Consider the following 56,781-nt stretch of genomic DNA (forward strand, 5'->3'; position numbering starts at 1 on the left):
CTGTTCTTCGATGCCTTCAGCGGGATCGCCGGCGACATGACCATCGCCGCGCTGCTCGATCTCGGGGTGCCGCTCCTCGTCATCGAGCGCGCCGTCGCGGCGCTGCCCATCGAGGGGTTCCACCTGCACCGCGGGCACGCCCACCGCAGCGGCATCGTGGCGACCTCGTTCGACGTGCACGTCGAGGCGCCGCAGCCGGAGCGCACCTATGGCTCGATCGACGCCATGCTCGCCGCGGCGCCGCTCGATCCGCCCGTCGCCGCGCTGGCGCGCCGGATCTTCCGGCGCCTCGGCGAGGCGGAGGCCGCCGTGCACCGGATCCGCCTGGAAGACGTGCACTTCCACGAGGTCGGCGCCGTCGACGCGATCGTCGACATCGTGGGCGCCGCCGCGGCCATCGTGCACATCGGGGCGGAGGTCGTCGGATCGCCGCTGCCCATGGGGCGCGGGTTCGTGAAGGCGCGGCACGGGATCCTCCCGCTGCCGCCGCCCGCCGCGGTCGCGTGCCTCCGTGGCGTCCCGACCTACGGCGTCGACCTCGACGCCGAGCTGGTCACGCCCACCGGCGCGGCCATCATCGCCGCGCTGGCGACCCGGTTCGAGCGCTGGCCGACGTTCGCGCCCGACCGGATCGGCTTCGGCGCCGGCCAGCGAGAGCTCCCGGACCGCCCCAACCTGCTGCGGGTCGTCCTGGGGACGCGCTCGGGCGGGGAGGAGAGCCTCGGCAGCGCGTCGCACGTGATCGTCGAGGCCAACGTCGACGACCTCACCGGCGAGGTGGCGGGGCACGCGATCGAGGCGCTGTTCGCGGCAGGCGCGCTCGACGCGTGGGCGGCGCCGATCACGATGAAGAAAGGGCGGCCCGCGCTGACGATCGCGGCGCTCGCCGCCGCCCCCCAGGCCGACGCGGTGGCGACGGCGCTGCTCCGCGAGACGACCAGCATCGGGCTCCGGAAGATCCCGGTCGCCCGCACGGAGCGGCCGCGGCGCATCACCACCGTGAAGACCGCGTACGGCGCCATCCGGGTGAAGATCAGCGAGGGGCCGTTCGGGCCGCCGCAGATCAAGCCGGAGTTCGACGACTGCGCCGCGGCGGCGAGGACCCACGGCGTCCCGGTGCGCGAGGTCGTCTCGGCGGCGCTCGCGGCCGCCAAGGGGTGACGCGGCGGCCGCCGGTCGAGGCCGCCGGCGGCGACGCGACGCCTCGGGGCCTCGCGCGCGCCCGCGCTCACCGGGCAGAGCGCTGAACGCGCGCGCTCAGTCGGGGCGCTGGATCGGCAGCGCCTCGGCCTCCCACGCGAGGAAGCCCCCCTCGAGGAACGCGACGGGGACGCCCTCCTCCGCGAGCTTCGCGGCGACGTCCTTCGACTTGTCGCCGGAGCGACAGTAGAGCACCGGCGCGCCGGCCAGCATGTGGAGCTCGGCGAGCCGGCCCTCGATCTCCTCCAGCGGGATGTGCACCGCGCCGGGAATGTGCGCGCGCCCGTAGGCGGGGCCCTCGCGCGTGTCGACGGCGACCACCTGACCCTCGCGGATCAGCTGCGCCAGCTCGGCCGCCCGGATGGCGCCCTCGGCGCGCGGGAGGAACGGATCGAGGAGCTCGCGGAGCTGCTTGCGGTTGAGGACGCCCTGCTCCGCGGCCGCCGGGCGGCCCCGGTGAAAGACCATGAACGTCGGGACGGCCTGGATGCGCAGCATCGTGGCGATGCGCTTCGACTTGTCGATGTCGATCTTGACCACCTTGGCCTTGCCCTCGAGCTCGCGCGCGATGGCGTCGACCTCCGGCGCGACCGTTTTGCACGGCCCGCACCAGGTGGCGGTGAAATCGATGAGCACGGGCAACTCGCTGCGGAGCACCTCGCGCTCGAACTCCTGCTCGCTGATCTCGGGAACGGCCATGGCGGGCGAATTCATAGCGGGCCTTCCCATCGAGATCGAGTGGCGCGAGGCCCCCGCCGCCGAGATCGCGCGGATGAGGCCGATTTCGGCGAAGTCCCGGCGCGACCTGGGCGCGGGCGCGCGGCCGGCGGGCGCTGCGGAGGCGGCCGCGGGCGCTCCGCCGCGCGCGCCCTCAGCGCGGCGTCCGCGAGCGCACGGTGCGCGCGTCGACGGCGTCGCGCAGCGCGTCGGCGATGAGGTACGAGCCGCCGACCGTCGCGAGCAGCAGCAGGCCGGGGAGCACGAGCAGCCGGATCTCGCTCGGGTGCCGCGCCGCCTGGCCCAGCGTCTCCCCCCACGACGCCACGCGCGTGGGCGCGCCCATCCCGAGGAAGGAGATCGCCGCCTCGAGCAGGACCACGGACGCCACGCCGAGCACCGAGCTCACGATCGTGGGGCCGAGCGCGTTCGGGAGGATGTGGCGGTAGAAGACGCGCAGCCGGGTGCTGCCGAGCGCGCGCGCGGCCATCACGTACTCCTCGCTGGAGGCGCGCAGCACCTCGGCGCGCACGAGGCGCGCGATCTCCGCCCAGCGGACGAAGGCGACCGCGAGCACCAGCGACAGCGCGGAGGGCTCGCGCTCGATGGCGCGCACGATCGCCACGACGAGGATCGCCGGGAAGGTGTCGACCGTCTCGACGAGGCGGACGAGGCCGTCGTTCCAGAAGCCGCGCAGCGTGCCGGCGAGGCCGCCGAGCACGACGCCGAGGAACATGCCCACGAGCACCGCGCTGAGCGACAGCCCGAGCGCGGTGCGCGCGCCGTAGATCAGCCGCGCGGCGAGATCGCGGCTCTCGAAGTCCGTGCCGAGCGGGTGATCGAGCGAGGGCGACGCGTTCGGGCCGGCGTCGGTGCGCTGCTCCGGGCCGTAACGGATGGGCGGCCAGATCGCGACGCCCACCTCGAAGCGCACCCGGAGCTCGGCCTCGGTGAGCGACTCGAGCTCCGCGGCGTCGGTGACCGCGGGCAGGATCTCGGCGCCGTCCGGCCCGAACCGGGCGATGGGCGCGGGGGCGGCGAGCAGCTCCGCGAAGATGGCGAGCAGCGCGAGCACGCCGAGCAGGATGGTGCCCGCGGCGACGCGCTTGCTGCCGACCATCCGGCGGAGGAACGCCGCCGCGTGCGTCACGCCCCGCTCCTCCGCGACAGCACCGCCGGGCCGAGCCGCGGGTCGACGAGCACGTACGCGAGATCGGTGACGATCACGCCGAGCGCGGCGATGCCCGCGGCGCCGATGGAGATGGCCATGAGCCAGCTCACGTCGCGCGCCTGCACGGCGAGGAGGGTGAGCTCGCCGAGGCCGTGGAGCTCGAAGACGCGCTCCACGACGAAGGCGCCGCCGAGCGCCATCGGCGGCTCGAGCATCGCGAGCGTCACGACCGGGAGCACGGCGTTGCGCAGCCCGTGGACGGCGATGGCGCGCGCGGCGCCGGCGCCGCGCGCCCGCGCGGCCCGGATGAAGTCCTGCGTGAGCACGGCGACGAGCGCCGCGCGCTGCTGGCGCGTCGGCGCGGCGATGAGCGAGAGCGCGATGAGGCACGTCGGCAGGAGCAGCGATTCCGCGCCGCCCGTGAGGAGCGCGGCGGCCACGGCCACGACGGCGGTCGGGAGGACGGCGAGCGTGAGCACGGCGGCCGCGACGGCGGAGTCGCTCCGCCGCCCGCGCGAGGCCGCGCTCAGCGCGCCGAGCGGGACGGCCACGGCGTAGGCCAGGGCGATCGCCCCGAAGACGAGCGTGAGCGTGACCGGCGCGCGCCGCTCGAGCTCGTCCAGCACCGGCTCGCCGGTCGCCGCGACGCCGAGGCGGTGGGTGACCGCGCCGAGCGCCCACTTGCCGTACCGCGTCTCCAGCACCGTCGCCGCGAGCCGCGCCGGGCCGGAGAACACCTCGAAGTCGCTGCGGTAGACGTTCCAGAACGACTTCCACCGCGTGACGCACGCGCGCGCCTCCGCGAGGTCCTCGCCCGGCGCGATCCGGTCGTCGATCTCGGTGATGTGGGCGGCGACGTCGACGAGGGCGCGCGCCTGCTCGAGCGTCGCCGCGTCGCGCGGCGGCTGGAGCGCGGCGATCACCGGCTGCAGGGCGAACGTGTCGAGCTCGAGCAGCTCGGCGGCGCGCGACTCGGAGCCGTAGCGGACCAGGCGGCGCACGGCGCTCCGGACCGACGGGCTCCGGAACTCGATGCCGCGGTCGTCCCAGAAGCGCGTCCAGAAGGCGACCGCGTGCGCGGGGTCCGCGGCCTCGTCCGCGCGCGGCAGGCTCATCCGCGCCGCGACCGGCGCGAGCGCGAGGGCGACGCGGGTGCGCGGCTCGGGCGCGAGCGCGTCGAGCGGCAGGATGTGCGGCAGCGCGGCGCCGCCGAGCCGCCGCAGCTCGTCGGCCGCGGTGGCCGCGCCGTCGCCGCCGGCCGCGACCGCCTGCACGGCCGCGAGGGCGCGCAGGCGCACGTCGCGCGGCTCCAGGTTGATGAAGCGCGGGAGGTCGAGGAAGCGCTCCCGGCGCAGCCGCGCGAGCTCCGCGCTGGAGAGCGAGCTGGCGAGGAGCGGATCGTCCGTGGGATCCGGGACGAACGAGAGCACGAAGAACGTCAGCAGCGAGACGCCGACGAGGGTGGGCAGCGTCCAGAGGAGCCGTCGGAGCGCGTGGCGGAGCATCTCTCTCGCGCGGGGTCAGCGCAGGATGGCGTCGAGCAGGTCGATGCGCATCCCGAACTTGTAGGGGGAGGCCTTGACCACCTCCGTCTTCTGGCCGGAGATCGTCTCGTCGTTGCCCTCCAGGTAGCCGCCGGCGTTGATGCCGATGACCTTGCCCTGGCCGTTGAAGATGGGGCTCCCGTTCATGCCGCTCGTGCTGCGGGCGTCGTGCTGGATCAGCCAGGCGTCGGCCGCGGCCGCGGGCCGCCCGTTCGCGCCGGTGATCCGGCCGATGTTGGCGGCCAGGAACGTGGCGACGGGGTTCGCGGCGTCGGTGAGGCGCTCGGGGAAGCCGATCAGGTACACGTCGTCGCCCGCGCCGGCCGCGGCGAGCTCCTCGCGGGTGGCGAGCTCCAGGACGGCGGCGGCGCGCCCCGTGATCGACACGACGCCGATGTCCGGGGTGAGCTGGTCCGCGCTGTCGCGGTACTGGGGGTGCGTCCGCATGCTGGTCACGGCGAAGCTTATCTGGCCCCGGCCCTCGTTCTCGAGCGCCACGATCGCGCCGCCGCGGCGCTTGGCCGCCGTGATGCAGTGCGCGTTCGTCGCGAGGACGGAGGGCCGCACCGCGAACGCCGTGCAGAACCCCTCGCGCCCCGAGGCGAGCATGAAGATCCCCTTTCTGAAGCGGTCGTGGAGGTTGCGCCCGAAGTTGGCGTTCGAGGGGTGCAGCGTGCCGAGGCGCCGCTCGATCTCCTTGCGCCGCGGGTCCTCGGGCGGGAGGCGCGCGAGCTCGGCGCGCAGCTGGCTGATCTCGTCGTGGGAGGAGCGGTTGTAGACGATGAGCGCGGCGAGGCTCGCGAGCGCGAGCACGAGGAGCGAGGCGAGGATGTAGGTCGTGCGACGCTGGCCCGCGGTCGCGGCGTGCACCTCCTTGTGGAGCATGGCGTTGAGCTCGACGGTGCCCCGGGGCTTCGCGCGCCCCGTGGCGGCCGAGACGGCCGAGGAGATCATCATGGCGATCGTCCGCTCGCCGACCCGCCGGGCGCCGGCCGGCGGCGCGGCGGCGACGTGCCCGGGGTGGGCCCCGGCGGGCGCGGCGTATCCCGCGGCTTGCGCCGGGAGAGCGGCGGCCGGCGCGGGGTGGCCGGCGCCCGGCGCCGGGTACACGGCCGGCGCGGGATAGCCGGCGGCCTGCCCCGGGTGAGCGGCGGCAGGCGCCGGATACGCAGCGCCCGCCGGGTACGCCGCGGGCGCAGGGTAGCCCGTGGGCGCGGGGTAGGCCGCGCCGGGCGCCGGGTAGACCGCGGCGGGCGCGGGGGGAGGCGGCGCCGCGTGCGCCTGCGGCGGACCCGGAGGCCGGCGCTCGACGACCTCGATCCGCACCCGAGGGCCCTTCGTGCCGAACGTGACCTCGTCGCCCGAGACGATCGGGTGCCGCTTGATCCGCTGCCCGCCCGCGTAGGTTCCGTTGCGGCTGTCGAGGTCGTACAGCACCCAGCCCGCCGCCTCGAGGCGCGCCTCGGCGTGGTGGCTGCTCGCGTCGCGATCGTGGTTCGGGTCGAACACGACGTCGTTGTCCGGCGCGCGGCCGAAGCGCACCACGCGCTTGTCATGGAGCTCCACGGACCCGGCGTTGCGCCCGAACGTGTGCACGACGCGCAGCATCACGGCGCGGGGACCCCCTTCAGCAGATCGATGCGCATCCCGATCCGGAACGGCGAGCTCTGCGTCACCGTCGTCTTGCGCCCGTCGATGGTCACGTCGTCCTCGTCGTCGATGTGCGCGGCGTGGATGCCGATCACGTGCCCGTACTGGTTGAAGATCGGGCTCCCGCTGTTGCCCCCGCGCGTGACCGCGTCGTGCTGGATGACGACGGCGCGGTCCGGCGTCGTCGCCTCGTCGTCGATGCCGGTCACGCGCCCGATGCGGCCCTCGAGGAACGTCGCCGAGGGGCTCAGCGGATCCATCAGCCGGCCGGGGAAGCCGAGGACGTAGGCGTCGTCGCCGGGCCCGATCGCCCGCAGCTCGGCGTCGTTCGCGAGCTTCACCGTGTGCGACGCCCTGCCGTCGATGCGCAGCAGGGCGACGTCCGGCGAGCCGGCCCCCGCCTTCCCGGGCTTGTACGCCGGGTGGGCCGACATCGCGACGATGCGGAACCGGGTCTTCCCCATCGAGTCGTTCTGCGTGACGATCGGAGTGCCGCCGCGCGCGCGGCAGTCGCGGACGCAGTGCGCGTTCGTGGCGAGCAGGTCGGGCGCGACGGCGAAGGCCGAGCAGCAACCGCCGATGCGGTTGTCCACCTTGTAGCCCATCACGTAGAGGGCCAGCCGGTTCTTCTCGAAGATGGCGCGGCCCGAGAGCACCTGCTCCGGGATCTCGCCCGTCGGCCGCGCCGCGGGCGCGACGCCGAGGCCGACCTCGCGCGCCAGCGCGTCGGCCGCCCGGCGCGACCGGTACGCGACCACGCCCGCCACCGCCACCGCGACGAGCGCCGCGGCGACGCCGAGCCCGAGCAGCAGGTTGTGGCGCGCCACCCGCCGCCGCGCCTCGTCCGCCTTGGCCCGCACCAGCGCGACCGCCTTCTCCTCGCGCTGCATCGCATGCACGACGGCGTCCCTGACGATGCGCTGCGCGGTCTCGACGTCGACGCGGCCGTCCGCGCCCGGTCCCCGCGGGGGCGGCCCTTCCTGCGGGGCGGCCGGAGCCTGCCGGCCACGCTTGTCGTTGCTGCGCAGCATCGCGGTGGGTGGCGCGCGCACGTGCGCGGCGCGCGGCCTAACGGAGCAGGTAGTAGCCGGCGATGGTAACGCACGCGACGGCGCTCACGATCATCAAGATCACGAGCCACTGCGGCGCGCCGTCGGTCGGGATCATGATCGGCTCGTCGCCCTGGACGGGGGCGCGGGCCTTGCGCTCCTCCAGCGCGTCGTCCGCCGGCAGGGGCGAGATGACGGGGTCGTACTCGTCGCCGTCCTCGTCCAGGTCGCTGTCCGCGGCGCTCAGCCACGACTTCGGCGAGGGGGGGCGCTGCGAGATCTTCTTCTCGTCGAGCTCCTTCACCTTGCGCGCCGGCTCGGACGCGGCGGCGTTCTGCGCGAGGAGGTGCTCGGGCAGCGAGTACTTCTGGTAACGGAGCTCCTCGATGTCGACGAGGTCCGCCTCGGCGAGCCCGTCGCCGTCGAACTTCGCGACCACCACCGTGATGTTGTCGTGGCCGCCCGCCTGGTTGGCCCGATCCGTCAGCACCTTGCAGGCCTCGATCGGATCGTCGACGGTCCGCAGCACCTCGCGGATCTCCTCGTTCCGCACCATGCCCGAGAGCCCGTCGGAGCAGAGCATCAGCGTGTCGCCCCGCTTGAGCTCCACGTAGGTGAGGTCGACCTGCACCGAGTCCGCCGTGCCGAGCGCCTGGAGGATGATGTTGTTGTGCTCGAAGGTCTCGGCCTCCTCCTCGGTGAGCTGGCCGGCCTCGATGAGCTGGTTCACGAGCGACTGATCGCGCGTCACCTGCACGAGCCGATCGCCGCGCAGGACGTACGCGCGGCTGTCGCCGACCTGGCCGAGGAACAGGTGATCGTCCATGAGCGCGGCGATGGTCGACGTCGTCCCCATCCCGCGCCGGGTGCGATCGAGCTTCGCCTCGCTGAAGATCCTGAGGCCCGCGGCCTCGATCGCCTGCACGAGCCGCGCCGCGAGCTCGTCGTGGTTCTGCGGGGGGCCGCCGGCGCTCATCCGCTGGTAGATGATGTCGACCGCGAGCTGGCTCGCGACCTCGCCGGCCGCGGCGCCGCCCATGCCGTCGCACACGCCGAGCAGCGCGCCGCGCTCGCCGACCACCTGGTAGCGGTCCATCTCCATGAGGCCGCGGCTCGCCTTGGTGAGATCCGCGACGATGAAGTTGTCCTCGTTGTGCTCGCGGACCTGCCCCACGTCGGTCCGGCCGAACAGCCGCAGCACGACCTCGGGTCGACGCGGCTCGGCCGGCGCCGCGGCCCCGTCGTCCGCGTCGTCGGGGCGCTGCGCGCCCTCCGCCGGCTCGTCGCCCTCGGCGGGGCGCAGGGTCGAGCCGTCGCCGACGGCCTCCGCGGCGGGGGTCTCGTCGAGCGCGCCGTCGTGCGACGCGACGACCGCCGGGGCCCCGAGGGAGGCGTGCGCGTGAACGCCGGCCGGCGGCGCGTCGGGGGTCGCCGCGTCGGCGACGTCGTCCGACCGCGTCGCGCTTCCATCCGCGTCGTCCTCGCGCAGCCCGCCCGCGGTGAGCCGCACCCGCGGCGGCGGAGGGAGCTTCCTCCCGACCTTGTCGGGGCCTGGGGCGCCGGGCGCCTTCACGGATTTCACGGCGATGCCAGCCTTCTGTTCGCGCGCGGCGTTCGCGGCCGGGCGCATCTTGGGCGGCGGGGGCGGCTTCCAGTTCACGGGCTTGCCTGCTTCCAGAGACCCCGCCTTGCCGGCCTCGAGCGACGCGGCGCCGTGCGGGGAATCACCAAGGGCCTTGCCCGCGTTGCCGCTCGGGTCGGTCCCCACCGACGCCGCGCTCGAGAGCCCCTCGACTTCCATCGCCTCGGTCGGCGTTTCGCGGACGGTCGGGTCGCTCATCGGGAGAGATCCACGCGGAACAGGTGCTGCCCGATGCGCACGAAGTCGCGATCCTGGAGGCTGACGTCCTCGCGGATGGCGACGTACGTCCCGTTCGACGACTCCAGGTCGGTGAGCGTGAACTCCCCCGTGGCCGGGTTCCTCCGGATGGCGGCGTGACGTCGCGAGAGGAACGGGTCGGCCGTGAACACGATGTCTCCCGTTTCCCGTCCGATCACCGTCTCGTCCCGGTAGAGGTGGTACACGTCCCGCGTCACGCCCTCCACCGTCCGCTGGCAGAGTCGCGCCCGCCGGTGGATGGCGGGCGAGCCAAACAGCAACGTTCCATGCTGGATCGCATGGCCGAGGCCTCGCTCCCCGTCGCTCACGGTCTGAAACTGTAACACCTCGAGCCCCAGGAGGAGCAAGTCGGCATCTCGAAGGGCGTGCGTCTTCCGGATGCGCAGGTAGATGCGGTTGACGCTGCCCAGGTCACGGAGAACCCAGGACCCGTTCTGCGGAATGATCCGCGCGTGCCGCGGCGAGACGTACAGGTCGTCCTCGAGGACGATATCCCCCTCGGTGCGGCCGATGTCGATCTGCGGTCCGGTGAGGGGAAAGCTCTTCCCCTCGGTCCCGTCTTCGACGATCACGATGAGCTTGCCGTCGGGCGCCCGGGCCGGCCGCGTGTCGGCCGGGACCCACGCCGGCGGGCGGACCGAATAAGACGCCCGCAGCGGAGCGAGCGGCACCTGGGAAGGCGGCGGCACGCTGCCCGCCTCGGTCGAGAGCGGCCCGGCGGCGTCGCCCTGCGGGGGCCGCGGCGGGTCGTGCGGGGGCCGCGGCGGGTCGCGCCCGACCTCCGGGGCGAGCGAGGGCGCGGGCTGCGGGCGGTCGGCGGCGGGCCTGGACGGGCGCTCGGAGACGGGCCGCTCGCCCTCGAGCGGCGCCCCGCAGTACTTGCAGAACCGCGTGCCCGCGAGGCACTGGCCGTGGCAGCGCGCGCACTCGACAGGCCGGGCCGGCGCCTTCTGCGACGACGCGATGTCGAGCACCGGCGAGCCGACGATCTTGTCGGGGGTGCTCCCGCTGGCCGGGGGAGGGGGCAGCCGCGGGGGCGGCTGGGCGACGGGCGGCAGCGGAGGCGGCGCCGGCCTGGCCGGCGGCGAGGCGCCGGGGCCCTGCCGCAGCGCGTCCGCGACGCCGGGGCGCTCGTCGCGCGGCGCGGGCGGCGGCGCGGCCTCCGGCGCAGGCGCGTGCCGGGGCGCGGCATCCTGGACCCCCCGCGCCGTCGTCTTGGTCTCCTCGGGCGGCGGGTGCACCACGTACGGCGCGGCGGGGGACAGCGCGCCGTCCGGGCCGCTGCCGCGCGCTCGCCTTGGCGCGACGCTCGCCGGCTGCGGCGCGCCCGCCGGCGCGGCGCCGTCCTTCCGGTGGAGCGGCGCGCCGCACGTCACGCAGTAGCGGTAGCCCGGCGGGTTGTCCCCGCCGCAGCTCGCGCACGAGAGCCCCAGCAGCGCCTCGGTGATCGAGGGCGTCGCCTGCGCCAAGGACGGCGCCTCCCCGTCGCTCCGGTCCGCGGGCCGCGGCCCTTGCAGCGCCGGCGCCATCTGGATGGCGCTGTCCAGCGCGCCCACGGCCGGCGTCGCGGCGCCCTCGCGCGCGGGGGCGGACCGCGCGGCGATCTCCGCGCGGCCGTGCGACGCCGGCATGGCGGGCTCCGTCCTCGCCGAGCCGATCGGGCTGAACGAGAACACCGGCGCCTCCGGGCGAAGGCGCCCCGGCGCGCCGCGGGCCCCCGGCGCTCGGGCGGCCCCGCGGGCGTCGTTCGCGGGCGGCGTGTCGGCCTGCGCGGGCGAAGGCAGCGCCGGGAGCGACACCTGGGGCAGGCCGCTCGGCGGCGTCGGCGGGGCGACGCGCGCCTCGCGCGCCTTGAGCCGTCGGCCGCAATCCTGACAGAACGTCAGATCGGCAGCGTTGTCGCGACCGCACACATCGCAGATCACGCTGCCGAGGGGACCGCGGAGCGACGGTCGAGTCAAGTGGACGGTGCGTTCTCTCGAGCGGGCAGGGGGAGCCGCTCAGCGTCGACCGAGCTCGGTCCGCACCTCGAGCAGGAGCTCGAAGCCCACGAACTGCGCGATGCCGGTGCCCCGCTCGTAGTTGGCCGTGTCCTTCCAGCCCGCGATCAGCACCGGCCGGTAGACGCAGCTGACGCCGAGCACCGCGCGGCGCGACACCTCCAGCTCGACGCCGACGCCGCCGAAGATGAGCGCGCCGCCCGTCTCGACGCCCCACTCGTTGCCGTAGACGACGCCGCCGATGCCGGCGGAAAAGTACGGGGCCGCTCGGTAGCCGATGTCCGGCATGTACCTCATCTCGGCGCGCAGCTGCTGGAAGATGCCGAGCCGGTAGAGGTTGCTCGAGTCCATCTTGGTGAACTGGTACGCGCCGCCGAAGTACCAGGGGCCCGGCGATCGGTAGCCGCCGCGGATCGCGAGCCCGCCGCCGCTGCCCAGGATGCACGAGTATAGCGGCCCCGATCTCGGGCAGACGGCGCCGGGGTCGAGGCTGATCTCCGCCACGAGGGCGACGCCGTACTGCGCGTACTCGACGTGCAGCGGCGGCGGCCGCGCGGCGAGCTCCACGCGCGGCTTGACGGGAGGAGGCAGCGGCCGCGCGGCGGCGGCGTCGCTCGCCTGCGCGTCGCGCGCGGCGCCTCCGGGCGCGGCGAGCGCGCCGTCGCTCCCGTCGCGCGCGGCCTCGCCTGTCCGGGCGCCGGCGCGAGCGTCGGGCGCGGCGGAGCGGAGGTCGCCCTCGGCCTTGCCCTCCGGCGGCGCGGCGGGCGCTGTCAAGGACAGCAGCGCGCTCGCCGCGAGGGTCGCGGCCGGGAGCGCGCCGGGCGGAGGTCGTAAACGCACGAGTTGCTTGAGATACGCGAGAGATCTGCCGCGGGCAACGCCCGTCCGCGCGCGGGCGGCGGGGCCCGGGGGCGGCTGTCGGTCCCCCGCCGCGCCGTCAGGAAAAGAGGGGACGGGAGGGGGAGGCGAGCGGTCTCGTGAAGCTCGACTCCATACGCCGCTTGACGGCAGCTGCGAGGGTCGCCTAAACGAAGCCACCTTCATGGAGATTCACCTCGACAAGCGTGCCGTAAAGCAGATCCGCCTCTCTGCGGCGGATGCCGTTGAGGAAGGCGACACCGAGGCGCTGCGCGAGGACGTCCTCGAAGCGTTCTCGGAAGAGCAGGTCGAAGAGATCGAGCGTCGTCTGGACAGCGGTGATTTTTTTGAGTTCTTGACCGACGTGCTCGACGAGTGGGGGGGCGACGACGTAGACGAGCTCTTCGAGCTCCTCGAGACGCAGCTCGGCGACATCGGCATCGACCTGAAGTACGAGCCGCGCGAGGACGACGACGACCTCGACGAGGCTGAGGACGACGACCTCGGCGACGATGACGACGACGAGGGCGACGACGACGCCGAGCTCGAGCCCGAGGACGACGAGGACGACTGACCGCGGGGCGGTCCGCCGAGAGGGCGGTCCGTCGCCACGACCGGCCGCCGACACGGCCGGCCGCCGCCACGGCGATGCGCCGTGCGGCGCCCCGCGTCAGCGGTCCTTTTCGCTGTCCTTTCCGCCGTCGAGCTCGCGCACGATGTAGTCCGCGCACGGGCGCTGCGGCGCCGGGAGCGACGGGCAGATCGCGTGCGCGCAGCGCGCGTAGCGCGACTCGGGGAGCTCCCGGGTGATGAGCGCCGCGGTCGCGCACGCCTCCTGGGTCCGGCCGTCCTCGCGCCACAGCTTCGCCTCGGCCCAGAGCGCGTCGTCGCGCAGGATGGACGCGGGGTGGTTCGTGTAGAGCTTGCGCAGCTCGCGGCGCGCGGCCGCGCGATCGCCGAGCGCGTCGCGGTAGAGCCGCGCGATCTCCAGCTGCGCGTCGTCGAACCGCCCGCGGTCGTAGCTGCCGGTCGCGGCGGACTCGCGCGGCGCGAGCAGCTCCCTCAGGTAGCCGATGGCCTCCTCGGGGCGCCCGAGGGCGGCGGCGAGCTCCGCCGCGCGGAACAGCGCGTCGTCGGTCAGGCTGCCGACGGGGTACGGGTGCGCGCGCGCCGCGGCGACGAGCGTGCGCAGCGCGCCCTCGCGATCGCCGCTCCGCTCGAGGAGCAGCCCCGTGTGGTAGGCGACGTCCTGATCGAGCTCCGTCCCGCGGAACGCCGGGCCGTGCTGCCGCAGCCACGCGAGCGCGCCGCCCACGCCGGCGCGCTCCTCCTCGCGCCGGAGGAGCCGCTTCAGCGCGTTGCGCGCGAGCCCGTGCGACGGGTTCCGTCGCGTCGCCGCGAGGAGCATCGCGTAGCCCGCGTCGGCGTCGCGGTGCTCGATCGCGAGATCGGCGAGCTCGAACTCCGCGCGCGCCGAGCGCGGCCCGCGCGGCGAGTCGGCGAGCAGCCGCTCGTACGACGCGCGCGCCTCGGCCCAGGCCTCGGCGCGCTCGAAGGAGCGCGCTTGCAGGAGGCGCGCCTCATCGCGGTCCTTCACGCGCAGCGCGCGCGACGCGGCGCCGTCGAACGAGCGGGCCGCCTCGCGGTAGCGCCCCGCGTGGTAGGCGCGCTCGCCGGCGGCCATCGCGGCGACGTAGGCGTCGCCGCGCGCCGGCGCGCACGCGGGGCCGAGCAGCGCGGCGATCGCGAGGGCGAGCGCCGAGGCGGCGGCGCGGCGGCTCATGCGCGCGCGCCCTCGTGGCCGCGATCGCGCGGCGCCGAGAGCACCTCGGCGAGCGCCTCGGCGAGGGCGCTCGCCGCGGGCGCGACCTGCTCGGGCGCGACGTCGAGGTGGGTCACGGCACGGATGGTGCTCTTGCCGGTCGCCCCGACGAGCACGCCGCGCCGCCGCGCGGCGTCGACGAGCCGCTCGGCCGGGACCCCGGGCGTGTCGACGTAGAGGATGTTCGTCTCGGGCTCCTCGATCGTCGCGGGCGGCGACGTCGCGCCCGACCGGGCGGCGCCGCGCGCGGCGTCGCGCATCGCCCGCGCGATGGCGCGCGCGGTCTCGTGGTCCTCGGCGATGCGGCCCTGGTGGTGCGCGAGCGCGTACAGGGCGGCGGCGGCGAGCACGCCCGCCTGCCGCATGCCGCCGCCGAGCATCTTCCGGAAGCGCAGCGCGGCGCGGATCGCGTCGGCGCCGCCGCACAGCGCGGAGCCGACCGGGGCGCCGAGCCCCTTCGAGAAGCAGACGCTCACCGTGTCGAACGGCGCCGCGAGCTCGGCGACCGTGCGGCCCGAGGCGACCGCCGCGTTCCAGAGGCGCGCGCCGTCGAGGTGGAGCGCGAGGCCGTGCGCGCGCGCGACCTTCGCGATGGCGAGGACATCGTCCTGCGGGAAGACGCGCCCGCCGGCGCGGTTGTGGGTGTTCTCGATCGCGACGACGCGCGTGCGCGGCAGGGTGTACTGCGGCGGCTTGATCGCGTCCTCGACGTCCGCCGCCGTGAACAGGCCGCCGCGCCCTGCGAAGGCGAACTGCACGCCGCTCCACGCGGCCCCGGCGCCGCTCTCGTAAAACGCGCAGTGCGCGCCCTCGCCCGCGATCACCTCGTCGCCGCGCTGCGTGTGGCAGAGCAGCGCGATCTGGTTGCCCATCGTCCCGCTGGGCACGAACAGCGCGGCCTCCTTGCCCGTGAGCTCCGCGGCGCGCTCCTCGAGCCTGCGCACGGTGGGGTCCTCCCGGTACACGTCGTCGCCGACCTCGGCCGCCGCCATCGCCGCGCGCATGGCCGCGGTCGGTCGGGTCACCGTGTCGGAGCGGAGATCGATCATCGCTTGCCTCCTGAAAACCTCGGCCGTCGGACCGGCCGACATGCTAGCACCGCGCCCCCTCGCCCTTACGCGGGGCCCTCCGCCGCGAGCCGCGGGAACCGCTCGGCCATCCGCCACGCGATGCGCGTCGCCATCGCCATGATCGGCACCTGCGAGTTCACGCCGATGCTCGTGGGGAGGATGGAGCCGTCGGCCACGAAGAGCCCCGGCAGCTCGAAGCACTCGCCGCTCTGATCGACGATCCCGCGCCGCGGATCGTTGGCGACGCGCGCGCTCCCGAGCGGGTGGAACGCCATGCACTCGATGCGGCGCGCGTCGACGGGCGCGCGCTCGGCCGCGAGCGCGGCGTCCATCGACGTGATCGGCGGGGCGCCGATCATCGCGGTGTAGACCTCGCGCGCGCCGGCGGCGATCGCCATCTCGCTGAGGAGGGTGATCGAGCGGCGCAGCCGCGCGAGATCCCGCGGCGCCATCGCGTACGAGACGAGCGGCTCGCGGCCGGGGCCGGGGCGCACGCGGCCGCCGCCCTCGTCGTGGATCATGGCGCCGAAGACCGCGCAGCGCGGCAGCGCGCGGACCCGCCGCCGCAGCGCGGGCCCGACGCCGGGGAGGCCGGCCGCGAGCACGTTCACCGCCGAGTAGACGCCGACGAGCTTGATCCCCTCGGCGTCGAAGTGGTCGGAGTAGACGCTCTGGAGCGCGCCGTCCCAGCCGTTCAGCGCGTCGTCGAACCGCGCGACCACGCGCACCGCGGGGTGCAGCGTCACGTCGTTGCCGAGCGCGCCGCTCGCCTTGAACGCGCCCGCGGTGCGGAGGAGCAGCGGCGTGTGCAGCGTGCCGCACGCGGCGACCACGACCTTGGCGCGCACGCGGAAGCGGCGCGGCGGGGCGCCGGGCTCGCCGCCGAGCAGGGTCCCCTCGACGCCGGCGGCGCGCCCGCGCTTCACGGTGATCCGCTCGACCAGCGCGTCGGCGACGACGCGCGCGCCGCGCGCCGTCGCCGACGGCAGGTAGGCGACGTCGACCGAGCGCTTCGCCCCGGCGGGGCAGGTGAAGTTGCACCGGCCGTTCCCCTCGCACGCGTCGCCGGTGTTGCGGCGGAGCGGGCGCATCGGGATGCCGAGCCGCCGCGCCCCCTCGACGAACCGCGCCGTCGACGCGGAGCGCATCGCCTCCGGCACCTCGCGGACGTGGAGCCGCTCCTCGACGCTCTCGTACGCCGCCTCGAGCGCCCGCTCCGAGAGCTCGTCGAGGCCGAGGTCGCGCACCCACCGCGCGTGGACGCTGCCCGGGATGCGGAAGCAGACCCCGCCGGTCACCACCGACGAGCCGCCGACCGCGCGCCCGAGCGTGAGGGAGATGATCGGCGTCTCGCCCACGCCGAACGCCGTGACCATGCCGCCCTCGCGGAACAGCCGCCGCAGCGACTCGCTGGGCTTCCAGCGCTGGTAGTCGTCGGGGCGGTAGTAGGGGCCCTCCTCGAGCACGATCACGCGGCGCCCCGCCTCGGCGAGCAGCGCCGCCACGACCGCGCCGCCGGCGCCCGAGCCGACCACGGCGACGTCGCACGCCTCGTCGAACCCCGCCGGCAGATCGCGCCCGCGGACGATCGGCTCGCCCGACGCGATGGCGCCGCTCACGCGTCGCCCCGGGCGGCGGGCGCCGCGCGCGGAGCCTCGCCGGCGTCGGCGCGGGGCGCGCCCGGAGCGCCCGCGGCCGAGCGGAGCGCGGGCAGGCGGCGCCGCGCCGCGGTGCTCTCGCGATCGAGGCCCGTCAGCGCGAGCTCCGCGCCCTCCTCGAAGGCGGGGATGCACATCGGCACCTTGAAGGCGACGAGCAGCATCGCGAGGAGCCCGGAGCGGCTCGACTCCAGCGCCTCGAGGTAGGCGAGCCGCCGGCCCAGCGGGAGCCGGCTCATCCGGCTGAAGGCGCCGATCACGAAGGGCGGCAGGAGCTCGAGGCAGGCGGCCAGCAACGTGAACCCGCGCCGGGTCTCGGGGCTGGCCTGCCCGAGCGAGAGGTCCAGCGCCGCGACCGCGCGCTCGCACACCTCGGCGCCCGGCGGGGCGAGCTCGCCCCGCTCGTCCTCGTCGCAGAGCATCGCCTCCGCGGCGGACCACGCGACGCGGCGCGCCCAGGGCGAGAGCCCGCGCCCGGGGCGGTCCAGCCGATCGAGCCCTCGCGCGGCGCGCTCGCGCGCCACCTCTCCCGCGTTCTCCTGCATGGCCGCGAGAGCCTAAGCCCGGATCGACCCGGCGCCGAGATCCAAGGCGGCGCGCACCGCGGCCGGGTGATCCCGGGCGCTGGCCGCGGCCACGCGGAGGGGGCGCCTTCGCAGGTCGGCCGCGGCCCGCCGCGCGGCTCGTCGAGGCCGGCCGAGCGCGGCGAGGCGCCCGGCGCTCTCTCCTCGGCCCCGGCGCTTCGCCTCGACGCCGACACGACGCACCGCGGTGGCGCGCCGCGGGCCGCGCTCGATCGGCGCGCCGCCGCCCCGCGTTCGCGCGTCGTTGCAGAACGACATCCTGGCGGTCCGCGGGATGCGCGCCGCGCGCGCGTCGAGGCTCGGTTCCCGCCGGGCTTGCGCGCGCCACCGCCGCGCGCGCGGGCTGCCGGCGCGGATCCGGTTCTGGTATTCAGCGGAGCGGCCGGGGGAACACGGAGGAACGATGGCGGAGCGATCGCTGCAGCACCGGGATCCCGATAGCAAGGACGACGAGACGCTGAGGAGAGAAGCGCGCGTGCACCTCGCGAGCGAGCCTGCGCTGCAGCTCGTGGCGGAGCTGATCGCGCGGCTGCGCGAGCTCGATCTGCCGTGGTGGACGCCGGTCAAGCTGCGCGAGCGGTTCGGCGCGGTCGAGCGGATGAGCTGGTTCCGCGAGCGGAGCGACGTTCGCCAGCAGATCACGACCTCCCTCACGGGCCTGTCGCCGCGGGCCGCGCGCCGCAAGACGCCGGACTTCCAGGGCGCGCTCATCGACTCCGTCATCGACGAGGGCGACATCACCCCGCGCGCGTTCGAGGCCGCGTTCGATCCGCGCGATCTCGCCGTGTACGGCCCGGCCGGCGGCTACTGGCAGTTCTTCCGCGAGTCGATGCCGTGGGATCAGGACACGCCGCAGCACCAGGAGATCGTCGCCTGGCTGCTCAAGGCGCTGCTCGCGGACCGGAGCCCGTTCGAGGGCATCGGCAGGACGCCGATCCTCACGCCATGGGACGTGCGCACGGCGATCGACGGCCGGCTGTGGCAGACCCGGATCCCGCTCGAGGTCCGCGTCGCCATCGACAACGCGCGGCTCAAGCAGGAGCGCGAGCGCCCGGGCGTGCCGTTCCACGCCGACGGCGAGCTCGCGATCGCCGGGCCGGACGTGATCGCCGCGAACATCCCGCCGCGCGAGATCCTCCCCGTGGTGCAGCTCGCGCAGAAGGCGATGCGCTTCGACGCGGCGCGCGCCGCCGCGCCGAAGGCGGACGCGCCGAAGGCGGCGCCGGCCGAGGTGTCGTCGGTCCGCAGCGGCGCGCCGGCCGCTGCGCCGCCCGGCGGCGCGCCCGCGCCGTCCGCGCCGGCCGCCGGCGCTCCGGCGTCGACCCCGGCGGCGTCCGCGCCGGCCTCGCCCGGCGGAGCGCCCGCGTCGAAGCCGGCGGCGGCCGCGCCGGTGTCGCCGGCAGGCGCGTCCGGTTCGGCGCCCGCGGCGTCCGCCCCTGCGTCGTCCGGCAACGCGCCCGCCTCTTCGCCGGCGGCGCCTGCCTCGGTGTCGTCCGGCGGCGCGCCGGATCCCGGCAAGCCCACCGCGGCCGCCGCTCCGGGCGGGGCTTCCTCCGGGGCGGCGAGCTCGCCGCCGGCAGGGCTCCCGCCCTCGGTGAGCAGCCCGCCGGCCGGCGCTACTGCCGGCTCGAGGCCCGCCGGGGGCATCACGCCGCCGAGCGCGGTCGTGACGCGGCCGCCGTCGGCCGGCGGCGCCGCGGCGTCCGTCTCGTCGCAGGTGGCCGAGCCGCCGCGCAGCAGGCTCCCGAGCGACCCCGGCGTCTCGTCGGCGCGCGCGTCGACGCCGCCCGCGCCACCTGCGCCGCGCGCGTCGACGCCGCCTGCGCCGCGCGCGTCGACGCCGCCCGCGCCTCCCGCGCCGCGCGCGTCGACGCCGCCCGCGCCGAGCGCCTCGCCGGCCGGGGTCGAGTCGCTCGACGATCTCGAAGCGGAGGACGCCGACGAGGGCGACGGCGCGGCACCCGACAGCGAGCGCACCAATCCGTGGGCGGTCTCGAGCGACGAGAAGGCCAAGGTCGAGGTGGACGACCTGGACGACCTCGGCGAGGTGGAGCCGGCGAGGTAGGGCCGCCCGAGGGCGCGACGCCGCCCCGCAGCGCGCTGCGACGCCTCACCGCCGCGCGGCGCGCCGCCCCACCGCCGCGCGGCCTCACCGCAGCGCGCCGCCTCACCGCAGCGCGCCATCTCACCGCCGCGCGCCGCACCGTATCGCCCGACACAGATCGCCCCGCCGCGCGCGGCCGCCTTCATCTTTCTTCACGAGCGCGCCTGCACATCCTTCACACGCCCTGCGCAGCTTCGTCGTGGCTCGGGGCCGCGCGTCTGCGGCTCCGGCCTCGCAGCCCGGGGCCGCGCGCGTGCGGCTCGGTCTCTGCGACCGGGGCCGCGCGCGTCCGGACGAGCCGGACGCCGCGCGGACATACCCCGTGCACGGATCGACAGCGGAGACGCTCACGGAGGGTGCTCATCATGTTGGGATTCATCGTTGGAACGGCCTGCCTGATCGGCCTGATCATGACCCTGAAGCGCGCCGGCCGGTACGATTGCGGCGGGCACTGGGGCGCGGGGCCGCGCCCCTTCGGCCGGCGCGGCTTCGGCGGATTCGGCTTCCGCCGTCGCTTCTTCCTGTCGTTCCTCTTCGACCGGCTCGGCACCACGCCGTCGCAGGAGAAGGCCATCGTCGCGGCCGTCGACGAGCTCCGCGCCGCCGCGGACGCGCACCGGAGCGAGATCCGCAGCACGCGCGCGGACGTCGCGGCCGCCATGCGGAGCCCGAGCTTCGACGAGACGCGCCTCGGTGAGCTCTTCGCGCGGCACGACACCGCCATCGAGTCGATGCGCAAGGCCGCGGTCGGCGCGCTCGGCAAGGTCCACGCCGTGCTCGAGGACCGCCAGCGCGATCAGCTCGCGGACCTCATCGAGATCGGGCCGGCCGCGTTCCGCGATCTGTGGTCCGGCAGGGCCGGGTGGCGCGGCCACCGCGCCGATCCCTACAGGACGCACGGCGAGTGGGCGTGAAGGAGGCGACGAAGACCATGATGCGACGCCAGATCACGATCACGCTGCTCGTCCTCGGCACCGTCTTCGGTTACGCCTCCGGCTTCTCGGCGCTGCGCTGCCGGGCCGAGGCCCGCCGCGACGCCTTCCAGCGCCACGTCGCCTCCCTCTGCGTGGACGCCGCGCGGGAGGCCGAGCGCTCCTCGTGGCGGACCGCCGCGCCCTCGCGCCCCGCGGCGCCGGAGGACGACACCGCCTCCGGCCGCTGAGCTATACACGAGAGAGGCGGCCGCCGCGCGCTGCCGCCCCTTCCCTTCGGGTCCCTCCATGGCGCTGCGGCTCCTGCTCATCGACGACGACTCCAGGCTCCACGCCCTGCTCGCGAGCTACCTCGAGCAGAACGGCTTCACGGTCACGGTCGCGTGCGACGGCGCGCGGGGCCTCGCGGCGCTCGCCGCGGGCACCTTCGACGCCGTCCTGCTCGACGTGATGATGCCCGGCATGGACGGCATCGAGGTCGTGCGCCGCATCCGGCAGAAGAGCTCGATGCCGATCCTCATGCTCACCGCCCGCGGCGACGAGGCCGATCGCGTGGTCGGCCTCGAGATCGGCGCCGACGACTACATCGCCAAGCCGTTCAGCCCGCGCGAGCTGCTCGCGCGCCTCCGCGCCGTGCTCCGGCGCGCCACGCCCGACGCCGCCGGCGAGCGGATCGTGGCCGGCGACATCGCCATCGACGTGCCCGGCCGCGTGGTCACCGTCGCGGGCAAGCCCACGGAGCTCACCGGCATCGAGTTCGACATCCTCGTCGCCCTCGCGCGGCGCGCCGGCCGCGTCGTCGCCCGCGAGGCGCTCCTCGAGGAGGCCGGCCGCGGCGACGTCAACGTCGGCGGGCGGACCGTCGACGTGCACATCTCGCACCTGCGGCAGAAGCTCGCCGACGACCCGAGGTCGCCGAAGCTCATCAAGACCGTGCGCGGCGTCGGCTACGTGCTCGCAAAGGACCGCGCGTGATGCGCTGCCGCTCGTGGCTGTTCGAGAACGGGCGGAAGGTCTCGATCAACCGCTTCCTCAGCGCCCGGCTGCACCGCCGGATCTTCATGTGGTTCGGCGCGACGATCCTGATCACCGCGTTCGCGGCGATCGCGACGGTCGGCGCCATCGACCGCGTCGGCAACTCCGGCTGGCGGCACGAGCACGCCCGCGCCCAGTCCTTCGTGGGCTACCAGTTCCAGCGGGTCTGGGGCGACCCCGTGGCCCGCGACGCCCTCGCCCGCGTGATCGCGGAGGAGTTCAACACCGACCTGGAGCTCCTCGACGCGAAGGGGCGGCCGCTCGCGCGGTACGGCCAGCCCTGCCGGGTGCAGCCCCTGATCGCGCCGGTCCCCGGCGACGGCGGCTCGCTCGGCACCGTGCTCCTCTGCCCCGGGCGCGGCCGGTCCGGCGCGTCGCTCCGCCTCGCCCTGCCGCTGTTCGCCGTGGCCGCCGTCCTGTGGGCGGCCTCGGGCCTCATCTCGCGCCGCCTCGCGCGCCCGCTCGTCGATCTGGCCCATGTCGTCCACGAGATCGGCGCCGGCAAGCTGTCGAGCCGGGTCCGGCTCGACCGCCACGGCCACGGCGAGGTCGGCGTGGTCGCCGAGGCGGTCAACGACATGGCCGCGCGCATCGAGCGCCAGGTCGCCGACCAGCGAGAGCTCCTCGCCGCCGTGTCGCACGAGCTCCGCACGCCGCTCGCCCGGATCCGCCTGCTCACCGAGATCGCCCGCGGGGACGGCGGGCCGAGCGCGCCCGTGCTCGACGACCTCGATCGCGAGGTCATGGAGATCGACGCGCTCGTCGGCGATCTCCTGGCGAGCTCGCGCATCGACTTCGCGGCGCTCACCCTGACGCGCCTCGACCCGGCCGAGGCCGCGATCCGCGCGCTGGAGCGCGCCGGGCTCGACCCGACGCTGCTGGAGGTCGCCGAGGGGACGCCGGCGTTCGAGGCGGACGCGACGCTGCTGGCGCGCGCGCTCGCCAACCTGCTCGAGAACGCGCGCGCGCACGCGGGCGGGGCCGAGCGGCTGCGCGTCCGCCCCGGCGGTCCGAGCCGCGTCGTCTTCGAGGTCGAGGATCGCGGGCCCGGGTTCGCGGACGGGGAGGAGACGCGCATCTTCGAGCCGTTCTTCCGGCGGGAGCGGTCGCAGGGCGGGGAGAGCGGCGCCGAGCGTGGCTCGCTCGGCCTGGGCCTCGCGCTGTGCAAGCGCATCGCCGAGGCGCACGGGGGTCGCGCGTTCGCCGAGCGCCGCGAGGGCGGCGGGGCGCGCGTGGGCATCGAGCTCGCGCTGCGCCCGCCGGCGAGCGCAGCGCGCCTCCGGGATCGCCCTCGCCGCGCCTAGCGTTCGTTCCCGGAATCCCGGAAGGCATGGCGGCCGCGCGGCGTGGGGCCGGACGCGCAGCGGGCGCCGGGGGGCGGCGGCCCGAGGCGACCGAGGCGACCGGCCCGGCCGCGAGCGGACCGGGCTGGCGCGTTCCCGCTTGACCGCGCGACGGCGCCGGTGCGAGGCTCCGTGAGCTCGCGACCATGCGTATCCTCCTCTGTGAAGATCAGGACGCGATCCGGCGCATGATCGAGGCGCTGGTCGGCGCGAGCGGCCATGAGGTCATCGGCGTCGGCACCGGCCCCGAGGCGGTGGAGCGCGCCTTGACCGAGCCCTTCGATGTCCTCCTGCTCGATCTGATGCTCCCCGGCAGCATGGACGGCTTCGAGGTCTGCGCGCGTCTCCGCGCGGACCCGGCCACGGCCAGCCTGCCGATCGTCGTGATCAGCGCCCTCGACGACCGCGAGGCGCGCGCCCGCGCCGAGGCGCTCGGCGCGACCGCCTACTACGCGAAGCCGTTCCGGCCCCTCGAGCTCCTGGAGCTCATCGGCGGGCTCAAGGCCGCGCGGCGGGCCTGACCGCGCGGCGGGCCTGACCGCCGTCGGGATCCGCGGCTCCCCAGGCCGGCGCAAGAGCGCGCTGGAACGCGGCGCGGGTTTTGGCTACACCCCGCCGTCATGCACACTCGGTGGCGCGGGGTTATGGCTTCGATGCTCGCGGCGGTCGCCCTCTCGGGGCTCGCGGGCTGCGACGGGGACAAGAGCAAGGCGCAGTCCGCCGCCGACGCGGGCGCGCTCGACGCCGGCCCGGCGCTCCCGGTCGTCGGCGGCAAGCTCGGCGCGGAGCTCGCGGCGGCGGCGTCGGGCGGCCCCGAGGCCCGGCCGGCGCCGGGCGGCGCGAAGGACGGTCCGCCGGAGAACGGCGTGTTCTCGCCGCAGGCGGCGGCCGCCGCGCTCGCGAAGGACGCGCCCTACAAGATCGAGGTCATCGACGCCGGCAGCGAGCCGCGCGCCCAGCTCGCCCCGAAGGTCGATCCGAAATCCGAGCAGAAGGTCGCCATGACGCTCGGGCTGCGCATGGGCGGGCCGCAGGGATTGCCGAACCTCGAGCTCGGCCTGAGCATCAAGGCCGACAAGCCGGCGGACACGCCCAAGGAGGGCGCGCCCGCGCCCGCGGCGCCGACGAAGGTGACCGCGAAGGTCACGTCGGCGACGCTCGCGTCCATGTCCATCGGCGGCCCGCCGAAGGAGCTCGCCGACGCGCTGGCGAAGCTGAAGGGGAGCGCCCTGCGCTACGATCTCTCGCCGGCGAACGTGGTCGGCAACCAGAAGCCCGAGCTGGCCAAGGACGCCGACCCCGGGCTCCAGCCGCTGCTCGCCGCCCTCGGGGAGGCGATCGCGCTCCTCACGCCGCCGCTGCCGGACAAGCCCGTCGGCGCGGGGGCCTACTGGATGGTCACCGACCGCGCCGTGGTGTCGGGCGCGCAGCTGCCGGTGCTGCGCTACCGGGTCTTCAAGATCGAGAAGGTGGAGGGGGATGTCGTCTCGTTCAGCGTGGACACGCGCCAGTACGCGGAGGGCGCCGACCTCAAGCTGCCGGGCCCGAACGGCGACGTCACGCTGACCATCGACCGGCTCGACTCCTCCGGCAAGGGCACGCTCACCTGGTCGCCGTCGAGCTACGTGCCCGGCACGGCCGACACCTCGCAGCGGCTCCAGGCGCTGCTCGTGCCCCCCGGCGCCAGCGGCCAGCAAGGCGCCCAGCGCAGCGTCGCTCAGGTCGAGCTCACGGCGAAGATCGCGCCCCCCGCAGCGCAGTAGCCGCCCGCCGCGCGGGCGCGGAGTCGCCGCCCGCCGCGCGGGCGAGGGCGCGCGTGCGCGCCGCTGCGCCGGACCTGGAGAGCATGGCGACCGCGCCGCGCCCCGGAGCGGCGCGGCGCGCAGGGGGCGTTGGCTAATCCCGTGCATGAACGCCCATGCGGGGAGGCGTGGCGGCTGTCCGACCCGGCTGGCAAAGGCGGGCGAGCAGACTGCGCCACGACGGGCGGCATGAGCTACGAGGGCGGGCGGAACATGCACGGGTGCAGCCTCGAGGCCTACCTCGAGGAGCCGGGGATCACCGAGGGACAGCGGCGGCGGCTGCGGCTGTTCCAGACGGTGGAGGACGCCGTGAGCGATCGCGTGGAGCAGCTGTGCACGTGCAGCGAGCTCGAGGTGACCGACGCGGCGATCCTGGTCGTGTCCCCGGCGGCGCGCCGGCTGTTCTTCCGCAGCGGCGCGGCCGGCGGCGCGGAGCCGCCGGCCGCCAGCGTCATCCTCGGCCATCGGGCGCGGCTCCACGCGTTCCTGCACGCCGCGCTGCCGCCCACGGACGAGGCGCCGTTCGACCCCTACGCCGACCTGCTCGCTCCCTCCCCGCCCCAGTGCGTCCGCGTGCTCATCCTCGACGAGGACTCGCTCACGGTGCTGAACTACGGCGCGTTCGTGGTGGTGAGCCTCGACCGCGGCGAGATGCCGACGGCGTAGCGACCGGCCCCCGCGGGCCGATCAGAAGCGCACGGTGAGGCGGAGCGGGCCGACGGCGGCGCGCGGCGGGGCCTGCTTCCGCGGGGCGCCGACGGGGTCGCGGTCGAGGACCAGCACGAGCACGCCGGCGCCCGCCGCGAGGAGGCCGGCGCCCGCGACGATGTCGCCCGCGAGCGCCTGGGCCCGCGCGGCGTCGGCCGCGTCCCCGTCCCGCGTCGGCGCGTCCGACGCGCTCGCGACGCCGAGCAGGCCGATCGCCACGCCCGCCGCGACGGTGGTCAGGCCGCCGGCGAGCAGCACGATCGGCACCACGCGGACCGTCGCTGCGTCGGGCGCGTCGCGGGGCGGCACGCCGCCCGGCAGCGCCCGCGCCGAAGGCGCCCGCGGCCCGGCGGAGGCGCCCGGGGTGGACGCGCCCGGCGCGGGGGCGTCGCGCTCCAGGGTCAGCATGACGACGACGCGGCTCCCCGGCGCCGCGACGACGCTCCGCCGCGCCTCGCGGTAGCCCGGCGCGCTCACGGTCACCACGTGGTTCCCCGGGTTGACCGGCCGAGGCCGATCGAGCGCCGCGGCGGGCACCTCGACCCCGTCGATCTTCACCACCACGCCCGCGACGCCGTCCGGGGAGAGCCTCAGATCGAGCCCGGCGACGTGGCGCTCGAGCTCCTGCACCGCCTGGCGCGCGAGCTTCTCGTACTCCTTCGTCGCCGGCGCGGACGGCTCGACGAGGAACGCGCGGAAGCTCTCCAGCGCCTCGACGAGCTGGCCGGTCTGCTGCTGCGCCACCCCGAGGCTGTAGAGCGTGATCGGCGCGCGCTTGATCGCGAGCGAGCGCTCGTACCGCTCCCGCGCCTCCTCCCAGCGGCCCTGCTTGGCGAACTCGGAGCCCTCGATGAAGATCTCGCGCGCGACCGCGACGTCGGCCGCGCTCTGCGCCGCGGCGGGCGCGGGCGCCGCGAGGAGCCCCGCCGCGGCGATGAGGAGCGCGAGGGGGCCCGCGAGGGCCCGCGTCCGCCGCGCCGTCACGGCCTGAACCGCTCCCCGTCGGCGAGCAGCGAGAACCCGTCGAACCCGGACCACAGGATGAGCTCGGTCCCCGTCCAGACCCCCACACCGTAGCTGTGCTGCTTGTTCGCCACCGCCACGCTCGCGCCCCACCCTGCCACGGGATCGTACAGCTTCCCGTCCTTTCTGGGCATCGCATCGCTCCGCCCGCCCGCGATGAGCGCGCGCGTGCCGGTCCACGCGGTCCAGCCGGTGCGCCGCTCGCTGCGGCTGCGCCGCGAGAGGGCGTCCTTGTCGTCGACGGCGGCCCACGTGCCGGCCGCCGGGTCGTAGATCGCGCCGTCGCCGAGGTCGCGGCCGTCCCTGTCCACGCCGCCCCAGACGAGCAGCCGGCTGCCCATCCAGACCGCGAACGCGTCGGCCCGCGCGCTCGGCGCGCCCGCGCTGGGCAGCGCTCGCCACGCGTCGGTCGTGGGGTTGTAGGCGTACCCGTCGTTCGTGGTCGCGTCGCCGGCGCGCCCGCCGAACAGGTAGAGCTCCGCGCCCGACCACGCCCACGCGACGCCGTCGCGCGCCGGCGCCGCGCCCACGCTGGAGACGGGCGACCACGCGTCGGCGACCGGGTCGTAGAGCGCGCCGCCGCCCACCGGCCCGCCGCCCGCGGCGCCGCCCCAGATCAGGAGGCGCGTGCCGGTCCACACGGCGATCGGCGACCGCCGCGCCGCGGGGGCGTTCGTGGTGCTCATCGCGCGCCAGGTCCGCGCCGCCGGGTCGTACGCGCCGCCGGTGGCCAGGGCCGCCGTGGCCCCGAACGCGCCGCCGCCCCACACGAGCACCCGGGAGCCGGTCCACGCCGCGCCGGCGAGCACGCGGGCCGAGGGGGCGCCCTCGACGCCCAGCGGCGACCACGCGTCGCGCGCCGGATTGTAGAGCGCCCCGTCGTTCACGTCCCTGTTCGCCGTGCGGCCGCCCCACACGAAGAGCGCGTCCCCGATCCAGGCCGCCGCGGCCATCTGCCGCGGCATGGGCGCGCCGGCCGCCGTCATGACGACCCGCGGGGGCGTGCACTCGCCGTCGCGGCACTCGCGGCCGCTCAGGCAGGCGTTGCCGCACGCGCCGCAGTGCTCGACCGAGCCCAGGCTGACGCACGCCCCGTCGCACGCCACGAGGCCGGAGCCGCAGGGCGGGATGCAGGCCCCGCCGGAGCAGATCTCGTCGCCGCTGCAGTCGGCGCTGGTGCAGCACTGGCGGCACGCGACGAGGCTGCAGCACTGCTCTCCGGCGGCGCAGCCCGTGCTCCGGCACGCCGTGCCGCCGGCCTCGCACACGTCGGTGGTGCAGCCGTCGCCGTCCGAGCAGTCCGCGTCCGAGCAGCAGGCGCGGCAGTCTGCGCCGCAGTCGTGCGGCGTGAACCCGCCGCACGCGCACGCGCCGGCGACGCACGCGGCGCCCGGCTTGCAGACGGTGCCGCACGCGCCGCAGTGCTGCGGATCCCTGGCGATGTCGGACTCGCAGCCCGGGACGCTCGCGTCGCAGTCGGCGAAGCCCGCGTCGCAGGCCAGCGCGCCGGCCTCGCAGTGCTGGTGAGGCCCCGCGACGACGTCGCACGCGCCGCAGTGGCGCGGGCTGGTCTGCGTGTCGACGCACGAGAGGCCGCACGTGGTGAGGCCCGGGGCGCAGGTGACCACGCACGACGTGCCGTCGCAGCGCGGCGTGTCCGCCGGGCACTGCACGCCGCAGGCGCCGCAGGTCGCCGGGTCGGTGACGATCGACTCGCAGCCGGGCAGGCCGTCGCAGTCGAGGAGCCCGTTGGTGCAGGCGCAGCCGCCGACCAGGTCGCAGGCCATGCCGTCCGAGCAGGCGTCGCCGCAGGCCCTGCAGCTCTCGGTCGTGCCGAGCGAGGCCTCGCAGCCGTCGTCGGGCGACTGGTTGCAGTCGGCGTACCCCGCCTGGCACCCGCACATGCCCGCCTGGCACTCCATGTTCGGCCCGCAGGTGACGCCGCAGGCGCCGCAGTGCGCGGGGTTCGACGAGCCGTCGGTCTCGCACCCGGTGTCGGAGAGGCCGTCGCAGTCGAGGAGCGGCGGCGCGCAGGCGCACTCCCCCGCGTCGCAGATCGCGCCCGAGGGGCAGCGGAGGGAGCAGCCGCCGCAGCGCTCGGGATCGCTCTTGAGATCGATCTCGCAGCCGTTCGTGACGATGTTCCCGTCGCAGTTGTCGAAGCCGAAGACGCACTCGGACGAGCAGTGGCCGCCCACGCAGAGCGTGTTCGGGCACGCCGCGCCGCAGGCGCCGCAGTTCGACGGATCGTTCAGCACGCTCGTGCACGCGCCGTCGCAGCACGACTCGCCGGCGCCGCAGGCGTTGCCGCAGGCGCCGCAGTGCCCTGGGTCCTGCCTCAGGTCGACGCACGCCCCGCCGCAGCACGCGTCCGCCGGGCAGTCCGGCGCGCAGCCGCCGGTCGACGTGCTGCCCGGCGCGCCGGCGCCGCCCTCGGACGGCTTGTCGGAGAGGGCGCTGTCCGCGAGCAGCGAGCAGGCGCCGGTGAGCACGGCGAGGGCGAGCAGCAGCGGCCACCGCGCGCCGAGCGTGGGCTCGCGATGTCGCGCTCCGCGAGCGGGCCTCACGTTCATCGGCATCGCGGCTTCAGAAGTTCGGCCGAGCCGGGACCGGCAGGGCGGCGGAAGGGGTCTTCGAGGTCGACCGCGGGGCGGCGCTCCGCCGCGCGCCCGTGTTCCGGGGCGACGCCGCGGGACCGGCGCCGCCGTCCGTCGGCTCGCGGCGCGGCTCGCCGGCGGCCGCCGGCGCTCCGGCCGAGCGCGCCGGCGCGGGCTCGGCCTGGCTCCCGGCGCCTTGCCCGGCCGTCTGGGCGGTGGCGGCGGGCGAGGGCAGATCGCGCGGCGCGGCGGACGTCGCGGCCGGGGGCGGGTCGGCGCCGCCGTCGCGCGCGGTCACGCCTCCCAGGGTGAACAGCGCGACGCCGATCGTGACGACGGCCGCGACCGCCGCCAGCGCGAGGACGGCGGAGCGCCGCCGGCCCGAGGGCGGCAGCGCGATCTCCTCGCGCTCCTCGCGCGCGAGCGTCTCCACGTCCGGCCCGATGCGCGGCGGGCGCGCGGCCGGCCGCTCCGAGAGGCGCCGCTGGCCGCCGTCGCTCAGCCAGTGCACGGCGAGCGACGTCCCGGTCACGTCCTCCTCGACCCCGTTCTCGGTGGCCCACCGCGCGAGCGCCACGCCCATGTCGCGCATGGTCCGCCACCGCCCGGCGCGCTCCTTCGCGAGCCCGCGCTCGATGATGCTCCACAGCGCCGCGTCGCCGACGCCGAGGTCGGTGATCGGCACCGGATCCTTCACGAGGATCGCGGCCACGAGGTCGTGGTAGTTGCCGCCGAGGAACGGCCGCTGCCCCGTGAGCGTCTCGTAGAGCACCACCGAGAACGCCCAGACGTCGGTCTGCCCGTCGACGTCGGTGATGCCGCGGGCCTGCTCGGGCGACATGTAGTCGGGGCTGCCGAGCACCGTGCCCGCCTTGGTCACGTCGCCGCCCGCGGTCTCGCTCCACACCTTGGCGATGCCGAAGTCGACGATCTTGGGGATGACGTCGCCGCGATCGTTCTTCACGAGGAAGATGTTCTCGGGCTTGAGATCGCGGTGGACGATCCTGCGGTCGTGCGCCGCGGCGAGGGCGCTCGCGATCGGCAGCAGGATGCGGAGCGCGGCCGCGGGCGAGAAGCGCTTCCGGCGCTCGATCGCCTCGACCAGCTGCTCGCCGCGGAGGACCTCCATCACGATGTACGGGTCGCGGTGATCGGACTCCCCGAAGTCGAGCACTCGGACGATCGAGGGGTGATCGATCCGCGCCGCGGCGCGCGCCTCCTGCTGGAGGCGCAGCGTCGCCTCGGTCGAGGTGACCTCGCGCCGGATGAACTTGAGCGCGACGTCGATGTTCAGCACGTCGTTGTGGGCCAGCCACACCATCCCCATGCCGCCTTCGCCGAGGACGTAGCGCAGCCGGTACTTGCCGCCGATCACGTCGCCTTCGCGGTAGATGCGCCGCGTCGACCGCGCCGGGCCGAGCGACGGCGCGCCGGCCTGCCGGAGCGACGACAGGAGCGATGGATCGAGCGACTCCGGATCGAGCAGCTCCGGGTCGCCCGAATCGGGAGCGCTGCCGCGCGGGAAGGCCGCGGACGACGACGAGGGGCGGCTCACGCCATCAGCCCGCAGCGTCGATCCCGTCGAGGGTGCGGGCGCGGAGGTTGAGCGCGGCGACATGGAGCGAGGGTATTCTAACTTTGCCGGTCTCCTACAGCCATGGTCTCGCGCGGCCGTTGCGCGCGCGGCGAGCGCGCGCTCGCCGCAGGGGCGCCCGGTCAGCGCGCTCGCCGCGCGCCGTCGCCGGGAGCGCACACCTCGTGCGATGTGCGCCGACCGGCGACAGGGCGGTGGCCGGTCTTGTGCTCCACGAGGATTTTTACCCGCGGGCCGATGCGCACCGTGAGCGGGCCGACGTGCTCGTGCACGTCCCCATCGCACACGTAGCGGACCACACCGGAGCGCGCCTCGAGCACCGCGCGCTGCGCGATCTTCTCGAAGGTGTGCGCCTCGCCCATCGGCTGCGCCCGCCAGATGTCGCGCAGCTTCCGCACGAAGCCGAGCGCGGAGGTGTGGATGCCCAGCATGTGGAAGCTCTCGGGGCGCTCGTCGTAGCGGTGGAACGGGCGGAACCCGAGGCCGATCTGGTCGACGGTGCCGGCGGCGACGGCGAGGTAGTCGCGGTCCGGGAAGCCCGAGCCGTCGTCGAAGTGGACGCGGCCCTCCCAGCGCGCGGCGACCTGGGTGTCGGTCTTGAGGAGCACGGCGGCGCTCGCGCGGGCGAGGACCTTCGCGGCCCAGATCGCGTTCCGCTCCTCGCTGCGGTTGTACTCGGCGATGAACCCGTGGACGCAGCCGGTGCCGAAGATGAAGCCGTAGTGGGCGCCGATGTGCATCACGTGGCGCTCGACCCAGCGCAGCGGGTGCCGGCCGCGGTCGGTGTAGCGGGCGATGAGCCCGGCGAGCAGGCCGTCGGGGCGCCCGCGGGGGACGCCGACCGCGTTGGCCACGGTGTTCATCGTCCCGCCGCGCAGGAACGCGATCGGCGGCAGCGGCTCGTCCTCGTAGACGTCGAGGAAGCCGGTGATGGTGACGTGGTTCGTGCCGTCGCCCCCCGAGATGCCGAGCACGTCGATGGAGAGCTTCCTGAAGTCCTCCGCGATCCGGGCGAGGTCCTCGCGGGTGCGCGCGGTGCGGACGACGCCGTGGTCGCCGAGCGCGCGCGCGAGCCGGACGGCCGCGCGGGGATCGCTCAGGTTCTGGCGCGAGCGGGGGTTGATGATGACGCCGATGCCGCCCATCTAGCGCCGGCCTTTCGGCGTCTTCCACCGCGGCTTGAGGTGGACCCGCATGACGTCCGCCATCAGGCCGAGGTGGGCGCAGTGGTCGGGCTTGTCGTCGCCGGTGTACCCGCGGAGGTGGAAGTCGCCGCGGTCGAAGCGCCGGATCATGTCGAGGCCGAGCACGTCGCGGCGCGAGGAGCCGCGCGGCTTGCCCCGCAGCTGCTGCACGATGAAGGTCGCCGTCTCCGCGGTCGACGCGTAGCCGGGCGGCAGGATGGAGGAGTGGCTCATGAACATGAACGCCTCGCCCGCCGCGGCGCGCCGCGCGAACGCGATGAACGGCTCGATCTGCGCGACCTTGAGCTTGTGCTGCTGCTCGTCGGCGTACCCGGCGTGCAGCGAGTCGAGCAGCACGAGCGCGTCGACCCGCTTGCCGGCGGGCTGGCGCAGGATCTGCTCGATGGCGCCGTAGCCGGCGCTCCAGGCCGACAGGCCGAGCTTCCGGATGTAGACCTTCTTCTTGCCGGTCTTCTTCGCCACCGCGCGCTCGATGCTGTCGAGCAGGTTCTCGAAGACGTAGGGCGCCGAGAAGGCGCTCGAGTACGCGCCGGAGCCGATGCCGAGGTCGATGCCGACGAGGACGGCGCCGTCGGCCGTCTTCACGAACTCCTTCCGGAGCGCCTCGTGGCCGTGGAAGTGGATGAGGACGTCGAAGCCGCCGCGCTTCGTGACCCCGCCCTTGTGGGGCATGATCATCTGCCCCATCGAGGGCGCGCGGGACCACCGGTCGTAGACGCCCCAGCCGGGATCGGGCGTCATGCACGGGTTGATGTCGCCGCGGCGCTTCTTCGAGGGGGTCGCGCGGCTGCTGGTCGCTCCCGGCCGGTCGCGCCGCGTCGGGCTGCGATCGGCGCGCTGGCCGGCTTCCGGGGCTGCGCCGCCCCCGCCGGAGGGCGGGGCGCCGGCGCCGTCCGCCGCGGGCGCGCCGTCCGCCGCGGGCGCGCCGTCGTCCTGGGGCGCGCCGTCGTCCTGGGGCGCGCCGTCGTCCTGGGCCGCGCCAGCCGGCGGGGCGGCCTGCGCGGCCGGCGGAGGCTCCGGGGGCGCGCCGGCGTTCGCGGCGGCCGGGTCCTGCGCCGCTGCAGGGGGCGCGGCGAGCCACCAGGTGGCGGCGAGCAGCGAGAGGAGCGCCCATCGCCCGGGGGGCCGGCGGGCCTGCAGAGGAGTTTTCATGTCGGGTGGGCCTCCATTCCATGGAACCGCGTGCGGATCGAGCGCTCGGTGCAGGGGCGCCGCCGCGGCGCCGTCCGCTGCGACGGCGCGCGGGCGTCCGGCGGCGGCGCAGGCGGCGGGCGGGGCGCCCGGCTCGGGCGAGCGTCACCCCGGCGGCGGCTTCCCCTGGGGGAAGGCCGCGCCGGCGTCGGCGGCGGCGAGGATGCGCTCCTCGGCCTGTGAGGCGAGCTTCTCGACGGCCGCGGCGGCGTCGGCGGGGGGCAGCGAGCGGAGGAACTGGATGAACTCCGGCTCGAGGCCGGGCTTCACGCCGCTCAGGACGAGCACGATCGGGATGGCGGGCTTCTCCACCTCGGCGAGCTCGGTGGCGCGGGCGCGCCAGCGGCTCGCCCCGATGGCGAGGCGGAAGGCCCACTGCCCGCCGAGGCCGATGAGGAGGCCGGCCATGACGCCCGCGACGAAGAGGTCGGCGTCCTTCGGTGCGAGGAGCGCGGCGGAGAGCCCGCCGATGGCCGCGCCGATGACGATGCCGGGCTCGCCGCTGTTGTGCGCGGCGGCGGTCTTCAGGATCTCGGCGGCCTGCATGCCCGGGCGCCCGCTGCGGACGGCGTCGCGGAGCGGCAGCAGCGTCGCGAGGCGGCGCATCGAGGCGGCGCGCACGCCCAGGTAGCTGATGAGCAGGGCGCAGACGGTCAGCCCGACGCCGACGCTCACCGCCACGCGCCGGGAGAAGACGCCCTGGGGGAGCGGCTCGCGGACCATCGCGGTGAGCGCGCGCTCCCGGTCGCGCTCGGCGTTCGCCTTGTAGGCGGCCTCGGCGTCCTTGGTGGCCTGCGCGACCTTGTCGGCGGGGATGTCGGCGAGGAGCGAGAGCAGCTGCTTCGCCGCCTCGAACTGCTCGGCCTCGGCGGTGCCCGGCGGCGTGATCGCGGCCGCCTTGACGATGGCGTCCCAGGCGGGGATCGCGCTCACGCGCGCCCCGAGGAGCGCCTCGGTCGCCTCGCGGCAGCCGGCGAGGGTCTTGACCTGCTTGTAGAGCGGCTGGGCGGAGGCCCAGGCGCCCTGCTTGTCCGGCTCCTTGGGCTTCGGCGGCGGCGTGGTGCGCTGCGCGCGCGTCTTCGTGACCGGCGGCGGCGCCGGGGGCTCCTCGCCCGGGGCGGGCATGCGCGCGGACTTCGCGGCCTTCTTGAACAGGTCGATCTCGACGATGAGCTTCTCGCCGGCGAGGGCGCACGCGCGCGCGGGGGCGATGCGGGCCTCGGACTCCTCGGCCTGCCGCCGCGCGGCCGGGTCGGGGACGAGCCTGCCCTCCACGGTCACGAGGCGGAGGACCGCCACGGCGATGCACAGGACGAGGATGGCCGAGGCGATGAAGGTGGCGCGGACCTCCTCGCGCCGGGTGTACTCGTTCACGCTCGCTCCCTCGGAAGTACCGGAGATGGGCAGGTCGGCGCGAGGGCCGTGCGCGCCGGGGCGGCCGAGCGGCCGGCCGGACGCGCGGCGCCACGATCGGCGTCGCGGCCGTCACGGCAGGGGGACACCGAGGGAGCGCGAGCCCGTCGCATGCAGTTCACCGTTTAAACCAGATGCCGGACCGATACCACAGCGTCGCTCGCAATGGGGTCCGCTGCTTCCCTCGCGTCGGCGTCGGCGCGGTTCCGCGCGGTCGCGCGCGGTTCGGCGCGGTGCTCTGCGCCCCCGAGCGCCCTGGAACTTGCTCCGCCCCGGGGCGCTTCGTGTAAGGGTGCGGGGAAGGCGTGGAGGCTGCCGTCACATCCCACAAGTCCGTCGAGACCGCTGCCCCGGCGCGTGCCGCGCTGTCCGAGCAGGGAGCGGAGGCCGCGAGGCGCGGCGCCCCCGCGGGGGCGCCCGGCGCGGCGGCGGCGTCCGGCGCGGCGGTGACGTCCGGCGCGGCGGTGACGTCCGGCGCGGCGGTGACGTCCGGCGCGGCGGTGACGTCCGGCGCGGCGGCGGAGCGGACGGCGAGCCGGGGGCTGTGGATCTCGTCGACCTACTTCGCCGAGGGCTTGCCCTACGCGATCGCGCACAAGGTGGCGGGGGAGTTCTTCACGGCGGCGGGGGCGAGCCTCCAGATCATCGGCCTCGTGTCGCTCTACGGGCTCCCGTGGAACCTCAAGTTCCTCTGGAGCCCGCTGGTCGACCTCCACGGCAGCGCGCGGCGCTGGCTCGTGGGGGCCGAGATCGCGCTCGCGGTGATCCTGCTCGGCCTCGCCGCGACGGCGGAGAGCGGCGCGCTCGGGCTCGTCGCGGCGCTGTTCGGGCTGGTCGCCGTCGCGGCGGCGACGCACGACATCGCAGTCGACGGCTTCTATCTGCAGGCGCTCGACAAGGACGCGCAGGCAGCGTTCTCGGGGCTGCGGGTCGGGGCGTACCGGCTGGCGCTGCTCGCGGGCGCGCTCCTGGTCGCGTTCGCGGGCTGGGCGTCCTTCGGCGCGTCGTTCGCCGTCGCGGCGGCCTCGCTCGCGCTGCTCGCGGGCGCGCACGCCGTGGGGTTGCCGCGCCCGGCGGCGGCGCCCGCGCCCGGCGCCACGGCATCCGGAGCGGCGGCGGCGCCCGGGGCGGCGGCGTCGGGAGCCGCCGGGCTGCGGCGGTACGTCGAGCCGTTCCGTGTGTTCCTGCGCCAGCCCCGGATCGCGTCGAGCCTCGCGTTCATCCTCTGCTACCGGGCGGGGGACGCGCTCATGTTCGCGATGTCGTCGCCGCTGCTGAAGGACCTCGGCCTCGACACGGCGGCGCGCGGCAACGTGGCCGGCGTCGGCACGGTCGCCTCGATCGCCGGCTCGACCCTCGGCGGTGTGCTCATCAAGCGGTGGGGGCTCGCGCGCACGATCTTCCCCATCGCGCTCCTGCAGAGCCTGGCGATCCTGCTCTACGTGGCGCTCGCGTGGCTCCGGCCGGCGCTCCCGTGGATCGTCGCGCTCGTCACGCTCGAGCAGCTCGCCGCCGGGATCGGCACGGCGGTGCTCGTGGTGTTCCTGATGCGGCGCTGCGTGGACGGGTACAAGTCGTCGCACTTCGCGATCGGGTCGGCGCTGATGTCGGTCTCGGCGACGTTCGCCGGCAGCGTGAGCGGCTACCTCGCCGCCAGCGTGGGGTTCACGGCGTTCTTCGCGATCGCCTTCGCGGCGTCGATCCCGGGGGTCGTCCTGTCGCGCTGGGTGCCGCGGGAGTAGCCGCCGCCGGTCGCGGAGGCGCAGGCTTACTCCGCGTCGGGGCCGAGCAACCAGGCGAGCAGGGCCTCGGTGTCCAGCTCGAACACGGCGGCAGCCGCCTGGAGATCGCCCAGCGTGCTCGCCCTGTTGGCCACGGCGGCTTGCTCCGCGGCGCTCAGCTCGCGGCGCAGCCTGCGCGCGAGCACGCTCCGCAGCATCTCCTCGATACCCTGTCTGCGGCCCTTCTCGATGCCCTTCTCGATACCCTGCTCGAACACCTCCCGCAGGGTTTCGCTCGCCAGGATCGACTGCTGATCCAGCTCCTGTACTCGCATCCTGATCTCCTTGTGCCAAGTGTGCCCCCAGGGGGCCAGCTCCGCTAGCACCTGCATCACCGCATACAGCTCCGCGCGCTGCTCGTCGCGAGGCTCGCGGCGGCGGATCTCCTCGATCACCTGCCGGATCGATCCTTCCGTGGCGTCGACGGCGAGGGGCGTGAAGACGAGCCAGAACACGCCCGGTCGCGCCATCAGCTCGGCCACCTTGCGCTGGTAGACAGCCTCGATGCGGAAGCTCTGTCCGCAGAAGCGCTCGCTCTCGGGCCAGTTCGTGCGGAACTGCCCCTCGAGCGGCCACGGAGCCGCGCGCCCGCTGAGGAGGACGGCCACGCTCTCCACCGGGGGAATGGCGCCGTCGCCCCGGCCCGGGTCCACCGCGGCGCGGAGCGAGAGGACGAGCAGGACCGCGTACTCGAACATGCGGAGGGCGAGGTCACTGCCCGGCGCGACGATGAACTCCAGCTGCACCAGGCGCCGCTGACCGCCGCCGCGGAGCTCGAGGACCCGGTCGATCCTGCGCTCCAGCGCGGTCAGCTGCGTCTCGACCCACGAGACCGAGTCAACCGCAAATTCGAGCGTCAGACCCTGAGCGAGCTCGTCGCCGCAGCGCAGCGCGATGTGCCGCAAGGCGATGTCGTACTGACCCATTCCACCGATCTCCACCCGGGCGCACGCAGCGAGAGAGGCCGCTGCGCCCGGCTGCCCCAGCGCTCCACCTCGACCCTCGACCGGCCCTGTGCCGCCCGAGGTGCTCTCGTTGTGGATTCCGGTCAGGAGGCGCGGACGATCTGAAAATGAGACGAGAGGTCTGCCGCGCTCGCGCTCGCAGGCGCTGCCGCCCGCGAGCCCGGCCGGCGCTGCGCCATCGTGAGCCCGGCTGCCCCGCGCCCGCACCGCGCTTTCCATCCGCTTCCGCCGTGCGTCCGTCGTCCGTGACAACTTGACAACGGCACCCTCGCCAGCTGCATCTCGCCCTCGGCGCTCCCGGCCGCTTGCGTCCCGCCTGCGGCCGGCGCAACCCTCGGGCCCATGCAGACCCGCGCGCGTCACCCGCCGCTTCCGCGCTCCTCCGGGCCGATCCTGGCCGCCGTGGCCGCGGCGCTCTCCCTCTCCGGGCCGAAGACCGCCCCCGCAGCGCCGCCCGAGGCCGCGCCCTCGCCGCCGAAGGATGCCCCCGCAGCGGCTCCGAAAGCCGCACCGGCCGCAGCCCCGAAGGCCTCCCCCGCGGCGGCCGCCGCGTCACCGGCTGCTCCCGCTGCCTCCCCCCCGCCCAAGCTCGACGTCCCCTTCACCAAGTACGCCCTCAAGAACGGCCTCACCGTGATCCTCCATGAGGATCACGCGCTGCCGATGGTCGCCCTGAACCTCATGGTCAAGGTCGGCTCGCGGTTCGAGGAGCCGGGGCGCACCGGCTTCGCGCACCTGTTCGAGCACCTCATGTTCATGGGCACCCGCCGCGTCCCCACGAAGCAGTTCGACGCGTGGATGGAGGCCGAAGGCGGCTGGAACAACGCGTGGACCAGCGAGGACCGCACCGCCTACCACGAGGTCGCGCCGGCCCACGCGCTGCCGCTCCTGCTCTGGCTCGAGGCCGACCGGTTCGCGTCGCTCGCCGACAGCATGGACACCGCGAAGCTCAACACGCAGCGCGACGTCGTGAGGAACGAGCGCCGACAGACCAGCGAGAACGAGCCCTACGGCAAGGTCGAGCTCCTCCTGCCCTCGCTGATGTACCCGAAAGGGCACCCCTACCATCACCCGGTGATCGGCTCGCACGAGGACCTCCAGGCCGCGACGGTCGACGACGTGACCGCGTTCTTCCGGCGGTGGTACGTGCCGAACAACGTCTCCCTGGTCGTGGCCGGCGACTTCGATCCGCAGAAGGCGCGCGACACCATCGAGCGGTACTTCGGCGGCATCCCGGGGCGGCCGGTCCCCGCGGCGACCGCGCCGCCGCCGGTGAAGCTGAGCGGCGTCGTGCGCCAGACGATCGAGGACAACGTGAACCTCCCCAAGGTGGTCATGGCCTGGCACAGCCCCGCGCGCTTCGCGCCGGGCGACGCCGAGCTCGATCTGCTCGCCACGGCGCTCGAGCAGGGAAAGGCGAGCCGTCTGTACAAGGCCCTCGTCTACGACAAGGCGCTCGCCCAGGAGGTGAGCGCCGTACAGGGCTCCGGCGATCTCGGGTCGACGTTCACCGTCGAGGCGATCGCGCGGCCGGGCGTGCCGCTCGAGAAGCTCGAGGCCGCCATCGACGCCGAGCTCGCCCGCGTGCGCGACGAGCGCGTGAGCCGCGAGGAGCTCGACCGGGCCAAGAACCAGTACGAGACCGCCTTCGTGACGGCGCTCGAGTCGGTCGCCGGCCGGGCCTCGATGCTCAACCGGTACGAGACATGGACGGGCCAGCCCGGGTTCGTGGAGCAGGATCTGAAGCGCTACCGCGACGCGACCGCGGCGTCGCTGCAGGCGGTCGCGAAGAGCACGCTAAACCCGAACGCGCGGGTGATCCTGCGGGTCGTGCCGAAGGGCAGCGACGAGGCGAAGAAGGGCAGCGACGAGACCAAGAAGGCGGTGACGAAATGAGAGCGAGGAACGCAGGCGCGCTGGTCGCGCTGATCGCGCTGGTCGCCGCGGCCGTCGGCTGCGAGCCGAAGGCGCCGGCGCAGTCCCCGGCCCGGGCGGAGGCGCCGCAAAAGGCGCCCCCGGCCGCGGCCCCCCAGCCCGCGGACCCGCTCGGGCCCAAGCCGGAGCTGCCCAAGCCGCAGCCGTTCACGCCGCCCGCGCCCGTGGTGCTCGACGGGCCGAACGGCACCAAGGTGTGGCTCATCGAGCGCCACACGCTGCCGATCGTGGCGGTGTCCGTCGCCGTCGCGTCGGGGTCGGCGGACGATCCGAAGGGCGCCGCGGGCCTCGCCCACATCACGGCCGACATGCTCGACGAGGGCGCGGGGCAGCGCAGCGCGGTGGAGCTGTCCAGCGCGATCAACGATCTCGGCGCGACGCTCTCGGTCGGGGCGCGCACCGACGGGAGCGTCGCGACCCTCTCCGTGCTGAAGAAGAACTTCGACAAGGCGTTCTCGCTGCTCGCCGACGTTGTCGCGCGCCCGCGCTTCGAGGCGAAGGAGTGGAAGCGCGTCAGCGAGCTCTGGCAAAACGACCTCCGCAAGCGCGGCGACGACCCGACGCGGGTCTCGGCGCTGGTCTCGACGGCCGCGCTCTACGGGCCGGGCACGCCGTACGGGCACCCCGTCGAGGGCCTGCTCGCGGACGCCAAGTCGATCGGCCTCCCGGCCGTCAAGGCGTTCTACAAGGCGGCGTGGCGCCCCGATCGCGCGGTGATCTCCGTGGTCGGCGACATCACCCGGGACGAGGTGATGCAGGCGATCGCGCGCGACCTCGGGACCTGGTCCGGCAAGGGCGCAGCGGCCGGCGCCACGCCGGCCGACAAGGGCGCGCCCGCCGCGGCGCCGGCCTGGAAGCCGCCGCGCCTCGTGCTCGTCGACCGCCCGGGGGCGCCGCAGTCGGTGATCGCGGTCGTGCGGGAGGGGGTCGCCGCGAGCGATCCGCGGCGGCCGCTGCTGCAGCTGATCAACACCGCGCTCGGCGGCTCGTTCACGTCGCGCCTGAACCAGAACCTGCGCGAGGATCACGGCTGGTCCTACGGGGCCGCGTCGGCGTTCAGCGAGACGAAGCGGCCGGGCGCTTTCGTCGCGCGGGCGTCCGTGGTCACCGAGGCGACCGGACCCGCGCTGAGGGAGATGCTCTCGGAGCTTGCCAAGATGGCAGACTCCGGGCTGACCCGGGACGAGCTGGCGAAGGTGCAGGCGCAGGACCGGGCGGACCTCGTCTCCGCCTACGAGACGGTGAACCGCACCGCGCTGCGCCTCGGGACGCTGGCGCGGCTCTCGCTGCCGGAGACGTTCGACGGCGCCGCGAGCCAGGCGCGGCAGCAGGCGACGCTCGCCGGCCTCGCGGAGCTGGCGAGGGCGGTGGATCCGAAGGGGGCGACCCTCGTGGTCGTGGGCCCGCGGCAGGAGATCTTGCCGCAGCTCCAGGCGATCGGCCTCGGCGAGCCGGAGGCGTGGGACGTCGAGGGGCAGCCGATCCAGCCGAAGAAGACGCCCTGAGCGGCCCGCGTCCCCGCTGCCCACGCTCCTCCCGCCGCGCGCTGAGTCGTCTCTCGTCCCCGTCTTCTGTCTTCCGTCTTCCGTCTTCCGTGCTCGTCCTTCGTGCGCGTGCGCGTGCGCGATTCCCCGGAGTCAGCGCGCACGCGCACGCAGACGAGCACGGAGACGAGAGACGAACTACGGAAGACGCCCGCATCGAACCCGAGCGAAAGCCGCTCCAGGCGCGAGGTCGGCCCCCGCGCCCTCAGGGCGAGGTCGGCTCGAAATCGATCGGGTTCGTCGGCGCGCCCTCGTGCAGGACGCCGTCGCCGAACCAGTAGACGTAGCGAGGCTCCTGGACGCCGTCGAGGTACGCCTCCAGCCGGACGATGGCGCCCTCGGTCGTGGTGAACGTCATCGCGTCGATGTCCGAGCCGGTCTCGGCGTGGAGGTACGCGATGCCGTCGTCGGCGAGGCGCGTCGCGTCCGTCTTCTCGAGGTCGGTCCCCACGATGTCGAACAGCTCGGACGACGTGTCCACCGAGGCGTAGAGGTCGAAGCTGCAGACGACCTTGGAGCTGTTGGTGTCGCAGGTCGTCCAGAGCCGCCACGTCCCGCCGGCCGCGTACTCGACGAAGATGCCGACCCCCTCGCCCGGCTCGCTGCTCAGGGCGGCGTCCGTGTCGATGGCGACGAGCATCGGCTCGTCCGTGGGCGGCGGAGGCTCGTTGTTGTCGTCGTCCTCCCAGCCGTCCCCATCGTCGTGCTGGTGGCCCCCGTGATGGCCGTCCTCGTCGACGATGATGCAGCCGGACGAAGCGAGGGGCGCGGCGACGAGAAGGAACGACCACAGCCCCAGTGAACGAAGCTTCACGAAGTCAGCGGAAAACGTCATCGCATCTGCTCCTGCCCGTGGACGTCGCAAGACGTGGACCATCGCTATCTCGACCGCGGACGAGCCGGTGGCGCCGGCGCCGCCCTCCCCGGAGCCGGGCCCGACGGGAGGTGGATCCGGGGGCGCGGGGCCGGCGGTGCGCTGGGGAGGGCGCGCGGCCTCGCGACCGGCGCGCTCAGCTGAGGCGCCGGCGCCGGCGCCGACCGCTGCGGGAGGGCGCGCGGGGCGGACGGCGTGGCGTCGCCGCGCGGCGCGGGCGGCGCGGTGACGGCGCGCGGCGCGGGCGGCGCGGTGAAGACGCGCGGCGAGGGGGCGACGCGCGGCGTCGGGGCGGGCGCGTGCGACGGGGGCGCGACGGTCGCCCTCGAGGCGCGGTGCGGCGCGCCCTCGCCGGCGCGGGGCAGGGGACCCGCGCCGGAGAAGCCTCGCCCCGGAACGCCGGGCCTGGCGACGGAGGCCGGCGCGTCGCCGTCGTGCGACCTCGGGGTGCGCAGCGACGGCGCCGCCCGCCGGCCGCCCGCCGGCGCCGGGGGCGCCGAGAAGCGGCGCGACGACGGGGGCGCGAGGCGCGCGCTCGGCGTCGTGCTCTTGCGCGCATAGGCGAGGGCGCGGGGATCCGCCTTGCCGCGCACCTTCGGCGCAGCCGACGAGGGGACACGGGCCTCGGCGAGCGAGGGCGATGCGGGGCGGTAGCTGCCAGGGCGGATGCCGTGGGACGGGCCGGCGTGCCCCGCCCCCCGCCTGCCGTCCGGGCGGACGTCGTCGCGCCCGGTCCTGCTCACGGTCGGCCGCGCCGGCCTGTAGGGGTGCGAATGCGCGGCGATGCGCCGGACGACCTCGCGATCCCGGACGACGTGCCGGTGCACGTGGTGGTGGAACACGTAGGTCGTCGGGCAGAAGACGTACGCCGCCGGGGGCACCGTCCACAGCGACACCGCGACGCCGCTGCTCCAATAGTAGGTGGGCGGCATCGGGGCCCAGCCGATGTAGCCGTCGTCGCCGACGCGCCAGACCACCCACGCCGGGGCGTAGGCGCGCCCCGGGATCCAGGCCCAGCCGTGGACGGGGAGCCAGACCCAGCGGCCGTAGTGGAAGGGGATGTGGCCCCACTCATAATCGCTGACCCACAGCCACTCGCCGTCGTCGGTCAGCTCCCAGCGGCCCGCGGTCTGGTAGGGCGCGAAGCCCGGGCCGACCACGACCGCGGAAGGCACCCAGACCCGGCCGTAGCTCGGGTCGTCGATCCAGGCGCCGTACGGGGCGAGCGGCTCCTGGAACTCGATCAGGGCGCTCGGGTCGGTGTCCTCGTACCCGTCCACCGCGATCTCGGCGCTCACGCCGACCTCGGCCTGGACCGGCTGGGTCTCGGCGGGCCGTGAAGCCGCGGTCTCACCGGCGGCGAAAGGCTCGTCGGTCGTGTAGCCCTGCGGCAGGCCCTGGGCGGCGGCGCTGGATGGCGCGGCGACGAGCGCGGCGAGCAGCGGCAGCGCGCCCGCGAGCCGGCGGAACCGGGCCCTGGTGATGCCCGACGCCGCAGGCGCAGGGCGCTTCGGGGGAGCGGACGGGGGGAGAGGCATCGGGTGCATGATGGGTCCTTCTCGAGGGGGATGCCAGGAAGAGGTCGGGCTGGCCTCGGGCGTCCTCGGGTCTCTTCAGACGTCCTCGCGCGCCGGATCAGTCACCGCGCGTTCACCGCGCTTTGCAAGCTCCGTTCCGGAGCTCGCCCGGCGCTCGGGGCGCCGCTCCGCCGGGCCACGCGTCGCGTCGCGGCGCGCGCCGTCGACCGTCGAGCCCGCGTCGCGCGCGTCGCGCGCGTCGCGGCGCGCGCCGTCGCGCATCGCGGCCCATGCCTCAATCGAGGTCGCTGTCGTCGAGCGCCGGCGCGTCCTCGTCCGACGGCGGCGGCGCTCGCGAGGGCAGCGGCGGCGGCGCTCGCGAGGGCAGCTGCGGCGGCTTCGGCAGGAGCGACAGCCGCGCGTGCGCGTCGGCCAGCTTGCGATCGGCCTCGCGCAGGCGCCGGTTCAGCACCCGGATCACGGCGTCGGCGATCTCGGCCGTCTCCCGCACCGCCTCGTGGAAGTCCTCCGCGGAGACCCGGAGCAGCTCCGCGTCCTCGGTGACCACGGCGGTCGAGCCCCGCGGCTCGCTGTCGAACAGCGACATCTCGCCGAAGACGTCGTTCGCGCCGAGCCGCGCGACCTCGCGGCCGTCCAGGGTGAGGCTCACCTCGCCCGAGATGATCGAGTAGAGCGCGCCGCCCGGCTCGCCCTGGCGGAAGATGACGTCGCCCCGCGCCAGCGAGACCACGAGCGAGCCGCGCGCCAGCGCCACGAGATCGTCGCCGGCCACGCGCGAGAACAACGGGACACGCTGGAGGAACAGGACCTTCTCGATGGTGGTGTACATCTCGTCCTCGGGCTCGATGCCGGTGCCGCCGGTGACCGCCCAGTATCGCGCGTAACGCGCCACCGCGGGATCCTCGTCGGCCCGCAGCGCGGCGAGGCGCTCGGAGGCGCCGGGCGGCGCCGTGACCGCGACGGCGATGGCGGCGGCCTCGCGGACGAGCGGGTCGGGATCCCAGGTCGCGGCGAGCGCGTCCGCGGCCGCGCCGGCGATGGCGCGCCGCGCGACGGCGTCGAGCGCGAGCGCTGCGCTGTAGGGCTCGCCGCGCGTGAGCTCGCGGCGGATCCAGGCGACGGCGCTCGCCTCGGGCGGCATCGGCCTGCGGGGGAACTCGGCCGAGAGCGCGAGCAGGCGCTCGACGAGGGAGACGAGCCGCTCGCGCAGCGGCCGGTCGAGGAGCGACTCCAGCACCTCGAACGCGTTGGCCCGCAGCGCCGGATCGGGGCCGAAGACGTGGGTGCGCACCAGGGCGACGACCTCGCGGGGGTAGGCGAGCTCGCACAGCCGGAGCACGCGGATGATCCCCTTCCGCAGCCGGCGGAGCAGGTGCTGATCGAGCAGCGGGCCCGCGACGCGGGGGCGCACCGCGATGTACGCCTCGCGCGTGCGGACGTGCTCGACCGTCTCGTCGTCGATGCAGGCGCGGATGCGCCGGAGGGGGGCCGGCGGCGCGCGCAGCGCGAGGCGCAGGCGCGAGGCCGACGCGAGCACCTTCTGGCGGAGGGCCTCGTTCGGGTGGTCGATCTGGGCGAGCAGCGCGTCGAGGGCGCCGTGGCTGGAGAGCCGCGCGAGCACCCGCGGGATCGCGAGCCGCGCGGCGCGCGGGGTGCTGTCGTCGTCGAGGCGCGCCGCGAGCTCCGGGATGGCGGCGTCGCCGAGCGCCTCGATGGCCCGGGCCGCGGCCGACGCGAGGGCGCGCTCGGCGAGGGCGTCCGCGAGCAGGGGGAGCAGGCGCGGATCGGCGACGCTCGACGAGGAGCGCACGGCCTCGCGGCGCACCGCGGGGTCGGGGTCGCCGATGAGCCGCGCGAGCGCGCGCTGGAGCGACGCGTGGCCGACCATGCCGAGGATGCGGGCGGCGGCGACGCGGTCGCGGGGGGAGGGGCTCTCGAGCAGCGCGCGCAGCCGCGGCGCGCCGTCGAGCATGCCGTCGAGGCCGCAGTAGCGCAGGAGCGCGGCGATCGCGGCGGCCCGGAGCTCGTCGTCGCCGGGCGCGCCGGCGGAGGCGGCGCGGGGCGCGTCGCTCTCCCGCGCGAGCGCGAGCAGCTCGTCGTGGGCGTCCTCCCGCAGCAGCGCCGCGAGGGCGTCGACCGCGGCGACGCGGACCGCGGTGTTCCGGTCGCGGACCGCCGCGCGCGCGATCTCGGCGCCCTCTTCGTGCTCGAGCTCCGCCGCGAGGCGCACCGCGAGCGCGCGCACCCTGGCCGAGCCGTGGCGCGCGAGCGCGGGCACCGCTTCGCGCACGAGGGCGGGGTCGAGCTGGCGGAGCTGATCGACGGCGAAGAGCACCTGCGTCATGGCGCGGCTGTAGAGCGCCTCCTTGAGGATCGCGCGCGTCTGCGGGCCGTAGGCGACGCTGTCCGGCTCGATCTGGCGGCGCATCAAGGTCCGGCGCATGGCGTCGAAGTAGCCGCGCCGCACGAGCGGGATGAGGGCGATGGTGGCGACGCAGAGCGGGAGGCAGTAGAGGCCGAGGCGCGCGGCCTCCTCGACGAGCGCGGGGCCGGTCTCGGCGTCGGGCGCGAGGGCGAGCAGGAGCAGCGCGCCGAGGCCGTAGCCGAGGGGCTTGGCGATCGCGGAGACGAGCGTCCGCACCCGCTCCCGCAGCGCCGGCGGGAACGGGAAGAAGAGCAGCTGCATCGTCGCGTCGTGGATCGTGAACTGGAGCGCGTTGTCGCTCAGCTTCATGATGGAGGCGAAGGCGAGCGAAGGGATCGCGACCAGCGCGGCGGTGCTGGCGGTGAACGCGGCCGGCATGGCGAGCAGCCCGCCGAGCACGCCGTGGCGGCGGAGGACCGTCGGCGTCGCGCCGAGCTGCACGAGCAGGCCGATCACGCCGACGGCGCCGTAGAGGTACGCCATGAACCGGGCGAGATCGTCGCGGTCGGGGTAGGCGGTGAGGGCGATCGCCTTGAACTGGTAGTCGCCGACCGTGAGCACGGCGAAGAGGAGGAGCGTCAGGAGCGCGATGGTGAGGGCGTAGCGCGATCGCCACACTTCCATGCGGGGGAGGCGGGCCTGGATGCGCTCCTCGTCGCCGGACGGGGGCCGCTCCAGCGGGTGCCGCCGCGCGAGCGCCGTGGTGAGCGAGGCCATGGCGAGCAGGGCGGCGATGAGCACGAACAGCAGGTTCTCGGTGCCGATCCACGTCACGACGAGGCCGGTCCCGAAGCCGCAGGCGACGGTGCCGACGACGCGGCCGCTGCCGATCAGGCCGAAGAGGCGCTTGGCGCTGCGCGCGTCGTGCAGGTCCTGGGCGACGGCCCAGACGAGGACGGCGGTGAAGTTCGCGATGATCTCGGACCAGATGTAGAAGACGAGGATCGCGGCGCGCACCTCCTGGCCGATGAGCACGCGCAGGAGCGCGAACGTGATCGCGCCGAACAGGGCGAAGGCGACGCACAGGCGGGCGCGCGGCAGGCGGCGGGCGACGCGGTCGTAGGCGAGCGCCGCGACCGCGGAGGCGGCGCCGTACACGATCCACATCGGCGCGATCCAGGTGACGGGGAACCTGGTGAGGAAGAGCGCGTCGCGCGCCGAGCGGCCGACCACGAAGATGAGGGCGGCGAGGAAGAGCAGGCAGAAGAGCAGCGCGGTCCGGTGCAGCTCGACGCGGGTGAGGGTGACGCCGAGGACGGCGGTGTCGGTGCTCGGCGGCGCGCCGCTCGGCGGCAGCCGGCTGGGCCGGTTCGAGGTCGGGCGCACGGATGGGGCGGACCCGGGCGCAGGAGCGCCGTCCGGGCGCGCGCTCGGCTGCCCGGAGCGCAACGGCTCCGGAGCGGCCGCGCGCTCCTTCGCGCTCGGCTGCGCGGGAGCGGCGTCGGTCGGGTCCACCCACCTCAGGCTAGCCGAGCTCTCTCCAAGAGCGCGTGTTTCAGGCCACGCGGCGCGTCCGACAGCGGGCGCGGCGCGCCGGCCCGCCGGCCCGCTCGCCCCCGCGCGCCCCCGCGCGCCCCCGCGCGCCGCGGCGCCGCTGCCAACTTGTCAGGAACGGACCGCGAGCGTGGCCAGCTCGTCATTTCGCGCGTCGCCGACGTGGGCACCGAGGCGCCCTGCGGCGGGGGCGGCCGAGGGGGCCGCCGGTGCTTTCGAGCGCGGCGGACGCGGCTTCGGGCGGGGCTCCGACTCGGGCAGAGGCGCCGTTTCCCTGCTGCGCGGAGGGCTGTGCGAGGCATTTGCGGCGTGGTACGAGCTGTGCTGAAAGGACCCGCCCATGGACACGACAAGGACTCTCGTGCGGCCCCGGCCTAGAGGGCGGCGGCACCTCGCCCGGCTGTGCGCGGCGGCGCTCGCGGCGGCGGCGCTCGCCGGAGGCGCGCGCCGGGCCGAGGCGACGGTGACCATCAGCACCGACGTGGATCGCACCGGGGACAGGCGCCAGGACGCGCAGAACCCGCTCTGGATCAGCCGCGAGGACTGCCTGACGGACAACGATCTGCGCTTCACGGTCACGCTGAGCGACTTCTCGACAAGTCAGACGCTCGAGGTCTGGGTCAGCGAGTCGCAGGACTGCACCTTGTACTCGAACCGCGACACGGGCACGCGATGCCGGCGGATCCAGACCGTGTCCCCCCTGGACGACACGATGGAGATCGAGCTGTCATCCAAGGAGATCGCGGCGGCCCTCGGCGCCGAGGAGTGCGAGGGCACGCGGTCCAGCACCGGCGCGGTGTCGGTCACCATGTACTTCATGCGGCTCGAGTCCCTGGACGAGGACGGACCGGATCACGCGAAGTGGGAGAGCACCAAGCTGGATCTCCAGGGCCCGAAGCCGCCGACGGAGGTCGAGGCGCACCCCGGCGATGGTCGTCTCCTCGTCGACTTCAAGCAGAACGAGGACGAGGACGTGGAGGGGTACTATCTCTACTGCGACGGAGGGGGGCAGTCCTCGCCCGGCGCGGGCGGGGCGGGGGCCGGCGGAGGCGACGGCGGCGCGGGGGAGGCCGGCGGCGGGAACGGGGGTGGAACGACAGGAGACGGCAGCTCCGGATGCGGGGCGTCGCGCCTGGTCCCCGGGGAGGTCCCGGAGACCGCGTTGCGGTGCGGCAAGGTGGGGAAGGCCAACCGTGGCGAGGCGGCGAAGTTCGATGACGGCGCGGCGATCGCCAACGGTACGTCGTACGTCGTCGGCGTCGCGGCCTATGACCTCGTGGGCAACGCCGGCCCGCTGTCGGAGCTGTCCTGCGCGACGCCGATCGAGGTCGACGGGTTCTTCGAGAAGTACCGGGAAGCCGGCGGGCAGGCCGGCGGGGGGTTCTGCAGCGTCGGGGGGCCGGTCGGGGCCGGCCGGTGGGTGTCGGCGCCGCTCGGCGTGGTCGTGGCTGGCGCGGCGCTCGGTCTGTGGCGCAGGAGCCGTCGCCGTCGCGCGCGTTCCATCACGCAGGAGAGCCAATGAACCGTCATCTCCGTCACTTTGCTGCGTCGTGCCTCGCCGGCAGCGCGGCGCTCCTCGTCGTCTCCGCGGCCGGCGCGCAGACGAGCCGGAGCGACTGGCGGCAGCGCGATCGGGCGAGGATCCTGCGCGAGGAGCGCTATGCCTCGCCGCAGAGCTTCGCGTTCGAGCTCCGCTTCGCCCCGTACTCTCCGGAGGTCGACGAGGAGCTCCCCGGCGCGGGCCCCTACGAGGGGACCTTCGGCGACGGCGCGCAGTTCTATTTCGGCATGGAGCTCGACTGGCTGCCGCTCCGGATCCCGTACGTCGGCGCGATCGGCCCGGGGCTCGGCTGGGGGTACACGTCGACGTCGGCAAAGGCGTTCGAGGCGGGCAGCGACACGAGGGCCGAGGCGGAGGAGACCTCGCTCACCATCATGCCGATGCACGTGTCCGCCGTCCTTCGCGGCGATGAGCTGATGCGCAGGACCGGCATTCCGATCGTGCCCTACGCGAAGGCGGGCCTCGGCATGGGGCTCTGGTTCACGTCGTCCGGCCCTGGGACGGCGGAGGTCGATGGGGTCCGGGGCGAGGGCATCACCTGGGGCACGCACCTCGCGCTCGGCGCGATGCTCGCGCTCAACTGGATGGATCGCCGCGCGTCGTCGCAGCTCGATGAGACGACGGGCATCAACCACACCTACTTTTTCGGCGAGTGGATGTACGCGAACCTCGACGGGCTCGGCTCGAGCCCGCAGATGCACGTCGGCACCTCGACGTGGGTCCTGGGGCTGGCCCTCGACATGTGAGACGCCGCGCCCGGCGCTTCCGCGGGGGAGCGCGGCGCCGGGCGTTCGCGTGAAGGGAGCGCGGCGGTGGGCGTTCGCGTGAAGGGAGTGCGTGCGGCCGAGCGCCCGGGGGCGGGCGCGCGGCGGTGGGCGCTCGCTCAGGGCGCGCCGTCGTCGAGCGGCGTGGCGCCGTCGTCCTCCTCGATCACCGTCGTTCCCCGGGGCCGGGTCGTGGCCGGGCGGCGCGGGGGGCTGTCGCTCTCGAGGGCCTTGACGGTCTCCGGAGAAGGAGGCCCGAAGATGGGCATCACGAGCTCGCGCGCGGTGCCCTCGCGCTCGTAGGCGATCTTGAGCTCGCTCGCGCTGGCCAGGGCGCGATAGGCCGCGAACAGGTCGTCCGGGCGCTCGAGCGTCGCGCCGTTCACCTGGGTCACGACGTCGCCGGGCTTGAGCTCGATAGAGCTCCAGTCCGCGGGCAGCGCGAGGATCTTCCAGCCGATGAACGCGCCGGCCCGGATGACCTCCTCGACCGGGACGCGCCGCAGGATCCAGGGCGGGCCTTGCAGCAGCACCCGGTCGACGTCGGCGCGGGCGAGCTGCCCGGCGGGCGCCGCCTGCTTGGCCGGGGCTGCGCTCGCCGCCTGCTTGGCCGGGGCCGCGGCCGGAGCGGCCGCCTGCTGCCCGCCGCACCCCGCGAAGACGGACAAGGAGAGACATGCGCCGAGCATGAGCCTTCCGCGCGTCGACATCGGCGGGACTATGCGCGGGAGACCCGAGGGGGCCAAGTAAGCTGCAGGCGCGACGGGGACGATGAAAGCGGGCGGCGGAGCAGGCGAGCGCTTTGGTAGAGGGCTCGTCGGGATCGCGACAGGGGACGGGATCGTCGGAGAGGGTCGGGGAGGCGGGATTTGAACCCGCGACAACGAGCACCCAAAGCTCGTGCACTACCGGACTGTGCGACTCCCCGGGCGGAACGTCCGCGAGCGGGACCATAGACGAGGTGTCTTGCCGGGGCAAGCCAGCTCGCTCGGGCGCTGGGGCCTACGGGGGCGCGGGTCGCGCGGTTTTCGTGCGGTTTTTTCGGTGCGGCGCCGCGAGAAAGGCGCTGAGATGAGGGGCTGCATGGGCGAGACGCTGCCGTCGCTGTCGGTCCATCACCTGGCCGTGGTCGTGCGCGATCTGGAGCGAGCGGAGGCGTTCTATGCGGGCGTCCTCGGGCTGCCGGTGGTGCGGCGCTGGACGGACGAGGCCGGAGCGCCGCGGTCGGTGTGGCTCGGGCTCGGGGGCGGCGCCTTCCTGGCCGTGGAGCGGGCGGCGGCCGCCGGGCCGACGCGCTCGGACGAGGCGCCGGGTTGGCACTGCGTCGCGCTGGGGATCGCCCCGTCCGAGCGCGAGGCGTGGCGCCGCCGGCTGGCCGCGGCGGGCGTGGCCGTCGAGCGGGAGAGCGCCTACACGATGTACGCCCGTGATCCCGAGGGGAACCTGGTAGCGCTCAGCCACTACCCGGAGCCGCAGGTGCCGCGGCTGGACGCGGGCTGATCGCGTGCCGGCGGCGCGCCTGTGCGGAACGCGGGCGGGGGCGGATGCGCAGGGAGGAGACGCGGCGCGCGGTCGGCGCGGGGAGCCGAGGGGTCGACGGGCGCGGGCGGCGCGGGTGGCGCGGCGGGCGGCGTGGGCGGCGCGCCGCGAAGGCAGTGCGCGCCGAGCGCGGGGATGAGAAGATGGAAGGTCGGGCGGCGAGCCAGCCTGCTGGAAGCTGCTCGAGGGCAAGCGCGTCGAAGGGGAACGAACGAGCCGGAGGTTTCAAGATGCCGCGTTCAACGTCCGATTCCGTGTCGCCTGATGCTCCTGTGTCGCTCGTGCTCCCCTTCGGGGCGATCGGGCTCGTGGGCGGCTGGCTTACCGCAGACAGCTTCCATCTCCCGGACCGCTCGGTCCATTACCTGCTCGCGGGCGTGACGCCGGTCGTCGCGGGGCTCCTGGGCCATTACCTGACGAGCCGGATCGGGGGCGTGGGGAGCGCCGGCGCTGCGGCGCCGGGCGCGGTCGTGGGATGGGCCGACGGACCGGGGTGGGCGGACGGACCGGGGCGGTGGACCCGGCGGGGGCCGATCGTGGCGAGCCTGCTCGCGCTGTGGGCCATCGTGGTGGCCGGCGTCGTCAACGGCATGACCGTCGGGCTCGTGCTGGGGCCGGTGGGGATGCTCGTCGGCGCGCCGTTCGGTGCCGTGTTCTCGCTGCCGTTCGTTCCGGCGCTCGCGGTGGTGCTGCTCGCGGCGAACCGCGTCGGGAGGGCGCGCGCAGGCTCGATCGTGGCGCAGGCGGATCGGCGCGCCGTGTGGTCGGCGACGGCGGCGGTGATCGCGGTGGCGGCGCTGGGGGCGCCGGCGGTCTTCGGGAGGCCGGCGGTGCCGGAGGTGGGGCACGCCGTGGCGGCGGTCGGGCTCGCCGTGGTGGGGGCGCTGTTCGTGGTCGACGCCGTGGCGCTGGCGAAGGTGCTGACGATGCCGCTGCCGCGGAGGCTGATCGGGGCGGAGGAGGCGGGAGAGGGCGGGGTGGGGGCGGAGGAGATCGAGGTGAGGGCGAGGATGGGGGAGATCGGGGAGATGGGAGAGGGAGAAGACGGCGCGGCGAGGAGCGCTGCGCGCGGCGGGGCGAAGGGGATGGGGACGGGGGAGAGGGTCGACCTCGGCCTCGGGGACGAGGTGCGGGTCGAGGTGGTGCGGCCGACCCACGCCTACCGGGGGGCGCCCCAGATCGCCCGGGTGGTGCGGGGGAGCCGGGAGCGCGCCGCGGGGGCGCTGCGGGCAGGGCTGGCGCGGGGTGGGATCGCGCTGGCGATCGGGGCGGCGTTCTGGGGAGGGCCGTGGGCGTGAGCGAGGGGCGGGGGGATCGGCAGGGGGAGGGGAGGAAGGCGGACGAGCGGCGGAACAGACGGAGAGGAAGCGGAAGGGCGGACTGAACGAAGAGGCGGCCAGGGATCGGGCTTGATGCACGCGACGAGGTGTGCCAGGGTCCCGCCCCCGTAGCGGCAGTTGCCCCTGCCCCCGTAGCTCAGTGGATAGAGCAGCGGTTTCCTAAACCGAAGGTCGCAAGTTCAATTCTTGCCGGGGGTGCGAATGATTTCGCGGGGTTAGGTGGTCTCGTCCGAGCCGCCGCCCTCATCCCGGACGGCCGTTATCTCGCTGTTCCCCTGTAAGGGGACCGGACGGTTTCTCCGGATGGCCCTGCCCACGAGCGCCGTGCCCAGGAGCACCCTCGGGGCGGACGTCCCTCCGCTCTGCGCCGCCGCCGCATCTGCTACGCTGCTGGCCATGAGCCTCCCGGCCGAAGAACTCCTCGACCAGGCGATGAAGCTTCCCGAGAGCGAACGGCGCGTCCTTGCCCTGCGGCTTCTGGAAAGCGTAGGCGAAGAGTCGCCGGAAGAGGTCGAGCGCGCGTGGGTCGAGGAGGCTCGGAGGCGCCTCGACGAAATCCGGGCGGGGCGCTCCCAGTCCGTCCCCTGGGAGGAGGCGCGGCGCCGCATATTCGCGCGGTTGAGATGACGCGCCGTCCCGTCGTCCTCGCGAACGAAGCAGAGAGCGAGGCCCGTGACGCGTTCCTCTGGTACGAGGCGCGCGATCCGCGCGTCGCCGATCGCTTCGAGGCTCAGGTACTCGCAGCCCTCGATCGCATCGCCGAAGCCCCTGAGCAAGGCTCCGAGATCGAGCTGGGTGTCCGGCGCCTGATTCTCCATCAATTCCCCTACGGGCTGCTCTACTCCGTCGAGCCCGATCGCATCCTCGTGCTTGCGGTCATGCACCTCCGCCGCCGGCCCAGGTACTGGCGAGGCCGCGGCCCCTGAGCTGAGCGTTCGGTGTGCGTGCGAGCAAAGCAACCGGAGGGGTTCCGACGGGCTCCGGGCTGAATTTCAATTCAGCCGGAGGTTTCGCCAGGCTCCGGGCTGAATTGAAATTCAGCCGGAGGGCTCTCGTCAGGCTCCGGGCTGAATTTCAATTCAGCCGCGGGCTCTCGACAGGCTTCGGGTTGAATTTCAATTCAGCCGGCGGGCTCTCGACAGGCTCCGGGTTGAATTTCAATTCAGCCGGCGGTAGCGCGCGACCTTCACCATCTGATCCAGTGCACTGCTCGTCACGCGGTCAGCTCCTCCTCCAGGAGCCGGCGAAGATCCCGGCCCCGCGCGAACCCCCTTTGCTCGATGAGCTCAATGGCGGATCGCGCCAGCGATGTCCCTATCCCGCGCGATCGCCAAAAGGGTCCGGATGTCCATGCCGCGCGCGTCGTTCTTCCTCGCGCCTCCTCGCGGCCTGCGCCTCGGCGCCGCCGCCTGCCGGCGCGGGTGCCAACGCCGGTCCCAGCGCCGACGCCGGTCCAAGCACCCGGCGCCGCAAGCCTGTGGTCGCGCACCTCGACGGTGGCCTTCCCGTCCTGGAGATGTAGCTTCGCATCGCGCGGGCGGCACGCGATCCCGGCGCAGTGGGCGGAGGATGCGCCCTTCTCTGGGGTGCTATTGAGACGACGCCACTCACCGTTCCGCTGCGCGTCGCGTGGTCCGACGGCGCGCAGGATGACGTCGTCCTGTGCGACGTCGCCGCCTACGAAGCCCGGCTCAAAGATCCACGGATACCTCCAATCGTGGTCCTCCACCGGAGCGGTGGCGCGTTCTATGCGAGCCATCCGTCAGGTCCGGATCGTCACCGGATCCAGGACGAACCAGACGGGAAGTTGCTCGCGGATCCGCGGATCCTCTGAAATGTTTTGATGATCCCAGCGCTCGGCGCAGGGGAAGACACCGCATCTCTGATTCCGGTGTTGAGCCGGGTCAGCCGGAGGTTCCTGTTCGTCGTCTGGGAGCTCCCTCCTGACGCTCAACCCACAACCGCGGTCGGGGCGCGCTCGCCGACAGCGGTTCGGGAAGAGCGAGGCCTTGGCGCGGATACACCAACGCGGCGTAGCTGGTCCCACTGCGCAGGTCGTCGAACGGGTTGACCGCCGAATCCAGTTCGTCGTAGCCTGCTACCCATCATGGGCTGGCGTGGATTCGTTCGAAGCACCGTGGCGACCGCGCGTCGTATTGAGAGGGCCGAAGCCGCTGCCAGGCGCCGTGCGGAGCGCGACGCGCTCCGCCGTCGTCGCGAACTGATGGCCCAGATGGCGGCAGCCGAGCGGATGCAAGAGCAACAACGGGCGGCCTATGAAGTGGCGCTCTTTGAGAACTACCTCCAGGTCATCGTCTCCGTCCACAAAGAGTGCTGGAATCCTTGGGATTGGCGACAGATCGCAGCGGCAGCGCCGCCGCCGCCGCCAGTGTTCACCGGGCGCCACGAAGCGGCTGCACAGCATGCCCTCCAGACCTACGAGCCATCGCTCACAGAGAAGCTGTTTAAGCAGGAGGTCAAGCGGAGACAAGCGCTGACCGAGGACGTCGAACGGGCGCGCCAGGGAGACCAGGCCGAGCATCACATGGCGTTACAGCAGCACCAGCAGGCCATGGCCCAGTGGCAGTGGTACAAACGCGTGGCCCACGGCGTCCTCTCGCACGAACTCGAAGCCTACAGGGCAGTGCTGGATTACCTTGCGCCTTTCGACGAGCTGGGCGATCTCGGGATCGTCGTATCGCTTGACGAGGTTCTTCCGGGTGGAATCGCCGTCGCCTGTGCCGTGCGCGACCAGGAGATCGTTCCCACCGAGGAGCGGCGGCTGACCGCGGCAGGCAAGCTCTCCGTGAAGACCATACCTGTTGGGCGCTACTGGGAGCTCTATCACGATCACGTATGTAGCTGTGCATTGCGCGTGGCCCGTGAGATCTTCGCGCTGCTGCCAGTTGAGCGGGTCGTCGTGAATGTCTCGACGGAGCTCCTCGACGTTAGCACCGGGCACAAGGGGCCGATGACGATCCTCGGCGTCAACTTCGTCCGCCCCACGTTCGAGCGGCTGAACTTGGACAGGCTCGACCCATCCAATGCCATGACGAACTTCGTGCATCGGATGTCGTTCAAGAAGACGAAAGGGTTCTCGGCCATCGTCCCGCTCACCCTTGCCGAGTGGGCCTGACGAGGGCACTGCCCTATCGTCTTCGTCGCGAGCCGCCGCGACGGGCAGCCGGTATGCCGCACAACTTCGCCATACGATCGGCTTCGAAGCGCCGCTCGTCACGGGCGCCTTTGAGATGAGCAGTGCCGAGGGGCGGGACGCTCGCGCTGGCTGTTGAACGGCGGCGTGCGTAGCTCCTATGAAAGCCGCTCGTGCCGACGGATCCAGAGAAGAACTCACCTACTTGAAGACCCGTACGTCGTAGCCGAGCGCTCGGAGAGCCTTGTTGGTACGGTCGTTGCGAGGGGGATAGTCGTTAGGTCTGGCCCAACCGAGAACCTCGCCGAGAGAGCTCTTGCCAAGGCGCGGAAGCCTCCACCGTTTATCTTTCGTCGCGATCCACAGTCGATCCACGGCGTCGGCGGGATCGCTAGCGTAGATGACGAACTGGAGGAGATCGACGACACTCTTGCCGGCTTCAGAGCGCCTGGTCCAGATCCACTTCGCAAAGCGCTCGACCCGTTCACCCTCGGATTCATGGTGACCGGCTGGGAGTCCGTAGATTGAGTTCTCGACATGACGGGCATTGTCGCGGAAGGCGTATACATTGGTCATGGCCTCCACGAACGTCTCCTCGGTCATGCTCTCGAGCGTGGCTCTCGTGAGTAGCTGTTGCATGCGAGGCGCACGCTCGCGGATGAAGTATGCCTCATCATTGGCGCCCTTCGAGGGAGGCTCGCTGAGGCTGGCCCACCAGTCAGCCGCGGTGGCGAGCGCCCGCTCCGGGGACGTCTTGTGGCGTTCGTAGAGCTGCCCGACCTTCGCGCCGCTGTCGCCCTCGTCGAATGATTTCACTACGATGTGGTAGTAGTAGCCGTGCAGGAACTGGTCGAAGTGGACCGTGGGGTTTGTCGTCGCGGGCACCCAGACGGGCCGCTTCTTCATGGCATCGAAGTCGCGGCACAGCGTCCGCATGAGCTGAAGCGTCTCACGCCACTCATCCACGAACTCCTGACGTGCTTTCGACGGGCGCTCGCCGGGCCGGAACACGACCGTCTGCCCAGCGTATGGTTTCTCCTTGCCCAGCAAATCGTCGTACTTCCGCTTGAGACTGTCGATGTGCAGCCGGATGCGGTGGCGTTCCTTCTCAATGTCATTGAGCTTCGCGTACAGCTCGTTAGTCAACCGGAGTGAGATCCGGTCCAGCTCCTCGAACAGGTTGTCGAGCTGCTCGGCGACCCCGCAGTCATCCAACTCGTCCTCTGTAAGAAAGAGGCCGGCCTCGATGTTCTTCTCCCACCCGTTACGCGTGAGATTGGCCGAGCCGATGTACGCTCCGTACCCGTGCCACCAGATGACCTTGGGGTGATAGGCGCCGTTCACCAGGAAGCACTCGACCTTCGGAGAAGCCTTCTTGAGGAACCAGTCTAGGAGCTGGATCGCGACGGCGCCGGTCTCATCCATCCGTCCATAGAATTTCAGGCGAACCTCGGGATGCCGGCGAAGGTGATCGATCAGCGGCTCGTACAGCTCGGCGTACGCGACCGCGGCTCGGATAGACTTCGAGACCGGGTACGACTGGGTGAGCACGTTCACGAGAAACGTGCCGTTGAGCTTGCCCAGAATGGTCTGCATGGCGATGCAATGATCATCGAATGCGCCCACGGCGGCAAGGCCGGCTGTAGATGAGCCGGGTGTCAGAGACCGGCCTCATGGACCTTGGGGGCGTGGTCACC

At 74.4% G+C, this 56,781-nt stretch carries 45 protein-coding genes and 2 tRNA genes; 21 read left to right on the plus strand and 26 right to left on the minus strand.

Going from position 1 to position 56,781, the window contains the following annotated elements:
• The first annotated feature begins 36 nt into the window (after positions 1 to 36).
• Positions 37 to 1,161, plus strand: a complete 1,125-nt coding sequence (gene larC / locus WME83_RS12495) for a nickel pincer cofactor biosynthesis protein LarC (protein ID WP_063823628.1) — start codon at positions 37 to 39, stop codon at positions 1,159 to 1,161.
• 96 nt (positions 1,162 to 1,257) lie between these two features.
• On the opposite strand, the gene trxA is transcribed toward larC, so the two are convergent.
• The 8 genes from trxA to WME83_RS12535 form a co-directional block, all read right to left on the minus strand.
• Positions 1,258 to 1,899, minus strand: a complete 642-nt coding sequence (trxA, locus tag WME83_RS12500; RefSeq protein ID WP_437319506.1) for a thioredoxin — start codon at positions 1,897 to 1,899, stop codon at positions 1,258 to 1,260.
• A gap of 172 nt (positions 1,900 to 2,071) precedes the next feature.
• Positions 2,072 to 3,067 (minus strand): ABC transporter permease, encoded by a 996-nt coding sequence (locus tag WME83_RS12505; protein ID WP_437319507.1) that lies wholly within the window; start codon positions 3,065 to 3,067, stop codon positions 2,072 to 2,074.
• A complete protein-coding gene (locus WME83_RS12510; RefSeq protein ID WP_437319508.1) occupies positions 3,064 to 4,593 on the minus strand; it encodes an ABC transporter permease in 1,530 nt (509 codons plus the stop codon). The genes WME83_RS12505 and WME83_RS12510 overlap by 4 nt, the downstream gene beginning before the upstream one ends.
• 15 nt (positions 4,594 to 4,608) lie before the next feature.
• On the minus strand, positions 4,609 to 6,240 hold the full coding sequence (locus WME83_RS12515) for a trypsin-like peptidase domain-containing protein (protein ID WP_437321990.1): 1,632 nt from the start codon (positions 6,238 to 6,240) through the stop codon (positions 4,609 to 4,611).
• Positions 6,240 to 7,334, minus strand: a complete 1,095-nt coding sequence (locus tag WME83_RS12520) for a S1 family peptidase (protein ID WP_437319509.1) — start codon at positions 7,332 to 7,334, stop codon at positions 6,240 to 6,242. Before WME83_RS12520 ends, WME83_RS12515 begins: the two co-directional genes overlap by 1 nt.
• A gap of 16 nt (positions 7,335 to 7,350) precedes the next feature.
• Positions 7,351 to 9,171: a Stp1/IreP family PP2C-type Ser/Thr phosphatase gene (locus WME83_RS12525; RefSeq protein ID WP_437319510.1), complete on the minus strand. Its 1,821-nt coding sequence runs from the start codon at positions 9,169 to 9,171 to the stop codon at positions 7,351 to 7,353.
• Positions 9,168 to 11,192 (minus strand): FHA domain-containing protein, encoded by a 2,025-nt coding sequence (locus tag WME83_RS12530; protein ID WP_437319511.1) that lies wholly within the window; start codon positions 11,190 to 11,192, stop codon positions 9,168 to 9,170. Before WME83_RS12530 ends, WME83_RS12525 begins: the two co-directional genes overlap by 4 nt.
• Positions 11,193 to 11,231: 39 nt before the next feature.
• The gene (locus WME83_RS12535; RefSeq protein ID WP_437319512.1) at positions 11,232 to 12,071 is read right to left on the minus strand and encodes a hypothetical protein; all 840 of its coding nucleotides are present in this window, start codon (positions 12,069 to 12,071) and stop codon (positions 11,232 to 11,234) included.
• 202 nt (positions 12,072 to 12,273) lie between these two features.
• Here WME83_RS12535 and WME83_RS12540 point away from each other — a divergent pair, with 202 nt between their 5' ends.
• Complete coding sequence (locus WME83_RS12540; protein WP_129574434.1) at positions 12,274 to 12,663, plus strand: hypothetical protein; 390 nt, start codon at positions 12,274 to 12,276, stop codon at positions 12,661 to 12,663.
• Positions 12,664 to 12,759: 96 nt separating this feature from the next.
• Here the strand turns inward: WME83_RS12540 and WME83_RS12545 are convergent, their stop codons facing one another.
• From WME83_RS12545 to WME83_RS12560, 4 genes are all read right to left on the minus strand, one after another.
• Positions 12,760 to 13,872 (minus strand): tetratricopeptide repeat protein, encoded by a 1,113-nt coding sequence (locus tag WME83_RS12545; protein ID WP_437319513.1) that lies wholly within the window; start codon positions 13,870 to 13,872, stop codon positions 12,760 to 12,762.
• Positions 13,869 to 14,960 carry a low-specificity L-threonine aldolase gene (gene ltaE, locus WME83_RS12550; RefSeq protein WP_437319514.1) on the minus strand — a complete coding sequence of 364 codons (1,092 nt, stop codon included), beginning with the start codon at positions 14,958 to 14,960 and terminating at the stop codon, positions 13,869 to 13,871. Before ltaE ends, WME83_RS12545 begins: the two co-directional genes overlap by 4 nt.
• Positions 14,961 to 15,025: 65 nt before the next feature.
• The gene (locus tag WME83_RS12555) at positions 15,026 to 16,600 is read right to left on the minus strand and encodes a GMC family oxidoreductase N-terminal domain-containing protein (protein ID WP_437319515.1); all 1,575 of its coding nucleotides are present in this window, start codon (positions 16,598 to 16,600) and stop codon (positions 15,026 to 15,028) included.
• Positions 16,597 to 17,184: a hypothetical protein gene (locus WME83_RS12560; protein ID WP_437319516.1), complete on the minus strand. Its 588-nt coding sequence runs from the start codon at positions 17,182 to 17,184 to the stop codon at positions 16,597 to 16,599. The genes WME83_RS12555 and WME83_RS12560 overlap by 4 nt, the downstream gene beginning before the upstream one ends.
• A 442-nt stretch (positions 17,185 to 17,626) precedes the next feature.
• Here WME83_RS12560 and WME83_RS12565 point away from each other — a divergent pair, with 442 nt between their 5' ends.
• The 8 genes from WME83_RS12565 (at position 17,627) to WME83_RS12600 (ending at position 25,105) form a co-directional block, all read left to right on the plus strand.
• Positions 17,627 to 19,288, plus strand: a complete 1,662-nt coding sequence (locus WME83_RS12565) for a hypothetical protein (RefSeq protein WP_437319517.1) — start codon at positions 17,627 to 17,629, stop codon at positions 19,286 to 19,288.
• Between the two features lie 404 nt (positions 19,289 to 19,692).
• On the plus strand, positions 19,693 to 20,241 hold the full coding sequence (locus WME83_RS12570; RefSeq protein WP_437319518.1) for a Spy/CpxP family protein refolding chaperone: 549 nt from the start codon (positions 19,693 to 19,695) through the stop codon (positions 20,239 to 20,241).
• Positions 20,242 to 20,258: 17 nt separating this feature from the next.
• Positions 20,259 to 20,489, plus strand: a complete 231-nt coding sequence (locus WME83_RS12575) for a hypothetical protein (RefSeq protein WP_437319519.1) — start codon at positions 20,259 to 20,261, stop codon at positions 20,487 to 20,489.
• Between the two features lie 58 nt (positions 20,490 to 20,547).
• Complete coding sequence (locus tag WME83_RS12580) at positions 20,548 to 21,234, plus strand: response regulator (protein ID WP_437319520.1); 687 nt, start codon at positions 20,548 to 20,550, stop codon at positions 21,232 to 21,234.
• A complete protein-coding gene (locus tag WME83_RS12585; RefSeq protein WP_437319521.1) occupies positions 21,234 to 22,598 on the plus strand; it encodes an ATP-binding protein in 1,365 nt (454 codons plus the stop codon). Before WME83_RS12580 ends, WME83_RS12585 begins: the two co-directional genes overlap by 1 nt.
• A gap of 185 nt (positions 22,599 to 22,783) precedes the next feature.
• Entirely contained in the window at positions 22,784 to 23,158 is a 375-nt protein-coding gene (locus WME83_RS12590; protein ID WP_061628100.1) for a response regulator, read from the plus strand.
• A 123-nt stretch (positions 23,159 to 23,281) separates the two neighbouring features.
• Positions 23,282 to 24,400 (plus strand): hypothetical protein, encoded by a 1,119-nt coding sequence (locus WME83_RS12595; protein WP_437319522.1) that lies wholly within the window; start codon positions 23,282 to 23,284, stop codon positions 24,398 to 24,400.
• A gap of 141 nt (positions 24,401 to 24,541) precedes the next feature.
• On the plus strand, positions 24,542 to 25,105 hold the full coding sequence (locus tag WME83_RS12600) for a hypothetical protein (protein WP_437319523.1): 564 nt from the start codon (positions 24,542 to 24,544) through the stop codon (positions 25,103 to 25,105).
• A 21-nt stretch (positions 25,106 to 25,126) separates the two neighbouring features.
• Here WME83_RS12600 and WME83_RS12605 read toward each other — a convergent pair whose 3' ends face one another.
• The 6 genes from WME83_RS12605 to WME83_RS12630 form a co-directional block, all read right to left on the minus strand.
• Positions 25,127 to 26,131 (minus strand): PEGA domain-containing protein, encoded by a 1,005-nt coding sequence (locus tag WME83_RS12605; RefSeq protein WP_437319524.1) that lies wholly within the window; start codon positions 26,129 to 26,131, stop codon positions 25,127 to 25,129.
• Positions 26,128 to 28,743 carry a Kelch repeat-containing protein gene (locus WME83_RS12610; protein WP_437319525.1) on the minus strand — a complete coding sequence of 872 codons (2,616 nt, stop codon included), beginning with the start codon at positions 28,741 to 28,743 and terminating at the stop codon, positions 26,128 to 26,130. The genes WME83_RS12605 and WME83_RS12610 overlap by 4 nt, the downstream gene beginning before the upstream one ends.
• Positions 28,744 to 28,756: 13 nt before the next feature.
• On the minus strand, positions 28,757 to 30,322 hold the full coding sequence (locus WME83_RS12615) for a serine/threonine-protein kinase (protein WP_437319526.1): 1,566 nt from the start codon (positions 30,320 to 30,322) through the stop codon (positions 28,757 to 28,759).
• Positions 30,323 to 30,483: 161 nt separating this feature from the next.
• Positions 30,484 to 31,506 carry a diacylglycerol/lipid kinase family protein gene (locus WME83_RS12620; protein WP_437319527.1) on the minus strand — a complete coding sequence of 341 codons (1,023 nt, stop codon included), beginning with the start codon at positions 31,504 to 31,506 and terminating at the stop codon, positions 30,484 to 30,486.
• Positions 31,507 to 32,718, minus strand: a complete 1,212-nt coding sequence (locus WME83_RS12625; protein WP_437319528.1) for a hypothetical protein — start codon at positions 32,716 to 32,718, stop codon at positions 31,507 to 31,509.
• A gap of 144 nt (positions 32,719 to 32,862) precedes the next feature.
• Positions 32,863 to 34,131, minus strand: coding sequence for a hypothetical protein (locus WME83_RS12630; RefSeq protein WP_437319529.1), 1,269 nt, complete (start codon positions 34,129 to 34,131; stop codon positions 32,863 to 32,865).
• Positions 34,132 to 34,475: 344 nt separating this feature from the next.
• Here WME83_RS12630 and WME83_RS12635 point away from each other — a divergent pair, with 344 nt between their 5' ends.
• Entirely contained in the window at positions 34,476 to 35,912 is a 1,437-nt protein-coding gene (locus WME83_RS12635; RefSeq protein WP_437319530.1) for an MFS transporter, read from the plus strand.
• A 26-nt stretch (positions 35,913 to 35,938) separates the two neighbouring features.
• Here WME83_RS12635 and WME83_RS12640 read toward each other — a convergent pair whose 3' ends face one another.
• A complete protein-coding gene (locus tag WME83_RS12640) occupies positions 35,939 to 36,877 on the minus strand; it encodes a hypothetical protein (protein ID WP_437319531.1) in 939 nt (312 codons plus the stop codon).
• Positions 36,878 to 37,258: 381 nt separating this feature from the next.
• Between WME83_RS12640 and WME83_RS12645 the strand changes: the two genes are divergently transcribed.
• Together WME83_RS12645 and WME83_RS12650 are read left to right on the plus strand one after the other, a co-directional pair.
• On the plus strand, positions 37,259 to 38,812 hold the full coding sequence (locus WME83_RS12645; protein ID WP_437319532.1) for a M16 family metallopeptidase: 1,554 nt from the start codon (positions 37,259 to 37,261) through the stop codon (positions 38,810 to 38,812).
• Entirely contained in the window at positions 38,809 to 40,356 is a 1,548-nt protein-coding gene (locus WME83_RS12650) for a M16 family metallopeptidase (protein ID WP_437319533.1), read from the plus strand. Before WME83_RS12645 ends, WME83_RS12650 begins: the two co-directional genes overlap by 4 nt.
• A 244-nt stretch (positions 40,357 to 40,600) precedes the next feature.
• Here the strand turns inward: WME83_RS12650 and WME83_RS12655 are convergent, their stop codons facing one another.
• The 4 genes from WME83_RS12655 to WME83_RS12670 all read right to left on the minus strand — a co-directional run bounded on the left by WME83_RS12655 (position 40,601) and on the right by WME83_RS12670 (position 46,687).
• Positions 40,601 to 41,230 (minus strand): hypothetical protein, encoded by a 630-nt coding sequence (locus tag WME83_RS12655; RefSeq protein ID WP_437319534.1) that lies wholly within the window; start codon positions 41,228 to 41,230, stop codon positions 40,601 to 40,603.
• A gap of 44 nt (positions 41,231 to 41,274) precedes the next feature.
• Positions 41,275 to 42,816: a DUF6600 domain-containing protein gene (locus WME83_RS12660; RefSeq protein ID WP_437319535.1), complete on the minus strand. Its 1,542-nt coding sequence runs from the start codon at positions 42,814 to 42,816 to the stop codon at positions 41,275 to 41,277.
• Positions 42,817 to 42,882: 66 nt separating this feature from the next.
• Positions 42,883 to 43,068 (minus strand): hypothetical protein, encoded by a 186-nt coding sequence (locus tag WME83_RS12665; RefSeq protein WP_437319536.1) that lies wholly within the window; start codon positions 43,066 to 43,068, stop codon positions 42,883 to 42,885.
• Between the two features lie 13 nt (positions 43,069 to 43,081).
• Positions 43,082 to 46,687: a HEAT repeat domain-containing protein gene (locus tag WME83_RS12670; RefSeq protein WP_437319537.1), complete on the minus strand. Its 3,606-nt coding sequence runs from the start codon at positions 46,685 to 46,687 to the stop codon at positions 43,082 to 43,084.
• A 379-nt stretch (positions 46,688 to 47,066) separates the two neighbouring features.
• Here WME83_RS12670 and WME83_RS12675 point away from each other — a divergent pair, with 379 nt between their 5' ends.
• Positions 47,067 to 48,248 (plus strand): hypothetical protein, encoded by a 1,182-nt coding sequence (locus WME83_RS12675; protein ID WP_437319538.1) that lies wholly within the window; start codon positions 47,067 to 47,069, stop codon positions 48,246 to 48,248.
• The gene (locus tag WME83_RS12680) at positions 48,245 to 49,033 is read left to right on the plus strand and encodes an MXAN_2562 family outer membrane beta-barrel protein (RefSeq protein WP_437319539.1); all 789 of its coding nucleotides are present in this window, start codon (positions 48,245 to 48,247) and stop codon (positions 49,031 to 49,033) included. Before WME83_RS12675 ends, WME83_RS12680 begins: the two co-directional genes overlap by 4 nt.
• 137 nt (positions 49,034 to 49,170) lie before the next feature.
• Here WME83_RS12680 and WME83_RS12685 read toward each other — a convergent pair whose 3' ends face one another.
• Both WME83_RS12685 and WME83_RS12690 read right to left on the minus strand, forming a co-directional pair.
• The gene (locus WME83_RS12685; RefSeq protein ID WP_437319540.1) at positions 49,171 to 49,740 is read right to left on the minus strand and encodes a serine protease; all 570 of its coding nucleotides are present in this window, start codon (positions 49,738 to 49,740) and stop codon (positions 49,171 to 49,173) included.
• Between the two features lie 165 nt (positions 49,741 to 49,905).
• Positions 49,906 to 49,979, minus strand: a tRNA-Pro gene (locus tag WME83_RS12690).
• 155 nt (positions 49,980 to 50,134) lie between these two features.
• Between WME83_RS12690 and WME83_RS12695 the strand changes: the two genes are divergently transcribed.
• From WME83_RS12695 to WME83_RS12720, 6 genes are all read left to right on the plus strand, one after another.
• The gene (locus tag WME83_RS12695) at positions 50,135 to 50,551 is read left to right on the plus strand and encodes a VOC family protein (protein WP_020734483.1); all 417 of its coding nucleotides are present in this window, start codon (positions 50,135 to 50,137) and stop codon (positions 50,549 to 50,551) included.
• A 293-nt stretch (positions 50,552 to 50,844) separates the two neighbouring features.
• The gene (locus tag WME83_RS12700; RefSeq protein WP_437319541.1) at positions 50,845 to 51,888 is read left to right on the plus strand and encodes a hypothetical protein; all 1,044 of its coding nucleotides are present in this window, start codon (positions 50,845 to 50,847) and stop codon (positions 51,886 to 51,888) included.
• A 167-nt stretch (positions 51,889 to 52,055) separates the two neighbouring features.
• A tRNA-Arg gene (locus tag WME83_RS12705) sits at positions 52,056 to 52,128 on the plus strand.
• 198 nt (positions 52,129 to 52,326) lie between these two features.
• Positions 52,327 to 52,557: an addiction module protein gene (locus WME83_RS12710; RefSeq protein WP_437319542.1), complete on the plus strand. Its 231-nt coding sequence runs from the start codon at positions 52,327 to 52,329 to the stop codon at positions 52,555 to 52,557.
• Entirely contained in the window at positions 52,554 to 52,856 is a 303-nt protein-coding gene (locus WME83_RS12715) for a type II toxin-antitoxin system RelE/ParE family toxin (RefSeq protein WP_437319543.1), read from the plus strand. Before WME83_RS12710 ends, WME83_RS12715 begins: the two co-directional genes overlap by 4 nt.
• Positions 52,857 to 54,037: 1,181 nt before the next feature.
• The gene (locus WME83_RS12720; protein ID WP_437319544.1) at positions 54,038 to 55,066 is read left to right on the plus strand and encodes a hypothetical protein; all 1,029 of its coding nucleotides are present in this window, start codon (positions 54,038 to 54,040) and stop codon (positions 55,064 to 55,066) included.
• Between the two features lie 219 nt (positions 55,067 to 55,285).
• Here WME83_RS12720 and WME83_RS12725 read toward each other — a convergent pair whose 3' ends face one another.
• The gene (locus WME83_RS12725) at positions 55,286 to 56,680 is read right to left on the minus strand and encodes a phospholipase D family protein (protein WP_437319545.1); all 1,395 of its coding nucleotides are present in this window, start codon (positions 56,678 to 56,680) and stop codon (positions 55,286 to 55,288) included.
• Positions 56,681 to 56,781: the final 101 nt, after the last annotated feature.

The organism is Sorangium sp. So ce385 (assembly GCF_051474135.1).
Classification (GTDB): Bacteria; Myxococcota_A; Polyangia; order Polyangiales; family Polyangiaceae; genus Sorangium; species Sorangium cellulosum_D.

Excerpts from the sequence above, each read along its gene's own strand:
- WME83_RS12540 (WP_129574434.1), top strand. The coding sequence starts at position 12,274 with ATGGAGATTCACCTCGACAAGCGTGCCGTAAAGCAGATCCGCCTCTCT.
- WME83_RS12580 (WP_437319520.1), top strand. The coding sequence starts at position 20,548 with ATGGCGCTGCGGCTCCTGCTCATCGACGACGACTCCAGGCTCCACGCC.
- WME83_RS12720 (WP_437319544.1), top strand. The coding sequence starts at position 54,038 with ATGGGCTGGCGTGGATTCGTTCGAAGCACCGTGGCGACCGCGCGTCGT.
- larC (WP_063823628.1), top strand. The coding sequence starts at position 37 with ATGACCATCGCCGCGCTGCTCGATCTCGGGGTGCCGCTCCTCGTCATC.
- WME83_RS12575 (WP_437319519.1), top strand. The coding sequence starts at position 20,259 with ATGATGCGACGCCAGATCACGATCACGCTGCTCGTCCTCGGCACCGTC.
- WME83_RS12645 (WP_437319532.1), top strand. The coding sequence starts at position 37,259 with ATGCAGACCCGCGCGCGTCACCCGCCGCTTCCGCGCTCCTCCGGGCCG.
- WME83_RS12680 (WP_437319539.1), top strand. The coding sequence starts at position 48,245 with ATGAACCGTCATCTCCGTCACTTTGCTGCGTCGTGCCTCGCCGGCAGC.
- WME83_RS12715 (WP_437319543.1), top strand. The coding sequence starts at position 52,554 with ATGACGCGCCGTCCCGTCGTCCTCGCGAACGAAGCAGAGAGCGAGGCC.
- trxA (WP_437319506.1), bottom strand. The coding sequence starts at position 1,899 with ATGGCCGTTCCCGAGATCAGCGAGCAGGAGTTCGAGCGCGAGGTGCTC.
- WME83_RS12515 (WP_437321990.1), bottom strand. The coding sequence starts at position 6,240 with ATGCTGCGCGTCGTGCACACGTTCGGGCGCAACGCCGGGTCCGTGGAG.
- ltaE (WP_437319514.1), bottom strand. The coding sequence starts at position 14,960 with ATGATCGATCTCCGCTCCGACACGGTGACCCGACCGACCGCGGCCATG.
- WME83_RS12620 (WP_437319527.1), bottom strand. The coding sequence starts at position 31,506 with ATGGGCGGCATCGGCGTCATCATCAACCCCCGCTCGCGCCAGAACCTG.
- WME83_RS12565 (WP_437319517.1), top strand. The coding sequence starts at position 17,627 with ATGGCGGAGCGATCGCTGCAGCACCGGGATCCCGATAGCAAGGACGAC.
- WME83_RS12590 (WP_061628100.1), top strand. The coding sequence starts at position 22,784 with ATGCGTATCCTCCTCTGTGAAGATCAGGACGCGATCCGGCGCATGATC.
- WME83_RS12655 (WP_437319534.1), bottom strand. The coding sequence starts at position 41,230 with ATGACGTTTTCCGCTGACTTCGTGAAGCTTCGTTCACTGGGGCTGTGG.
- WME83_RS12525 (WP_437319510.1), bottom strand. The coding sequence starts at position 9,171 with ATGAGCGACCCGACCGTCCGCGAAACGCCGACCGAGGCGATGGAAGTC.
- WME83_RS12725 (WP_437319545.1), bottom strand. The coding sequence starts at position 56,680 with ATGCAGACCATTCTGGGCAAGCTCAACGGCACGTTTCTCGTGAACGTG.
- WME83_RS12545 (WP_437319513.1), bottom strand. The coding sequence starts at position 13,872 with ATGAGCCGCCGCGCCGCCGCCTCGGCGCTCGCCCTCGCGATCGCCGCG.
- WME83_RS12560 (WP_437319516.1), bottom strand. The coding sequence starts at position 17,184 with ATGCAGGAGAACGCGGGAGAGGTGGCGCGCGAGCGCGCCGCGCGAGGG.
- WME83_RS12610 (WP_437319525.1), bottom strand. The coding sequence starts at position 28,743 with ATGAACGTGAGGCCCGCTCGCGGAGCGCGACATCGCGAGCCCACGCTC.
- WME83_RS12685 (WP_437319540.1), bottom strand. The coding sequence starts at position 49,740 with ATGCTCGGCGCATGTCTCTCCTTGTCCGTCTTCGCGGGGTGCGGCGGG.
- WME83_RS12625 (WP_437319528.1), bottom strand. The coding sequence starts at position 32,718 with ATGAAAACTCCTCTGCAGGCCCGCCGGCCCCCCGGGCGATGGGCGCTC.
- WME83_RS12595 (WP_437319522.1), top strand. The coding sequence starts at position 23,282 with ATGGCTTCGATGCTCGCGGCGGTCGCCCTCTCGGGGCTCGCGGGCTGC.
- WME83_RS12650 (WP_437319533.1), top strand. The coding sequence starts at position 38,809 with ATGAGAGCGAGGAACGCAGGCGCGCTGGTCGCGCTGATCGCGCTGGTC.
- WME83_RS12660 (WP_437319535.1), bottom strand. The coding sequence starts at position 42,816 with ATGCACCCGATGCCTCTCCCCCCGTCCGCTCCCCCGAAGCGCCCTGCG.
- WME83_RS12665 (WP_437319536.1), bottom strand. The coding sequence starts at position 43,068 with ATGCGCGACGGCGCGCGCCGCGACGCGCGCGACGCGCGCGACGCGGGC.
- WME83_RS12640 (WP_437319531.1), bottom strand. The coding sequence starts at position 36,877 with ATGGGTCAGTACGACATCGCCTTGCGGCACATCGCGCTGCGCTGCGGC.
- WME83_RS12695 (WP_020734483.1), top strand. The coding sequence starts at position 50,135 with ATGGGCGAGACGCTGCCGTCGCTGTCGGTCCATCACCTGGCCGTGGTC.
- WME83_RS12675 (WP_437319538.1), top strand. The coding sequence starts at position 47,067 with ATGGACACGACAAGGACTCTCGTGCGGCCCCGGCCTAGAGGGCGGCGG.
- WME83_RS12585 (WP_437319521.1), top strand. The coding sequence starts at position 21,234 with ATGCGCTGCCGCTCGTGGCTGTTCGAGAACGGGCGGAAGGTCTCGATC.
- WME83_RS12510 (WP_437319508.1), bottom strand. The coding sequence starts at position 4,593 with ATGCTCCGCCACGCGCTCCGACGGCTCCTCTGGACGCTGCCCACCCTC.
- WME83_RS12570 (WP_437319518.1), top strand. The coding sequence starts at position 19,693 with ATGTTGGGATTCATCGTTGGAACGGCCTGCCTGATCGGCCTGATCATG.
- WME83_RS12710 (WP_437319542.1), top strand. The coding sequence starts at position 52,327 with ATGAGCCTCCCGGCCGAAGAACTCCTCGACCAGGCGATGAAGCTTCCC.